At 68.5% G+C, this 56,147-nt stretch carries 52 protein-coding genes (2 of these 52 cut by a window edge); 40 read left to right on the forward strand and 12 right to left on the reverse strand.

The window, feature by feature from the left end:
* A protein-coding gene (locus G3I17_RS20840) for a 4'-phosphopantetheinyl transferase superfamily protein (protein WP_164598800.1) crosses the window boundary here: on the reverse strand, positions 1-222 show its start. 438 nt of this gene lie to the left of the window's left edge; the window shows 222 of its 660 coding nt (coding positions 1-222); the start codon lies at positions 220-222; the stop codon falls past the left edge of the window.
* A gap of 17 nt (positions 223-239) precedes the next feature.
* Between G3I17_RS20840 and G3I17_RS20845 the strand changes: the two genes are divergently transcribed.
* From G3I17_RS20845 to G3I17_RS20910, 14 genes are all read left to right on the forward strand, one after another.
* Positions 240-494, forward strand: coding sequence for an acyl carrier protein (locus tag G3I17_RS20845; RefSeq protein ID WP_164598802.1), 255 nt, complete (start codon positions 240-242; stop codon positions 492-494).
* Positions 495-610: 116 nt separating this feature from the next.
* Complete coding sequence (locus G3I17_RS41695) at positions 611-745, forward strand: hypothetical protein (RefSeq protein ID WP_275402510.1); 135 nt, start codon at positions 611-613, stop codon at positions 743-745.
* Positions 738-1,766 (forward strand): beta-ketoacyl synthase N-terminal-like domain-containing protein, encoded by a 1,029-nt coding sequence (locus G3I17_RS20855; RefSeq protein ID WP_164598806.1) that lies wholly within the window; start codon positions 738-740, stop codon positions 1,764-1,766. The genes G3I17_RS41695 and G3I17_RS20855 overlap by 8 nt, the downstream gene beginning before the upstream one ends.
* Positions 1,763-2,290 (forward strand): beta-ketoacyl synthase chain length factor, encoded by a 528-nt coding sequence (locus tag G3I17_RS20860; RefSeq protein WP_164598808.1) that lies wholly within the window; start codon positions 1,763-1,765, stop codon positions 2,288-2,290. The genes G3I17_RS20855 and G3I17_RS20860 overlap by 4 nt, the downstream gene beginning before the upstream one ends.
* Positions 2,287-3,885: a class I adenylate-forming enzyme family protein gene (locus G3I17_RS20865; protein WP_343238365.1), complete on the forward strand. Its 1,599-nt coding sequence runs from the start codon at positions 2,287-2,289 to the stop codon at positions 3,883-3,885. The genes G3I17_RS20860 and G3I17_RS20865 overlap by 4 nt, the downstream gene beginning before the upstream one ends.
* Complete coding sequence (locus G3I17_RS20870; protein WP_164598810.1) at positions 3,882-5,141, forward strand: beta-ketoacyl-[acyl-carrier-protein] synthase family protein; 1,260 nt, start codon at positions 3,882-3,884, stop codon at positions 5,139-5,141. The genes G3I17_RS20865 and G3I17_RS20870 overlap by 4 nt, the downstream gene beginning before the upstream one ends.
* Positions 5,141-6,214, forward strand: coding sequence for a 4-hydroxyphenylpyruvate dioxygenase (gene hppD, locus G3I17_RS20875; protein ID WP_164599191.1), 1,074 nt, complete (start codon positions 5,141-5,143; stop codon positions 6,212-6,214). The genes G3I17_RS20870 and hppD overlap by 1 nt, the downstream gene beginning before the upstream one ends.
* Positions 6,211-7,119 carry a phytanoyl-CoA dioxygenase family protein gene (locus tag G3I17_RS20880; protein ID WP_164598812.1) on the forward strand — a complete coding sequence of 303 codons (909 nt, stop codon included), beginning with the start codon at positions 6,211-6,213 and terminating at the stop codon, positions 7,117-7,119. Before hppD ends, G3I17_RS20880 begins: the two co-directional genes overlap by 4 nt.
* Positions 7,120-7,135: 16 nt before the next feature.
* Positions 7,136-7,936 (forward strand): DUF3050 domain-containing protein, encoded by an 801-nt coding sequence (locus G3I17_RS20885; RefSeq protein WP_164598814.1) that lies wholly within the window; start codon positions 7,136-7,138, stop codon positions 7,934-7,936.
* Between the two features lie 10 nt (positions 7,937-7,946).
* Positions 7,947-8,897, forward strand: coding sequence for a thiamine pyrophosphate-dependent dehydrogenase E1 component subunit alpha (locus G3I17_RS20890; RefSeq protein ID WP_164598817.1), 951 nt, complete (start codon positions 7,947-7,949; stop codon positions 8,895-8,897).
* Entirely contained in the window at positions 8,897-9,874 is a 978-nt protein-coding gene (locus G3I17_RS20895) for a transketolase C-terminal domain-containing protein (protein WP_164598819.1), read from the forward strand. The genes G3I17_RS20890 and G3I17_RS20895 overlap by 1 nt, the downstream gene beginning before the upstream one ends.
* Positions 9,871-11,217: a circularly permuted type 2 ATP-grasp protein gene (locus G3I17_RS20900; protein ID WP_164598821.1), complete on the forward strand. Its 1,347-nt coding sequence runs from the start codon at positions 9,871-9,873 to the stop codon at positions 11,215-11,217. Before G3I17_RS20895 ends, G3I17_RS20900 begins: the two co-directional genes overlap by 4 nt.
* A complete protein-coding gene (locus G3I17_RS20905; RefSeq protein WP_164598823.1) occupies positions 11,217-12,590 on the forward strand; it encodes a circularly permuted type 2 ATP-grasp protein in 1,374 nt (457 codons plus the stop codon). Before G3I17_RS20900 ends, G3I17_RS20905 begins: the two co-directional genes overlap by 1 nt.
* Positions 12,587-13,951: a circularly permuted type 2 ATP-grasp protein gene (locus G3I17_RS20910; RefSeq protein ID WP_164598825.1), complete on the forward strand. Its 1,365-nt coding sequence runs from the start codon at positions 12,587-12,589 to the stop codon at positions 13,949-13,951. The genes G3I17_RS20905 and G3I17_RS20910 overlap by 4 nt, the downstream gene beginning before the upstream one ends.
* A gap of 2 nt (positions 13,952-13,953) precedes the next feature.
* Here G3I17_RS20910 and G3I17_RS20915 read toward each other — a convergent pair whose 3' ends face one another.
* A complete protein-coding gene (locus G3I17_RS20915; RefSeq protein WP_164598827.1) occupies positions 13,954-14,913 on the reverse strand; it encodes a methyltransferase in 960 nt (319 codons plus the stop codon).
* Positions 14,910-16,154: an MFS transporter gene (locus tag G3I17_RS20920; protein ID WP_164598829.1), complete on the reverse strand. Its 1,245-nt coding sequence runs from the start codon at positions 16,152-16,154 to the stop codon at positions 14,910-14,912. Before G3I17_RS20920 ends, G3I17_RS20915 begins: the two co-directional genes overlap by 4 nt.
* Before the next feature lie 145 nt (positions 16,155-16,299).
* On the opposite strand from G3I17_RS20920, the gene G3I17_RS20925 reads away from it, so the two are divergent.
* Positions 16,300-17,559, forward strand: coding sequence for a cytochrome P450 (locus G3I17_RS20925; RefSeq protein ID WP_164598831.1), 1,260 nt, complete (start codon positions 16,300-16,302; stop codon positions 17,557-17,559).
* Between the two features lie 226 nt (positions 17,560-17,785).
* Here G3I17_RS20925 and G3I17_RS20930 read toward each other — a convergent pair whose 3' ends face one another.
* From G3I17_RS20930 to G3I17_RS20940, 3 genes are read right to left on the reverse strand one after another with little or no spacing between them, the layout of a single operon-like run.
* Positions 17,786-18,442, reverse strand: coding sequence for an SGNH/GDSL hydrolase family protein (locus G3I17_RS20930; protein WP_164598833.1), 657 nt, complete (start codon positions 18,440-18,442; stop codon positions 17,786-17,788).
* Positions 18,439-19,674, reverse strand: coding sequence for an MFS transporter (locus G3I17_RS20935; RefSeq protein ID WP_164598834.1), 1,236 nt, complete (start codon positions 19,672-19,674; stop codon positions 18,439-18,441). Before G3I17_RS20935 ends, G3I17_RS20930 begins: the two co-directional genes overlap by 4 nt.
* Positions 19,671-21,233: an AMP-binding protein gene (locus G3I17_RS20940; protein ID WP_164598836.1), complete on the reverse strand. Its 1,563-nt coding sequence runs from the start codon at positions 21,231-21,233 to the stop codon at positions 19,671-19,673. Before G3I17_RS20940 ends, G3I17_RS20935 begins: the two co-directional genes overlap by 4 nt.
* Positions 21,234-21,427: 194 nt before the next feature.
* On the opposite strand from G3I17_RS20940, the gene G3I17_RS20945 reads away from it, so the two are divergent.
* From G3I17_RS20945 to G3I17_RS20975, 7 genes are all read left to right on the forward strand, one after another.
* Positions 21,428-22,723 carry an SGNH/GDSL hydrolase family protein gene (locus G3I17_RS20945; RefSeq protein ID WP_164598838.1) on the forward strand — a complete coding sequence of 432 codons (1,296 nt, stop codon included), beginning with the start codon at positions 21,428-21,430 and terminating at the stop codon, positions 22,721-22,723.
* 4 nt (positions 22,724-22,727) lie between these two features.
* On the forward strand, positions 22,728-23,945 hold the full coding sequence (locus G3I17_RS20950) for a cytochrome P450 (RefSeq protein ID WP_164598840.1): 1,218 nt from the start codon (positions 22,728-22,730) through the stop codon (positions 23,943-23,945).
* A gap of 42 nt (positions 23,946-23,987) precedes the next feature.
* Positions 23,988-24,917: an alpha/beta hydrolase gene (locus G3I17_RS20955; RefSeq protein WP_164598842.1), complete on the forward strand. Its 930-nt coding sequence runs from the start codon at positions 23,988-23,990 to the stop codon at positions 24,915-24,917.
* Positions 24,910-25,995 carry an alpha-hydroxy acid oxidase gene (locus G3I17_RS20960; RefSeq protein WP_164598844.1) on the forward strand — a complete coding sequence of 362 codons (1,086 nt, stop codon included), beginning with the start codon at positions 24,910-24,912 and terminating at the stop codon, positions 25,993-25,995. The genes G3I17_RS20955 and G3I17_RS20960 overlap by 8 nt, the downstream gene beginning before the upstream one ends.
* Complete coding sequence (locus G3I17_RS20965; RefSeq protein ID WP_164598846.1) at positions 25,995-27,278, forward strand: PLP-dependent aminotransferase family protein; 1,284 nt, start codon at positions 25,995-25,997, stop codon at positions 27,276-27,278. The genes G3I17_RS20960 and G3I17_RS20965 overlap by 1 nt, the downstream gene beginning before the upstream one ends.
* A 69-nt stretch (positions 27,279-27,347) precedes the next feature.
* Positions 27,348-28,544, forward strand: coding sequence for an MFS transporter (locus tag G3I17_RS20970; RefSeq protein WP_164598848.1), 1,197 nt, complete (start codon positions 27,348-27,350; stop codon positions 28,542-28,544).
* 82 nt (positions 28,545-28,626) lie between these two features.
* Positions 28,627-29,589, forward strand: coding sequence for a hypothetical protein (locus G3I17_RS20975; RefSeq protein WP_164598850.1), 963 nt, complete (start codon positions 28,627-28,629; stop codon positions 29,587-29,589).
* A gap of 148 nt (positions 29,590-29,737) precedes the next feature.
* On the opposite strand, the gene coaA is transcribed toward G3I17_RS20975, so the two are convergent.
* A complete protein-coding gene (gene coaA, locus G3I17_RS20980) occupies positions 29,738-30,700 on the reverse strand; it encodes a type I pantothenate kinase (protein WP_203590534.1) in 963 nt (320 codons plus the stop codon).
* Positions 30,701-30,784: 84 nt separating this feature from the next.
* Here coaA and G3I17_RS20985 point away from each other — a divergent pair, with 84 nt between their 5' ends.
* Both G3I17_RS20985 and G3I17_RS20990 read left to right on the forward strand, forming a co-directional pair.
* Positions 30,785-31,135, forward strand: a complete 351-nt coding sequence (locus G3I17_RS20985) for a holo-ACP synthase (RefSeq protein ID WP_164598854.1) — start codon at positions 30,785-30,787, stop codon at positions 31,133-31,135.
* 1 nt (position 31,136) lies between these two features.
* Positions 31,137-32,600 carry an NAD(P)H-hydrate dehydratase gene (locus G3I17_RS20990; protein WP_164598856.1) on the forward strand — a complete coding sequence of 488 codons (1,464 nt, stop codon included), beginning with the start codon at positions 31,137-31,139 and terminating at the stop codon, positions 32,598-32,600.
* Here the strand turns inward: G3I17_RS20990 and G3I17_RS20995 are convergent.
* On the reverse strand, positions 32,536-34,248 hold the full coding sequence (locus G3I17_RS20995; protein ID WP_164598858.1) for a DUF222 domain-containing protein: 1,713 nt from the start codon (positions 34,246-34,248) through the stop codon (positions 32,536-32,538). The two genes, G3I17_RS20990 and G3I17_RS20995, sit on opposite strands and share 65 nt — an antisense overlap.
* Before the next feature lie 201 nt (positions 34,249-34,449).
* Between G3I17_RS20995 and G3I17_RS21000 the strand changes: the two genes are divergently transcribed.
* Complete coding sequence (locus G3I17_RS21000) at positions 34,450-37,209, forward strand: sugar-binding protein (RefSeq protein ID WP_164598860.1); 2,760 nt, start codon at positions 34,450-34,452, stop codon at positions 37,207-37,209.
* Here G3I17_RS21000 and G3I17_RS21005 read toward each other — a convergent pair.
* A complete protein-coding gene (locus G3I17_RS21005) occupies positions 37,196-37,960 on the reverse strand; it encodes an META domain-containing protein (RefSeq protein WP_203590535.1) in 765 nt (254 codons plus the stop codon). The genes G3I17_RS21000 and G3I17_RS21005 overlap by 14 nt on opposite strands.
* Before the next feature lie 41 nt (positions 37,961-38,001).
* The gene (locus G3I17_RS21010; protein ID WP_164598862.1) at positions 38,002-39,033 is read right to left on the reverse strand and encodes an aminotransferase class V-fold PLP-dependent enzyme; all 1,032 of its coding nucleotides are present in this window, start codon (positions 39,031-39,033) and stop codon (positions 38,002-38,004) included.
* A 179-nt stretch (positions 39,034-39,212) separates the two neighbouring features.
* Here G3I17_RS21010 and G3I17_RS21015 point away from each other — a divergent pair, with 179 nt between their 5' ends.
* The 12 genes from G3I17_RS21015 (at position 39,213) to G3I17_RS21070 (ending at position 50,977) form a co-directional block, all read left to right on the forward strand.
* On the forward strand, positions 39,213-41,663 hold the full coding sequence (locus tag G3I17_RS21015; RefSeq protein WP_164598864.1) for a lamin tail domain-containing protein: 2,451 nt from the start codon (positions 39,213-39,215) through the stop codon (positions 41,661-41,663).
* Positions 41,664-41,665: 2 nt separating this feature from the next.
* Positions 41,666-42,637 (forward strand): LysR family transcriptional regulator, encoded by a 972-nt coding sequence (locus tag G3I17_RS21020; protein WP_164598866.1) that lies wholly within the window; start codon positions 41,666-41,668, stop codon positions 42,635-42,637.
* A 9-nt stretch (positions 42,638-42,646) separates the two neighbouring features.
* Entirely contained in the window at positions 42,647-43,294 is a 648-nt protein-coding gene (locus G3I17_RS21025) for an HAD family phosphatase (RefSeq protein WP_343238366.1), read from the forward strand.
* A gap of 15 nt (positions 43,295-43,309) precedes the next feature.
* Positions 43,310-44,458, forward strand: a complete 1,149-nt coding sequence (gene alr / locus G3I17_RS21030; protein WP_164598868.1) for an alanine racemase — start codon at positions 43,310-43,312, stop codon at positions 44,456-44,458.
* Positions 44,459-44,463: 5 nt separating this feature from the next.
* Positions 44,464-45,579, forward strand: coding sequence for an alpha/beta hydrolase (locus G3I17_RS21035; RefSeq protein ID WP_164598871.1), 1,116 nt, complete (start codon positions 44,464-44,466; stop codon positions 45,577-45,579).
* Positions 45,576-46,502, forward strand: a complete 927-nt coding sequence (tsaE, locus tag G3I17_RS42155) for a tRNA (adenosine(37)-N6)-threonylcarbamoyltransferase complex ATPase subunit type 1 TsaE (RefSeq protein WP_164598882.1) — start codon at positions 45,576-45,578, stop codon at positions 46,500-46,502. The genes G3I17_RS21035 and tsaE overlap by 4 nt, the downstream gene beginning before the upstream one ends.
* 3 nt (positions 46,503-46,505) lie before the next feature.
* Complete coding sequence (tsaB, locus tag G3I17_RS21045) at positions 46,506-47,174, forward strand: tRNA (adenosine(37)-N6)-threonylcarbamoyltransferase complex dimerization subunit type 1 TsaB (protein WP_164598884.1); 669 nt, start codon at positions 46,506-46,508, stop codon at positions 47,172-47,174.
* Complete coding sequence (locus tag G3I17_RS21050; protein ID WP_164598886.1) at positions 47,171-47,629, forward strand: GNAT family N-acetyltransferase; 459 nt, start codon at positions 47,171-47,173, stop codon at positions 47,627-47,629. Before tsaB ends, G3I17_RS21050 begins: the two co-directional genes overlap by 4 nt.
* Positions 47,622-48,677, forward strand: a complete 1,056-nt coding sequence (gene tsaD, locus G3I17_RS21055) for a tRNA (adenosine(37)-N6)-threonylcarbamoyltransferase complex transferase subunit TsaD (RefSeq protein WP_164598888.1) — start codon at positions 47,622-47,624, stop codon at positions 48,675-48,677. The genes G3I17_RS21050 and tsaD overlap by 8 nt, the downstream gene beginning before the upstream one ends.
* Positions 48,674-49,174, forward strand: coding sequence for a GNAT family N-acetyltransferase (locus tag G3I17_RS21060; RefSeq protein ID WP_164598891.1), 501 nt, complete (start codon positions 48,674-48,676; stop codon positions 49,172-49,174). The genes tsaD and G3I17_RS21060 overlap by 4 nt, the downstream gene beginning before the upstream one ends.
* A gap of 8 nt (positions 49,175-49,182) precedes the next feature.
* Positions 49,183-49,914, forward strand: coding sequence for an alpha/beta fold hydrolase (locus G3I17_RS21065; protein ID WP_164598893.1), 732 nt, complete (start codon positions 49,183-49,185; stop codon positions 49,912-49,914).
* 370 nt (positions 49,915-50,284) lie between these two features.
* Positions 50,285-50,977 (forward strand): hypothetical protein, encoded by a 693-nt coding sequence (locus G3I17_RS21070; protein WP_164598895.1) that lies wholly within the window; start codon positions 50,285-50,287, stop codon positions 50,975-50,977.
* 313 nt (positions 50,978-51,290) lie between these two features.
* Here the strand turns inward: G3I17_RS21070 and G3I17_RS21075 are convergent, their stop codons facing one another.
* Positions 51,291-52,469, reverse strand: a complete 1,179-nt coding sequence (locus G3I17_RS21075) for a class I SAM-dependent methyltransferase (RefSeq protein WP_164598897.1) — start codon at positions 52,467-52,469, stop codon at positions 51,291-51,293.
* Positions 52,470-52,491: 22 nt separating this feature from the next.
* Positions 52,492-53,100, reverse strand: a complete 609-nt coding sequence (locus tag G3I17_RS21080) for a peptidoglycan-binding domain-containing protein (protein WP_164598899.1) — start codon at positions 53,098-53,100, stop codon at positions 52,492-52,494.
* A 316-nt stretch (positions 53,101-53,416) separates the two neighbouring features.
* On the opposite strand from G3I17_RS21080, the gene groES reads away from it, so the two are divergent.
* The 3 genes from groES to shbA all read left to right on the forward strand — a co-directional run.
* Positions 53,417-53,713 carry a co-chaperone GroES gene (gene groES / locus G3I17_RS21085; protein ID WP_164598901.1) on the forward strand — a complete coding sequence of 99 codons (297 nt, stop codon included), beginning with the start codon at positions 53,417-53,419 and terminating at the stop codon, positions 53,711-53,713.
* Between the two features lie 116 nt (positions 53,714-53,829).
* Positions 53,830-55,449, forward strand: coding sequence for a chaperonin GroEL (gene groL, locus G3I17_RS21090; protein ID WP_164598903.1), 1,620 nt, complete (start codon positions 53,830-53,832; stop codon positions 55,447-55,449).
* A gap of 265 nt (positions 55,450-55,714) precedes the next feature.
* A protein-coding gene (gene shbA / locus G3I17_RS21095; RefSeq protein ID WP_164598905.1) for an RNA polymerase sigma factor ShbA crosses the window boundary here: on the forward strand, positions 55,715-56,147 show its 5' portion. 188 nt of this gene lie beyond the right edge of the window; the window shows 433 of its 621 coding nt (coding positions 1-433); it begins with the start codon at positions 55,715-55,717; the stop codon falls past the right edge of the window.

Raw genomic sequence — 56,147 nt, forward strand, 5'->3', positions numbered from 1 at the left:
GCTCGCGGCGACCGCGACGAGGTGCCGGCTGTGGCTGAGGCTCACCCAGAGCGGGTCGACGTGGGGACCGCCGGCGGCGTCGTGGCGCAGTACCGGGGGTTGGTCGAGCAGGGTGCCGGCGAGTTCGAGGAGCAGGGCGTGGGCAGCCGATCGCTGGTCGCGTTCGACGGGGTTCAGCCAGACGTGCACGGGGGCCAGATCGGTGCCCGGACGCTGATTCACAGGAAGAAGGTATCCCGATGAGGGAAGAGGTTCGCGAGTTCGTCCTCGCGCAACTGCAGGACATGAACTACGACGTCGAGGGCATCGACGACGAGACCACGCTCGGCCCGGCCGGGGTCGACCTGGAGTCGCTGGCGCTGGCCGACCTGTCGGTGCGGGTCGAGGACAAGTTCGGCGTCCGGTTCTCCGACGACGAGTCCGAGGAGCTGGCTTTGATGACCGTCGGCGAGTTCACCTCCGCGGTGGCCGGCCGGGTAGCGCAGCAGGTCTGATGCCAAGCTCCGGGCCCCCCTCATCGCTCCCCCCTCCCGGAAGAGCAGAAGTCGTCGACTGGCTCGCAGCGCTGGGTGATCGTGGTCCCGGTGAGGTCCGGGAACGGATCGACTCGATGGAGCTCGCCTGGCTCGTACATCAGGTCGAGCAGCGCTACGAGCTGGAGCTCGACGACGATCAGCTGGACCGGATCAAGACCATCGACGACGCCGTATTCGTGCTCGCGGAAGCGTTGAAGAGCCATGTCTGATCCCGTTTCCATCACCGGGTTCTCCGTCCTGAGCGCGCTCGGCCGTGGTGCCGAGGCGCAACTGGCCGCGGCGCTTCCCGGCGCCGCGGCGTTCGGCGAGGTCCGGCGGTTCGACACCTCGAACCGCCGGGTGACCCGCGCGGCGACGGCCCTCGACGCCCGCTCGCTGGAGGAGGAGCTGCACGACGCGGTCATCGACGCCTGCGCCGACGCCGGTCTCACTCCGGCCCAGCGTGCGACGACGCCGTTGTTCCTCGCGGTCCACGGCCGTTCCGGTGTCCGTGCCCTGGCCACCAGAGCGGCGAAGATCTACACCAGCGCGTGCGTCTCAGCCAGTACTGCGGTCGCTGACGCGGCGGCGCTGATCCGCTACGGCTACGCGGAGCGCATCGTCGTGGCAGCCGGCTATCTGGTCGAGCCCGACCAGTTCGCCTTGTTCGACGCGGGCCGGGCGTTGTCCGACGACAGCACGGTCCGCCCGTTCAGCCTGGATCGCCGAGGGCTCCTGCTCGGGGACGCCGTCGTGGCGGTCGTTCTGCAAAAGGGCGAGGGGCAGGCCGAGATCGCCGGCTGGGGACGAGCCGGCGACGCGTACCACCCCTGTCAGCCGGCCCCGGACGGCGCAGGGCTGGCGGCGGCGATCGAGGCCGCGTTGCGCAAGGCCGAGCTGCCCGCCGGTGTCGTCGGCTACATCAACGCGAACGCCACCGGCACGACCATGAGCGACGCGTCGGAGGCGGCCGCGATTCGATCCGTGTTCCCGGCCGACGTGCCGGTCAGCTCGACGAAGGCGGTGCACGGCCACGCCCTGGAGGCGTCCGGCCTGCTGGAGCTGGTGATGACGGTACTGGCGTTGCGCGCCGGGAAGCTCCCCGTCAACGCCGGCTTCACCACCGCCGATCCGAGCTGCCCGCTGGACCTGATCCTCGACGCTCCCCGGCCGGCGACAGCGCAGTACGGGCTGACGCTGAACGCTGCCTTCGGGGGCGCCAACACGGCCTTGCTGGTGCGTGCTGGATGAACAACCTGGTCGAGATTCCCGAACTCCGTGTGATCACGGACAGTCACTGGCCGCAGCCGGGTGACGACGCGCTGGTAGGTCCACCGGCGCTGCCCGGTTTCATCGGGTCGACGTTCAGCCCGCTGGTCGCCGTCGTGGCCGATCGTTGCCTGCAGTCCCTGTACGGCGAGGTCGCCGCGAAACAAGGCGAAAAGGTCGGCATCGTGCTGGTCAGCCGGACCGGTGACCGGGTCGCGGCCGAACATGTCCGGCAAGCAGTTGCCGACGGCAAGCGAGTCGGACCGCTGCACTTCTTCCAGTCGGTCCCGAACAGCGTGGCTGGGTACGTCGCCGCGCGCTGGGGGCTGCACGGACCCGTCGTCTGCCTCAATCCGCCGGGCGACCCGAGGCAGGCGGGGTTCGACCAGGCCGCACTGCTGATCGCCGACGGGGACGCGGACCAGGTGCTGATCGTGCTCGTCGAACAGGCAAGTCAGGGCGACACCGCCGTCGCCCTGTTGGTGAGTGGGGGAGATCCGTTGTGAAGAGTCTGAGAGCGCAGTTGGCAGCCGATCCGGCCATCGGTGCAGGCAACGTGCTGGCGACGGTGATCGCGCATGGCGCCGACCTGAGCGGACCCGGGTTGAGCTTCGATACCGCCGTCGACCACTTCCCGGCCGAACACCCGCTCACGCTCGGCGAGCTGGACGAGCGGGTGCAGGCGCGGACGGCGTGGTTGCACGACCGGGGGATCGGGCGGCGGGACGTGGTGGCGATCTGGGCCACCGATGCCGCCGACATCGTGCTGAGCTTCCTGGCGCTGACCCGGATCGGGGCGATCCCCGCGTTGCTGAACGGGAAGATGGCGCCGGCGATCGCGGAGGAGTACATCCGCCGGCTGCGGGTGACCGGCGTCCTGGCCGACGAGGCGCACAAGGAGTTGTTGCGCGAGGCATCGATCCTGGGTGAGCCGGTGGAGCTCGGTACGGGTGATCCGGCGAAGGCGCCGGCGCAGTACCGGCATCACCAGGACGACCCGATCGTGATCACCCACACCTCCGGTACGACCGGGGTGCCCAAGGCCGTCCTGCACACCCACAAGACGCTGTACGCCGCGCTGAAGCACCTGCTCACGATGCCGCAGTCGCAGGGCACCGACAGGATCCTGAACGCGTTGCCGATCCCGCACACGGCGACGATCCTGATGGTCAACCAGGTCCTCGGCAACCGCGCCGAGATGCTGCTGCTGTCCAGCCAGGACGCGTCGACGGTACTGCGCCAGATCGAACGCTGGAAGCCGCACGGGGTCTACGGATTCGCCGTGACGTGGGCCGGGCTGGCGCGTGAGGACCTGAGCGCGCACGACCTCGACTCGGTCCGGATGTGGTTCAACACCGGCGACTGCGCGCACGAGCCGCACATCCGCAAACTCGTCGCCGTCGGCACCCGCGAGACCGTCACCCGGGAGGGGCGCAGAACCGTCCCGGGTTCCCACTTCGTCGACGGGCTCGGGTCGAGCGAGATGGGCCACAACGGCTTCCACATCACCCACACGATCGACAGCGACCACTACGGGCGCTGCATCGGCAAGCCGTACCAGTTCGCCGAGGCGACCGTGCTCGACTCGACCGGCGAAGAGCTCCCACCCGGCAAGGCCGGGCTGCTCGGCTTCCGCTCGCCGACGGTGTCGCCGGGGTACTGGAACGACTCGGTCAACACCTACAAGTTCCGCCTGAACGGCTGGTTCCTCACCGGCGATCTCGTCTACCGCGACGAGACCGGCCACTACTTCCACCTGGACCGGGTCCCCGATGCCGTTGCCGGCTTCAACGGTCCTCAGCTCTACACCTCGATGTCCGAGGAGCGTATCCTCGCCGCCCTCCCCGAGGTCCAGGACTGCACGGTGATCATCGTGCAGGAGAACGACCGGTTCCTCACCGACGTGCTGCTGGAGCTGCCCGCGAACGCCGAACCCATTGCGGATCGGGACGAACGGATCCTCGCGGCGCTGGGCAAAGAGGTCGCGGCGACGCTGCGCCGGATCACCGTCGTCGACGATGCCGACGTGCCGGTGACGGTGACCGGCAAGGTCCGGAAGGTCGCCCTCCGGCAGGAACGCTTGTCCGAGGTGTCGTCATGACCGCCGTGACGATCACGGGCATGGGGTTGCTCACGCCCGTGGGGCGGGGTGTGACCGAGGTGTTCGGTGCCTTGCTGCAAGGGAAGTCGGGGATCAGCCGGCCGCCGGCGGATCATCCGGTGGCCAACTCTGTCGAGCTCGCCGGCTTCCTGCCGCCGTTCGACGCCGGGAAGATCGCGAGTGGGCCGGACGGCAAGGTGATGGATCGCACCGTGATCCTCGCCCAGGTGACGGCGGCGGAGGCCTTGGCCGATGCCGGCCTGGTCGTCGGCGAGAACGTCGAGCCCGAGCGGATCGGCGTGATCATCGGCGGCGTGGGTGGGATGGCGACGCTGGAGACCCAGGTGCTGGCCAGGGCCGAACGCGGCCGGGCAGCGGTCAGTCCGTACCTGCTGACCGGGATTCTGCCGAACATGCCGGCCGCGAGGGTGGCGATCCGCTTCGGGATCCGCGGCTACACCTCATCAGTCGGTACGGCGTGTGCCTCCGGCGCGCAGGCGATTGCCGACGGAGTACGGCTGATCCGCAGCGGTGAGGTGGATGTGGTGATCTGCGGGGCCAGCGAGGCGCCGCTGTTCCCGACGTTCGCCGAGACCTTCGCCAACGCCCGGGCGCTGGCCCGCAACTGGGACGACCCGACCGAGGCGAGCCGGCCGTTCGACCTGCGCAGGAACGGGTTCGTGCTCTCCGAGGGCGCCGCGTTGCTGGTACTCGAGAGCGCTGAACACGCTTCAAGACGAGGCGCCGGCGGGTACGCCGATGTCGTCGGGTACGGCGTGAATGCGGATGCACATCACCCGACAGCGCCTCGCCCGGATGGTACCGGTGCAGCGGCCTGCATGCGGCTGGCGTTTGCCAGTGGCAACGTCTTGCCCGAGCAGGTCGGCTACGTCAACGCGCACGGCACCAGCACGAAGCTCGGTGACGTCGCCGAGTCGGTCGCGATCGGCCTTGCGTTCAAGGGATCCAGCCCGGCGGTGAGCTCCACCAAGGCGCTCACCGGACACATGCTCGGTACTTCGGGCGTGGTCGAGGCCGCCGCCAGTGCGATGGCGGTCAACACCGGGTTGCTGCCACCGACGTACAACCTCGAAGACCCCGATCCGGCCTGTCCGCTGGATCACGTCCGCAAGGAGCCGCGCGAGGCGCGCCCGCAGTACGCCCTGTCGAACTCGTTCGGCTTCGGCGGCCAGAACGTCAGCCTGCTGTTCGGCCCTCCGAGCACGCAGATCAAGAGTGAGGGAGAGGTCTGGTGATGGAGATCTACGGGATCGACCACGTGGAGATGTACGTGGGCGACGCCAAGCAGGCGGCGTTCTACCTGGCGCACGCCTTCGGTCTGCAGATACACGGTCAAGGAGGACCGGAGACGGGCCTGGCCGACCAGCGTTCGCTGCTGCTGCGGGAGAGCGCCGTACAGATCGTGTTGACCTCGGGGCTGGCCGCCACCCACCCCGCCGCCGAGTATGTCCAGCGCCACGGTGACGGTGTCGCCGTGGTGGGAATCGAGGTGGACAACGCCGCGGTCGCCTACACCGAACTGCTGGCCCGCGGCGCCGTTTCGGTGACCGAGCCGGTGACTTACACCGACGAGCTGGAGACCACCGTGGTGATCGCGGAGGTGGCCGGTTTCGGCGACGTGATCCACCGGCTGGTCGAGCGGCACGGACCGCGGCGGGAGTTCCTGCCCGGTGCCATCCAGATCACCGAGCCCTCGAAGGGCCCCGACGAGAAGCTGTTCAGCGAGATCGACCACCTGGCGATCTGCGTGCCGTCCGGCCAGCTGAAGCCGACGGTGGAGTTCTACGAGAACGTCTTCGGGTTCCTGCCGATCTTCGACGAGTACATCGAGGTAGCCGGTCAGGGAATGGAGTCGACCGTCGTCCAGAGCCCGTCGAAGCACGTCACCTTCACGCTGATCGAGCCCGACCCGAACCGGCGGCCGGGCCAGATCAACGACTTCCTCACCTGGCACGCGGGCGCCGGAGTTCAGCACATCGCCTTGCGGACCAGCGACATCGTCGAGGCGGTCGGCACCCTCAAGGAGCGCGGCGTCAACTTCCTCGCCTCGCCGTCGGCGTACTACAAGGCGCTGCCGGGCCGGGTCGGCGACGTGGAGACACCGCTCGAGGACCTGGAGAAGCTCGGCATCCTGGTCGACAAGGACCACTGGGGCCAGTTGCTGCAGATCTTCACCGAGTCGATGCACGTCCGCCGGACGCTGTTCCTGGAGATCATCGAGCGGCGCGGCGCGATGACGTTCGGCAGCGGCAACATCAAGGCCCTGTACGAGGCCAAGGAGCGCGAGCTGCAAGGGGTCGAGGTATGAGGGCGCTCGAGTTCATCCTGTCGGCCGACGAGATCGACCTGCTGCCGTCGGACGAGGACGTCGCGTTCTACCAGGAGCACGGCTGGTACCTGTCGAAGAAGCTGCTCACCGACGACGAGACCGACGAGCTGGTCAACGCGAGCGAGCGGTACTACGCCGGTGAACGCGATCGGGAGCTGCCGGTCGCGCCGCCCAAGCTCGCCTACTGGGACCCGTCCAAGGGCGACGTCCAGCGGCACAACGACTACGTGCACTACGAGCACGACGGGCTCGCGAAGATCCTGGGCAAGCCGCTGATCGGCGCGGTCGCGGCCCGGCTCGCGCAGGTCGAGGAGATCCGGATCTTCCAGTCCACCTTGATCTACAAGCCACCGATCAAGGGTGAGCCGTCGAACATCGTGCCCTGGCACTTCGACAAGCACTACTGGTCCTCCTCGTCGTCGGACCGGATGCTGACCGCGTTCATCCCGTTCCACGACTGCCCGCCCGAGATGGGCACGATCACGATGGTCGACGGCAGCCACCGGTGGAAGGAGATCGGCTCGAACGACACCGTCGTGCGGCACTTCGCCGACCGGGACAAGTCGCAGCTCGACCAGATGCTGATCGAGAACGCCGAGTTCAACGGCGTCGAGGTGGTCAAGCTGCCGATCACCATCCCGCGCGGCCAGATGAACTTCCACCACTGCCGGACGTACCACGGCAGCGGTGCGAACGTCAGCGACCGCCCCCGCCGGGCGATCTCGCTGCACCTGCAGGACGGCGGCAACTCCTACCGGGAGTTCCCGCTCTCCGACGGCACCCTCGCGGCGTACAACCACGACGCGCTGGTCCGCCGGACCCCGGACGGCACGCCTGACTACGCCGACCCGGATTTCTGCCCCACTCTCTGGGCCGACCGCTAAACCAAGGAGAAGGAACATGTCACGTTACGACTGGGGTCAGACCCACCCGGGCATCGAGCAGCTGGAGAAGGCCGTCTCCGAGGCCCGCGACAAGGTCGTCCAGCACCCGCTCTACGCCAACCTGGACACGCACGAGTCACTCGTCACCTTCATGGAGCACCACGTCTTCGCCGTCTGGGACTTCATGTCGCTGCTCAAGTCGCTGCAGCGCGAGCTGACCTGCGTCACGGTGCCGTGGATCCCGACCGAGCACCGCAGCAGCCGCCGGCTGATCAACGACATCGTGATGGTCGAGGAGAGCGACGAGCTGGGCGGCGAGGACGGCAAGCCGGCCTTCATCAGCCACTTCGAGCTGTACGTCGACGGCATGCACGAGGCCGGCGCGGACACCAGCTCGATCGACAAGCTGATCAGCCTGCTGCGCGACGGCGCCCCCGTGGTCGAGTCGCTCGCGGCGGCCGGCGTACCGCAGGTGTCGATCGACTTCGCCGGTACCACCTGGGGCATCATCGAGAACGCGCCGGTGCACTGCCAGGCGGCCGCGTTCGCGTTCGGCCGGGAAGACCTGATCCCGGACATGTTCACCCAGGTCGTCGCGGTGAACGAGCGCTCCAACAAGCTCAACACCTTCGTCGACTATCTGGAACGCCACATCGAGGTGGACGGCGAGTTCCACACCCCGATGGCGATGCAGATGGTCGCCGACCTGTGCGGTGACGACCAGGCCAAGTGGGACGCCTGCGCGGACACCATCAACACCGCACTCGCCGCCCGCGCCCGGCTGTGGGACGGCATCCTCGCCGCGATCAAAGGCTGAGGACTGACTGATGACCACCATCGATCTCTACCGGACCGTGCGGCTGATCCGCCGCTTCGAGGAGCGTGCGATCGAGTTCGTCCGGTCCGGCGAGATCGTCGGCGGTATTCACCCGTACGTCGGTCAGGAGGCGATCGCGGCCGGAGTGTGCGCCGCCTTGCGCGCCGACGACCTGATCACCAGCACGCATCGCGGACACGGTCACGTGCTGGCCAAGGGGGTGAACCCGGCCCGGATGTTCGCCGAGCTGATGGGCCGGGAGTCGGGGCTGAACAAGGGCCGCGGCGGTTCGATGCACGCGGCCGACTTCGGGCTGGGCATCCTGGGCGCGAACGCCATCGTCGGGGCGGCCGGATCGATCGCCACCGGCGCGGCCTGGGCTCAGCGCCGGCTGGGCAAGTCGACCGTCGCGGTCACCTTCTTCGGTGACGGCGCGGTCAACGAGGGGATGTTGCTGGAGGCATTCAATCTGGCCGCGCTCTGGAACGTGCCGGTGCTGTTCGTCTGCGAGAACAACGGCTACGCCACCACGATGCCGGTGGCGTCCGCGGTCGCGGGCAGCATCACCGGCCGGGCGAAGGCGTTCGGCATCCCGGCCTTCACGATCGACGGCCAGGATCCCGAGAAGGTGCTGGCAGCAACGACGGCAGCCGTCGAACGGGCCCGCGCCGGTAAGGGGCCGACCTTTCTCGAGTGCCTGACCTACCGGTTCGACGCGCACCACACCTTCGAGCACCGGACCCGGCTCACCTACCGCTCGGCGGAGGAGCTCGCTGCCGGGTGGTCGCGGGATCCGGTGGAGATCCAGGGGGCACGGCTGTCTGTTGACGACCGGGCTGCCGTCGACTTCGAGATCGAGTCACTGCTCGACGCGGCGGCCGGGATCGCGCTGGGGAGCGCTCATCCCGATCCCGACGCCGCCTTGCAATACCTCTACGCGTCGCCGGAGGTGTTCAGCTGATGCCCAAACTCTCCTATTTGAAGGCTCTCAACCGGGCGCTGGGGGACGAGCTAGAGGCCGACGAGCGGGTGTTCCTGCTCGGTGAGGACGTCCGGGTCGCGGCCTCGAACCTGACCGCCGGGTTGTTCAGCCGGTTCGGTCCGGAGCGGGTGCTCGACACCCCGTTGTCCGAACAGGCATTCACCAACTTCGCGACCGGCGCGGCGCTGGCCGGGCTGCGGCCGGTGATCGAGTTCCAGATCCCGTCGCTGCTCTTCCTCGTCTTCGAGCAGATCGCGAACCAGGCGCACAAGATGTCACTGATGTCCGGGGGACAGTGCAAGGTTCCGGTCACGTACGTCGTACCGGGGTCGGGATCGCGGACCGGGTGGGCCGGGCAGCACTCCGACCACCCCTACAGTCTTTTCGCGCACGTCGGGGTGAAGACGGTGGTACCGGCGACTCCGGCGGATGCCTATGGGTTGTTGCTGTCGGCAATCCGGGATGACGATCCGGTGGTGTTGTTCGCGCCGGCGGGTGCGCTCGGGTTCCGGGAAGATGTCGACTTCTCGACCTTGGCGCCGGTACCACTCGGGGTCGGCCGGATCGCGCGGGCCGGATCCGATGTCACGGTCGTTGCTCTGGGCCACCTGGTCGCCGATGCCCTGGCGGTGGCCGACGAGCTGGCCGGTGAGGCGTCGATCGAGGTGTTCGATCCGCGCACGGTCTATCCGCTGGACGTCGCCGGACTCGCCGCGTCGGTGGCACGGACCGGGCGGTTGGTGGTGATCGACGACTCGAATCGGACCAGCGGGTTCGGCGCCGAAGTACTGGCGGTGGCTGCTGAGCGGTTCGACCTGGTCGCGCCGCCGCGGCGGGTGACCCGGCCGGATGGAGCTGTGCTGCCGTTCGCGCTGGCGCTCGATCGGGCCGTCCAGCCGGGACGGGACGACCTGGTCGCGGCGATCCGCGGCGTGTTGAAGGGGGAGAAGAAGTGACCACCAGACCATCCGCGGCAGAGCTCTGGCCGGAGCTGCCGGAGCAGGTCCGCGAGAAGTTCCTTGCCTATGGCCACAAGTATTGGCAGCAGGTCTACGACGACGTCTCGCTGCAGAACCAGAACTGGATCCCGCTCCGCTCGCCGGTCACGACCCACGCCGGGTTCGCCGAGATGAACCGCATCACGCAGCGGGTCGCGCAACTCGTGCTCGACGCCTGCCGCCGGCGGGCGCGGACGGCGGGTGAGCTGCGCGCGGTACTGGAGGTTCCGGACGACCGGATCCAGCTGCTGGACGACAGCGAGCCGTTGACCGGGCGGCTGATCAACGCGATCCGCTCCGACCTGCTGATCGAACGCGGTGTGCCGCGGATGGTGGAGTGCAACGTCGAGAGCGCGCTGGGCGGAGTACTGGATGCCGATGGCGTGATCAAGCGCTGGATGGACGTCTATCGCGAGGAGCCGGTGCTCACCGCGATGGGGGCCGCCGCGCCACCGTCAGCGGTCGACGGGCGGTTCGACGCGATCCGTGCGGATGTCGGACCGGGGAAGACGACCGGGATGATCTATGCCGCCGGCGGTGGCTATCCGCACGCCGACGACGCGGAGTACATGATCAACCGGCTGCGCCCCTTCGCCGACCGCGGGCGCGAGCTGGGCGTCGACCTGCTCGTCTACCCACTCGAGTGGATCGTGCAGGACGCTGACGGCAAGCTGTTGGCCGGGGACCGGACGCTCGACGCCGTCTGGCGGATGTTCGTCCCGACGTACGACGGCGCATCTGCAGGAATGGCCGCGCTCCGGGCGGCGAACGAGGCGGGGACGTTCCGGATGTTCCTGCCGTCGGCCGTCTGGCTGCTGAGCAACAAGACGATCTTCGCCTGGTTGTGGGACGACCTCGACCAGCTTCCGGCCGAGGACGCGGAGATCGTCCGGGCGCACATCCCGCGGACCTGGCTCTACGGACCCGAGCGGCGGCAGCAGACGCTCGACGACCGCGAGCGGCTCGTGCTCAAACCGACCGACGACTACGGCGGCCACGGTGTCTTCATCGGCCCGCTCACCTCACCGGAGGACTGGCTCGCGGCGGTCGACGCCGCTGAAGGGCCGCACATCACCCAGGAGCTGATCGAGGCGGATCCGCTGACGATGCAGTTCGTCCGGCCGGACTCGGGCGAGGTGGTCGAGGCCGACGTCTCGTACTGCGTCTCGACGTACCAGTTCGACCGGGTCCCGGCCGGTGGCTTCACCCGCTTCTCGCCGCCCGGTGCCGGCGGCGTCGTCAACCTGACCCAGGGCGCGCTGACCGCCGGCCTGTTACTCGTGAATCTGGAGGAGCACTGATGGACTTCGACTGGCGCGGGACGTCCTTCGACTACTGGGAAGAGTTGCCACAGGCAACGAAGGACAAGGTGCTCGCGGCCGGTGCGGAGGACTGGAAGAAGGTCTTCAGCGGCGTGCTGACCTTCAACAAGTCCTGGCGCCCGCTACGGCCGGTGATGATCCACCAGACCACGTACGACGCGCTGGCGCAGGTGATGGACCGGCTGCTCGGGTTGCTGCTGGAGACCGGGATGCGCCGGGCGCGGACGGCGGGTGAGCTGCGCAAGCTGCTCGGGACGCCGGATGGCCTGATCGAGTACCTCGACGACGATGAGGTACTCGGCGAGCAGCTGATCCAGTCGGGCCGGCCGGACATCCTGATCAGCGACGGCGTACCGAAGTTCGTCGAGTTCAACGTCGGCAGCGAGGCGGGCTGCGTCTGGGACACCGAACGCGTCTCGACCCGCTTCCTGACGATGTTCGCCGACCATGGACTGGCGACGCTCGACGGCGCTGACGGGCCGGTGAAGGTTGACGCGCCGCCGTCACCCGTCGACGGCCGCTACCAGGCGATCATCGACACCCTCGGGCTCAAGCCGGGCGACCGGCTGACGACCGTACTGCGGACCGAAGGCGAGTATCCGGGCAGCGACAACCTGCCCGCGATCGTCCGTTCGCTCGACCCGTTCGTCGAGCGCGGTGCGGCATTCGGGATCGACGGTGACGTCGCGCCGCTGATCTGGCTCGAGGCCGACGAGAACGGTGCCTTGGTCAACCAGGGCCGGCCGGTGGAGGCTGTGTTCCGGCTGTTCGTCTGCACGGACATGCCGCAGCTCCCGGGCCAGGCGGCGTTGAAGGCCGCGGTCGAATCGGGCCGGTCGAAGCTGTTCACGTCGTCGGCGGGCTGGCTGCTGGCCAACAAGATCATGCTGGCCTTCCTCTGGGACGACATCGAGTTGCTGGCCCCCGAGGACCAGGAGCTCGTCCGGCTGCACGTGCCGTGGAGTCGACTCATCACGGCGGAACTGCTCGACGACGCGGTTGCCCGGCAAGCGTTGCTGGTGCTGAAGCCGGCTGACGAGTACGGCGGTGCCGGCGTACTGGTCGGGCACGAGACCGATCCGGGCGCGTGGCGGGAAGGGCTCGAGGAGGCGATCCGCCGTGGCGGCTACCTGTTGCAGGACTACGTGCGGCCCGACCGGCTGACGATGGACTTCACCAATATCGACACCGGCGAGCACCTGCAGGTCGAGGTGCCGTACTCAGTCGGTCCGTACACGTTCGGGCGGAAGTCGTTCGGCTGCTTCCTCCGGGTCGGGTCGCACGAGCACGGCGAGGTGCTCAACCTCAAGCGCGCGATCCACGTGACCGGCCCGCTCCTGGTGACGACGTGAGCGATTTCGACTGGGCCGGGCGCCCCGGATTTGATGCCTGGGGCAACTTGTCCGAGGAGGTGGAGGCGGCGGTACTGGCGGCTGGTACGGCCGGCTGGCGGGTCGTCTTCGACGAGATCGCGACCTACAACGAGACGTGGCGGCCGGTGCGGCCGGTGCTGATGAGCAAGTCCTGGCTGGACGAGCTCTACGGGTTGAGCGATCGGATGCTGCAGCTGCTGCTGGAATGCTGCCGGCGCCGGGCCAGTACTGCGGGGGAGTTGCGCAAGTTGCTGGGGATCCCGGAAGGGCGGGTCGAGTTCCTGGACGATGCCGAGCCGCTCGGTGATCATCTGGTGATGTCGGGGCGGCCTGACATCTTGCTGACCGACGGTGTGCCGAAGTTCGTCGAGTTCAACGTCGGTAGCGATGTGGGCAGCGTCTGGGACTCCGAGAAGGTGTCGGCGCGGTTCCTGGAGCTCTTCCGTAACTCCGGGGTCTCCTCGTTGCTGCCGGTCGAGGCGCCGGCCTCGGCCGTCGACGGGCGGTACTCCGCGATTCGTGAGTCGCTCGGGCTCGCGCCGGGTGCGCGGCTGACGATGGTGTTCCGGACCGATGGCGAGTATCCGGAGTCGCATGATCCGGAGAAGCTGGTCGAGCTGCTGCAGCCGTTCGTGGATCGTGGGCGCGAGAACGGCTTCGACATGGATGTGCAGCCGGTCGACTGGCTGTCGCTGGACGCGAACGGCGAGCTGGTCGGGCGAGGACGACGGGTCGAGGCGATCCTGCGACTGTTCGTCTGCTCCGAGATGCCGCCGACCGTTGGGTTGCAGGCGATCAAGGATGCGCTGCAGGCCGGTACGGCGACGTTGTTCACCTCGGCGGCTTCGTGGTTGATCAGCAACAAGGTGGTCTTCGCCTGGCTCTGGGAGGACGCCGACGAGCTTCCGGCTGCTGATGCTGAGCTCGTCCGGAACCACTTGCCGCGCACGCGGTTGCTCACGCCGTCGCTGGTCTCGTCTGTGGTTGCCGAGCGGGAGCAGTTGGTGCTCAAGCCGGCTGACGAGTTCGGTGGGTCCGGTGTGGTGGTCGGCCGGGAGGCGACTCCGGCGGAGTGGCTCCAGCTGGTCGAGAGTGGTGCTGCCGAGGGGCTGCATCTGGTGCAGGACTACTCGAAGCCGGACCGGATGGTGATGGACTTCGTGCATCTGTCCAGCGGCGCGCAGGAGCGGGCGGAGGTCCCGTTCTCGATCGGGCCGTACACCTTCGGGCGGCGCGGGTCCGGGTGTTACGTGCGGATCGGGAGCCAGGGTGAGGGGGAGGTCCTCAACCTCAAGCGCAACGTGCACGTCACCGGCTCGCTGCTGCTCGGCGAGACGTGATGCTAGACGACGTACTCCAGCACGCGCGGGCCGGCCGTGGGTTGGTGGATGGCCTTGCGGGTCAAGCCTGCGGCCGCTGCGGCGTCGTCGTACTCGGCGAGGGTGCGCTCCCGGCCGTGCCCGAGCACCAGCATCAACAGATCCATCGCGGCGAAGACGGCCGGCACTGCGTCGGATGCTTCCATGACGAGGATGGAGCCGCCGGCGGTGAGCGCCTTCCTGCACTTGCTGAGCGCGTCGACGGCTTGGTCGTCCTGGAAGGAGTGCAGGAGGTAGCGCAGCACGAACACGTCGGCCTGGGGCAGCTCCAGGTCGAAGAGATTGCCGGCCAGGACACCGCAGCTCACACCTGCTGCGTCGAACTCCCGCCGCGCGGTAGCGATGCTCGCCGGCAGCTCGACCAGAGTCCCGCGGAGCCCGGGGAAGGCCGTCAGCAAAGCGATGAGCTGAGCCCCGGTACCACCGCCGACGTCGACAACATGCCGGAACCGCCTCCAGTCGAGCACCCGCGCGAGAGCCGGCCCTTCGCTGCTGGCCCGCTCGCCCATCAACTCGTCATACGAAGCAGCCGCCCCCGGCGTAAGACTCAACTTGTTGCCCGCAGCAACAGGCCCACCGGCCCGCACGGTCCCGAGCAACTCGAAGAACGCCCGATCCATATGCCCCCCGAAGCCCTCCAGATCCAGCCACCGCCGAGCGGCCCCAGGAGCATCGTCCAGCAACCACCGCCCGGACTCCCCGAGCGCGAACTCTGTAGTGCCTGCCGCCTCGAAGAGGCCGCGGGCAACGAGGTAGCGCATCAGACGGTGGAGGGCTTCGGGGTTTGCGCCCGCCTTGGTCGCGAGGGCTTCTGCGGTGAGCGGGCCGTCGGCGAGCAGGTCGGCTATGCGCAGGGTAGCTGCCACCCGGATGGCCATCGGCATGATCAGGTCGCTCGCTGCTGCCAGCTCGGCGGGGGTCATCCCGGGTCTCCTGTGGGTTGCATGGTTTCTGTTGCCGGGGGTTCTGAGGTTTGCCGGCGGTATCTGATCAGGGGGATCAGGGTGAGCGCGAGCAGCACCACACCGCCGACGAGGATGGTCGGCCTGAGCCCGACGCCGGCCGCGGCGACTCCGGCGAGGGCGCTCCCGATCGGGATGCCGGAGACCGCGACCGCGGCGACCACCCCGAAGACGCGGGTCTGCAGCTCGACCGGGATCCGCTCGTACAGCACCGCACCGACGATCGGGTTCACGCTGGCTATTCCGAACCCGGCGAAGAATGTCACGATCAGCACCACCACCAGGCTGTCGCTCAACCCCAGCACCAGGATTCTCGGCGCGCCGCCGATTGCCGCCCCGATGAAGAAGGAAAGCATCTGCGGAAGCTTTGTCGAGAAGATGGTGAAAACCACGTTCCCGGCCAGCGAGCCACCCGCAAAAACCCCGAGAATGATCCCCAGCCGGGTCGGTGAACCGAATTCCTCCTGCACCCACAAAGGCAGTAGCACGGTACTCGCCGCCTGCTGGAAGAAATTGATCAGGAACAGCGTCGCGATCATCCCGAGCAGCAGCTTGTCGGTGCGCAGGAAAGTGAATCCGCCACGTAGCGCCTTCAGGTACGGCTCCTTGGCCGGCGTGACCTCCTCCGCCTCCGGCGCGGGCCGCACCAGCGCCCACACCAGCAGCGCCGAGACGGCGAACGTGCCGGCGTCCAGCCAGATCGTGTGCCGCGCCCCGAGGGTCGCCACCAGGATGCCCGCGAGCGGCGCGCCGATCAGCCCCGCAGTGCGGTTCATCGCCTCATACGCGCTGGTCACACGGATCATCGGGATCCCGGACTCGGCCGTCACCGGCCGCAGCAGCACGTGTTTGACCCTGTCTCCGACGCCCCGCATCCCGCCGCTGACGGCGATCAGCAGGACCAGTTGCCAGAAGCCGAAGTCGGGCGTCGCGGCGACCACGCTCATCGCCACGGCGGAGCTGAGGTCGCAGACGATCGACGTCCGGCGCATCCCGAACCGGTCCGCGATCGGCGCTGCCAGAACACTCGTCAGCAGGTACGGAATCATCTCCGCCGCGGCGACCAGTCCCATTTTCGCCGGACTGCCCGTGGTGATCAATACCAGCCATGGAATTGCGACCACCGAGAACCGGCTCCCGAACGCCGAGAAGACATCGGCGGTGAGCAATGCGTAAAGCCCGATTCGCCGTTGCTGAATCATATCCACCCCGATTCTTGTCGCGTCCTCCCCCGGCAGTCACAGTACGGCACGGATCCGGTCGGGGTAAGTGTTCCGCAGCAATGATTTACGCCGCGGAAAGAAAGCAGAGAATGCGTTTTCGGCATGCCGGAAATTGGGGGAGAAAATGACTGCGGACGAGATCTTCCGGGCGCTGGCGGCCGACGGGACCGACGACCCGTACCCGCTGTACGCCGAGCTGCACCGGCTCGGCGAGGTGCTGCCGGTGACGGCGCCCGAGCTGCCGTACGCCGCGGCCGTCTTCGGCTACCGGGCCGTCGACCGGATCCTGCGGGACACCTCGTTCGAGGTGCACGACGCGCTCCGGATGGAGCCGATGACGCCGGGCTGGCGCGACCACGCGGTGCTGGTGACGCTGATGAACTCGATGATGTTCAGCAACGGCGACCGGCACGGCCGGATGCGCGGGCTGTTCCGCAAGGTGTTCACCCCGCGCCGGGTGCAGGAGATGGAGCCGGACGTCCTCCGGATCACCGCCGAGCTGCTGGACGGCGTCGCCGAGCTCGGGGCCGACGGCGGCGAGGTCGACTACATGGCCGAGTTCGCCTACCTGCTGCCGGCCCGGGTGGTCGGGCGACTGCTCGGGTTGCCGGACGAGGACATCAGCTGGTTCCGCACGCAGGTCGACCTGATCAACGACTGGCTCGACTTCCGCCGCAAGGGATCCGACGTGCTGGCCGCGGCGGACCAGGCCGCGACCCGGATCACCGACTACTACCTGGAGCTGATCGCGAAGCGCCGGGCCGATCCGCAGCGGGACCTGATCAGCGATCTGACCCGGGCGATCGGCGACGGCGAGCACGAGGTCACGGATCTCGAGCTCGTGGGCAACCTGCTGGTGCTGTTCAACGCCAGCTTCAGTACGACGATCCACCTGTTCGGCAACGCGCTGCCGCTCCTGCTCGCGCGGCCGGAGATCCGGAGTACGCCGGAGCTCATGCCGGCGTACGTGGAGGAGGTCCTGCGCTACGACACTCCCGCGCACGTGTTCATCCGGGTGGCGGGTCGCGACACGGAGCTCCTCGGCGTACCGCTGAAGGAGGGGGAGCTGGTCGCAGTACTGACCGGGGCGGCCAACCGGGATCCGCGGCGGTTCGCGGAGCCGGACAGGTTCGATCCGGCGCGGGCCGACAACCAGCCGATCAGCTTCGGTGCCGGCGTCCACTACTGCCTGGGGGCTGCGCTCGCGCGGGCCGAGGCGCAGCTGGCGCTGCCGCTGGTGCTCGAGCGGTTCCCGCAGTTGGCGCTCGGCAGTGAGCCGGTCCGGACGGACCAGTTGATCCTGCGCGGCTACAAGTCCCTGCCGATCACGGTGACGGATCGGGCCCTGGTCACGGCCGGAGGTACTGCTGATGCCGCCGGGTGACGAGGTGACGCCATTTCGGCGGTGCTCGGAAATTGCGATCAGGGGCTCGCCCTGAGGGCTGAAGCAGCCAGTTCCGAGTGCGCCCGAAGTCGAATTCAAGCTACACAATTAGTGATCGTCCGCGCACTGTATTGAGGAAACCCCTGAATGCGGTTCACCATGCCCAGATACGGCAATTAATCGGCTATTTATTGACCGGTTTCGAGCATGACAAAGGGACCACGCGCTAGCGGGCGAGGTGGGCGCCCAAGCGGCGGATCGTCTCGGCTGCGGCGACCGCGTCGCTGCGGGCGGTGCCGTGGCGGCCGTCCGGGCTGTAGAGGGTCGGGTCGCTCGAGAGCGGGTGGTCCGTGAGGTGGACGTGGATCGTCCCCAGGCGGGTGGCGAGGGCCTGGGTGCGCTCGGCGAGCTCGGTCATCCGGGTGCGGAGGCCGGGGCGGAGCCAGTCGGGGACGGCGGGGGAGTAGGAGACGTTGAACATGCCGAGGGTGATCACGTCGGCACCCGTCGCCTGCAGCGCTGTCACCAGCTCGGTCAGCTCGCCGTCGACCCGGTCGGGGTCGTAGCGGGCGCTGAAGGCGTCGTTGCCGCCGCCTACGACGAGCGCCAGGTCGGGCTCGAAGGCCAGCGCGGGGGCTAGCTGGGTGGCGAGGATCTCGCGGGTCCGGAGGCCGCTGACGCCTAGGTTCAGGTAGTCGGGGACCTGGAGCTCAGCCGCCAGGCGGTCGGCCCACTGCAGCTCGGAGTACCCAGGTACAGGCGAGCACAGGCCCTCGGCCACGCTGTCGCCCAGTACTACGAAGCGCCGCCACGGGTGCCCGGTCAGCAGCTTCGCCGACTCGCCCTCAGCCAGGCAGTACTCGTCAGTGGCCTCGGTGATCATGCAGCCTCCTTGGCGCTGTAGTGGGGGAGCTCGACCGGGTCCCGCCACCAGCGATAGACCGGTACCAGCGTGACGAGCAGCAGGACCACCCCGGAGCCGATCAGAGCCGGCCGCAGCCCGAACGCCGCCGCACTCCAGCCCGCCAGGACGCCGCCGATCGGGACCCCCATGAACGAGATCGCGCCGGCCACCCCGAACACGCGCGTCTGCAGCGCGGCCGGCACCCGCTCGTACAGGGTCGCGCCTATCACCGGGTTGACCGCCGCGTTCGCGATCCCGCAGCAGAAGCTGACCGTGATCACCGGCCAGAGCCGATCCGACAGCCCGAGCGTGAACAGCCGGGGAGCGCCGCCGATCGCCGCACCGATGACGAAGGACGAGTACTGCGGCAGGCGCGGCCCGAGCACGGTGAAGATCACGTTCCCGAGCAGTGCTCCCGCGGCGAACCCGCCGAACAGCAGCCCGAGCGCGGCCGGCGAGACGAGCACCTGCTCGACCCAGAGCGGTACGAACACGCCGGTACCGGCCTGGTTGAAGACGTTCAGGAAGAAGGTCATCACGATCATCCCGAGCAGCAAGTGATCCTTGCGCAGGTAGGCGAACCCGCCCCGCAACGCCTGGAAGTACGGCTCCCTCAGCGCCGCCGGAGCATCCGTGACCGCAGGCGCCGGGAGCCGGACGAAGAAGGCGATCAGCGAGGCGCAGACGACGAACGAGAGCGCGTCCACGGCGATCGCCTGGTTCGGCCCGATCCAGGCGATCAGCAGCCCGCCGAGCGGGGCGCCGACCAGCGTCGCGGTCCGGCTGAAGCCCTCGTACGACGAGGTCACGCGGATCATCTTGACTCCGGCCGCGTCCGCCATCGGCTTGAGCATCACGTGCTTGACGCGGTCACCGCAGCCGCGCAACGCCCCCGCGACGGCGACCAGCAGGCACAGCCAGGCGAACGACAAGCCGGGCGTCAGGACGATCGCGGCCATCGCGGCGGCGCTGCCGAGATCCGTCACGATCGAGGTCCGGCGCAGCCCGAACCGGTCGGCCAGCGGCGCCGCGAGCACCCCCGATACGACGTACGGGAGCATCTCGGCCGCCGCGACCAGACCCATCTTCGCCGGGCTGCCGGTGCTGATCAGGACGAGCCAGGGGATCGCGATCATCGACACCCGGTCGCCGAGCGCGGACAGGATGTCCGCGCCGAACAGGGCGATCAGCCCTGCCTTACGCCTGTTCATGCCGACGGCGCGGCATGCCGCGCCCGCAGAGCCACCTTGTCGACCTTGTGCGCCGAGGTCAGCGGCAGCTCGTCGAGGAAGTCGATCGTGCGCGGCATCCACATCTCGTTGAACTCGTCGCGGACCAGCGTCTGCAGCTCCCGCGCGGTCACCACGGCACCGTCGTACCGGACCACATACGCGTGCGGCACCTCACCGAAAGCCTCATCCGGTACGCCGATCACTGCCGCGGCCCGGACGCCTGGATGCGACTGGAGCAGGTCCTCGATCGGGCGGCAGTAGACGTTCCAGTTGCTCGACCCGGTGACGATCGTGTCCTGGACGCGATCGACGACGTACAGGAACCCGTCCGCGTCGAGGTAGCCCAGGTCGCCCGTGCGCACCCAGTCGTCGACGATGGCCCGCTCGGTCAGGTCCGGGCGACCCCAGTACCCCGCGAAGCGGAGCTTGCTCGTCGCGTAGATCTCACCCGTCTGGCCCGGCGCCGCCCGGTTACCGTCGGCGTCGCGGATCTCCACCCGCACGTCCCCGTACGTCGTACCCGACGAGCGCAGTCGCTCAGGGTGCTCCGGGTCCTCGGTGAGCCCGGGCTGAGCCGTGACCACGATGACCTCGCTCAACCCGTACACGATCCGCAGTACCGGCCCGAAGCGCTCGATCGCCTGCCGCAGCCTCGATGGCGCGGCGGGCCCGGCGCCCACGTTGAGCATGAACAGGCTGCTCACGTCGGTCGTCGGCAGGTCCGGGTGGTCGAGCAGCTGGTAGAGCAGCGGCGGCGACACGTACGTCGAGTTGATCCGCTCGCGCTCGATCGTGGCGAGCGCGCGGCCCGCGTCCCAGTCGTCCTCGAGGAACAGCACGCCGCCCATGAACAGGTTGAAGAAGCTCGTGATCTGCCCGCTCGCGAACGCCATCGGCGAGTGCGACAGGTGCCGCAGCACGGGCAGCCCGGCGGCCAGGTAGTCGGCGGCGAGCGTCAGGATCTGCTCGTAGAACGCCTGCCGGTGATGCACCAGCTTCGGCTCCCCGGTGGTCCCGCTCGTCTGCAGGCAGGTCGCGGGCGACAGCTCGCCGTACTCCGGCCGGTACGCGCTGGTCGGCGGGGTCAGCAGGTCTGGCCCCAATCCGCCTTCGCCGAGACAGTGCACCGGTACTGCGAGGCTGACGGCCAGGCGCTCGCCGAGGACGGCCTTGGTCCGGGCGTCGTAGACGAACACGTCCGCCTCGGACAGCCGCGCGAACGCCTCGATCTCGCGGCGGCCGGCGATCGGTGCGATCCACATCGTCCGGGCGCCGACCAGGTGCAGCGCGAGCTGGAGTGCCGGGAGCTCGAGCGTGTTGCCGGCCAGTACGAGCACGCCGGCCCCGGCGCTGATGCCGCGGTCCTGCAGCGTCGCGGCCAGGTCGAGCACCTGCGCGCGCAGCCCGGCGAACGTGAGCCGCCGGCCGCCGGCGACGATCGCCTCGGCCTCGCCGTAGTCCGCGAAAAGCCGGAGCGCGGCGACCACATAGGAACCGGACCGCTCCAGGTTTTCGTCCAGCACGAAATCGACCGACATGGCGCCCCACCCCTTCGGTATCCGGGGCGACTGTACTTCCAGAAATTCCCGGCGGCCAGTCGTCGGGTGAATTCAAGCGGACAATTCAAAACACCCGTTGACGTGTCAGGGATCCGGAACTAGGTTTTCGACACCGTCACTCGCGCAGGGGTATTTCTTGCCCGCCGCGCGTCAACCCATTGGGGGGTTGTTCCATGCGCATTCCCAGTACCGTCAGATCGGCCGCACTAGCGGCCGTCGTCTCCCTGGCCGGCTCGGCCCTGGTCTTCACCGGCTCGTCGGCCCAGACGGCCGACAAGTCCGGCGGCCGGGACGAGTGGGTGGGCAGTTGGTCCACCGGCATCGTCAAGCCGGAGTCGGCCGGGTTCACGGCCACCGGCCTCAACAACCAGAGCGCTCGCTACGTGGTCCGGCCGTCCGTGGGGGGCGACAAGATCCGGATCCGGTTCACCAACATCTACGGCGACCGGCCGGTGCAGATCGGTGCGGCCACCGTGGCGAAGGGTGACACCAGTACGCCGGTGCAGTCCGACATCGACGTCGCGTCCAAGCGCTCGCTGACCTTCAACGGCGGCTCGCCGACCGCGGTGATGAACAAGGGCGCCGAGCTGCTCAGCGACCCGATCAACCTCGAGGTGCCGGACCTGAGCACGCTGGTGATCAGCGTCTTCTATCCGACCGCGACCGGCCCGACCAGCTGGCACGCGTCGTCCAACCAGCAGAACTTCTTCGGTCCGGGTGACCTGACAGGAGCTGCGGACGGTACGCCGTACATCACTACGCGTGCGTGCTGCTGGACGTTCCTGTCCGGTGTCGACGTGGTGACCGACAAGCCCTCGGGCTCGATCGTCGTGCTCGGCGACTCGATCGCCGACGGCCTGCTCAGCACGGCGAACGCCAACAACCGCTGGCCCGACCAGCTCGCCGAGCGGCTGGTCGCCGAGCGCGGGAAGAAGGCACCCGGCGTCCTGAACGTCGGCGAAGCCGGCAACCGGCTGCTGCAGGACAGCAGCGGTCTCATCCTCGGTGGCCCGAGTGGCACCGAGCAGCTCGGGCTGAACGCGCTGGCCCGGCTGAACGAGGACGTCTACGCGCAGACCGACGTACGCACCGTGATCACGCACCTCGGGGTGAACGACATCTGGATGAACGGCGCCGGCGCCGACGAGATCATCGCCGCGCTGAAGCAGATCAACAGCCAGCTGCTGGAGAAGAACATCGGCAGCATCGGCGCCACCATCACGCCGTACGCCGGCTTCACCACGCCGGGCGGCTGGACGCCGGAGAAGGAAGCGACCCGGGTCGCAGTGAACACGTGGCTGCGCACGCAGGACGAGTTCGACGGCATCATCGACTTCGACAAGGCCGTCCGGGACCCTGCCTCGCCGGACAAGCTGCTGGCGGCGTACGACGGTGGCGACCACATCCACATGAGCGACGCCGGCTACCAGGCGATGGCCAACTCGATCCCGTTGAAGCTGGTCCGGTGAGTTGATGACCACCGCCGCCGATCAAGTGCTCAAGGGACTCTTCAGCGAAGCCGGTCTGGACGATCCGTACCGGTACTACGCCGAACTCCACAAGCTGGGCCCCGTCAGTCTTCTCGAAGGCGGAGCCGGATATGCGGCGGTGGTCACCGGTTACGAGGCAGCCGATCAGCTGCTGCGGGACCCGCGGTTCCTCGTTGCCGACGACGTGTTCAGCGACGAGCTCAGCGGTCCCGAGTGGCGGGAGCACCCGCTGCTGACGGTGCTCAACAACTCGATGATGTACAGCAACGGTCCCCGGCACACGCAGGCCAGACGCCTGTTCCAGCAGGTGTTCACGCCCCGCCGGGTGGCCGAGCTGGAACCGGCGGTCGGCCGGCTGGTCGACGGTCTGATGGACCAGCTGGCCGAGCGGCTGGCTGTCGACGGGGAGGCGGACTTCATGTCGGAGTTCGCCTATCCGTTGCCGAGCAGCGTGGTCGCCGCGCTGCTCGGCATCCCGCAGGCCGACCTGACGTGGTTCCGGCCCCGGGTCGAACGGATCAACGATTTTCTCGATGTGGTCGGCAAGACCGACGAGGTGCTGGCGGCCGCCGACCAGGCGACGCGTGAGCTGTCCGAGTACTACCGAACGCTGATCGCCGAGCGCCGCAAGGCGCCGAGCGACGACCTGATCAGCCAGCTGGTCGAGGCGGTCGACGCGGGCCTGCACGAGGTGTCGGACGACGACCTGATCTGCAATCTGCTGGTGCTCTTCAACGCCAGCTTCGTGACGACGATCCACCTGATCGGCAACGGGATGTGGATGCTCCTCGACCAGCCCGAGCTACGGACGGCCGCCGCGACGCCCGCCTTCGTCGAGGAGGTACTGCGGTACGAGGCGCCGGTGCAGTTCGTTGCGCGCTGGTCCGAGGTCGAGGCCTCCTTGGCGGGCACGGTCATTCCGCCCAAGGAGATCGTGCTGGTGGTGCTCGGCGCGGCCAATCGGGACTCGGAGCGCTACCCCGACCCCGACGCCTTCGACGCCCGCCGGGTCGACGTCAAGCCGCTGAGCTTCGGGGCCGGGCCGCACTACTGTCTCGGTGCGGCGCTGGCCCGGGCGGAGGCGCGGATCGCCTTTCCCCGGTTGCTGGAGCGGTTCCCCTCGTTGCGGTCCGCCCGCCCGCCGGTGCGGAACCCGCAGCAGTTCCTGCGCGGGTACAAGTCGATGCCGGTGGCAACATGACCGCCGGTGAGATCCCCGCCCGTTGATGTGAGAGGTCTTTCCATGCCATTGGATCCGCAGGTCGAGGAGTTGCGCGCGAAGCGCGAAGCGGACAACGTGCCGCAGCTCTACACCCAGACGCTGGCCGAGGCTCGCGCCGCCGATCTCGCCTCCATCCAGGCGGGCGGCGGCGACGTCGACCCCGTCCATCACGTCCGGGATCTGGTGATGGAGGAGTCCGGTCTGGTGCTGCGGATCTATCGCCCGGCGGGAGACGGGCCGCTGCCGACCCTGGTCTACTTCTTCGGCGGCGGCTGGACGCTCGGCAGCATCGAGACGGGTGACGGAGTCTGCCGGCGGCTGGCCAACCTCGTACCGTGCCAGGTGATCGCCGTCGGGTATCGACTGGCGCCCGAGAACCCCTTCCCCGCCGCGGTGCACGACTGCCATCGCGCCACCCAGTGGATCGCCGCTCACGCGGTGGAGCTCGGGGTCGATGTTGCTCGCCTGGCAGTCGGCGGAGACAGTGCCGGAGGCAACCTTGCGGCCGCAACAACCTTGCTGGCGAGGGAATCCGGGCCTTCTCTGGCAGCACAGCTACTGATCTACCCGAACACCTTGTACGGCTCGGACACCGCCTCGATGCGAGCCGGCGACGACCCGTTCCTCTTCAATCGAACGTCAGTGAACTGGTACTGGAAGCACTACCTCCCCAACGACGCTGACGGCACCAACCCGCTGGCGTCTCCACTCCTGGCGGCATCTCACGCCGGCCTGCCGCCTGCCCTCGTCATCACCGCCGAGTTCGACCCCCTGCGCGATGAGGGTGAGTACTACGCCGAGAAGCTGTACGCCGCCGGTGTCCCCACCGAACTGACCAGATACGACGGCATGGTCCATGGTTTCTACACCATGTCCGGCGTCCTGGACGCCGCCCGCAAGGCTCTCACCGACTCAGCCGCCTGGCTCCGCCAAACTTTCGCCGATGCCTGACCCGCAGGTCCCATCGCCCGCGGCCGTAAGCGTGGCCGATTTCGAGGGGCTGGCAGCCCGGGTTCTGCCTGCTGCCACTCGCGAGTTTGTTGCTGGGGGAAGTGGCAGCGAGACGACTCTTCGGCTCAACCGAGCCGCTCTCGACTCGGTGACCCTCGTGCCGCGGGTGCTTGCGGGGGTTGAGGCTGCCGACCCGGCTTGCCGGTTGGTTGGGGCGGCGGCGGGGATGCCTGTGGTGGTTGCGCCGATGGCTTATCAGCGGCTGGTACATCCTGACGGAGAGTTGGCGCTGGCGCGGGCTGCTGCCGCGGCGGGGGTTCCGTATGTGATCAGCACGTTGAGCAGCTATCCGTTGGAGGAGATCGCGAAGGTAGCGCCTTCGTGGTTCCAGTTGTACTGGTTGCGGGACCGGGCGATGATCGAGTCGCTCGTCGACCGGGCCGAGGAGTCCGGCTGCGGCGCGTTGATGGTGACGGTGGATGTTCCCGTCATGGGTCGCCGATTGCGCGACGTGCGGAACGCCTTCGCGCTGCCGCCCGACGTGGGTGCGGCCAACCTCGTCGGCGCTCGCACCGAGGCGCATACCGGCGTGCCGGGGTTGTCGGCCGTCGCCGCCCACACCGCCTCTGCCTTCGAGCCCGCTGTCTCCTGGCGCGATCTCGAGTGGTTGAAGTCGAGGACCGATCTTCCCCTGCTGGTGAAGGGAGTTCTCGACCCGCGCGATGCCGTCAAGGCCGTCCAGATCGGTGCCGATGGCATCGTCGTGTCCAACCATGGCGGTCGGCAACTGGACGGAGCCGTTGCGTCGATCAACGCCTTGCCCCCGATCGTGGATGCCGTGGGCAAGGAATGTTCAGTACTACTCGACAGCGGGATCCGGAGTGGTACCGACGTCCTGCGGGCGCTCGCGCTCGGCGCATCCGCAGTACTGGTCGGCCGGCCGTTGCTCTGGGCCCTTGCTGTCGATGCCTGTGGCAACGCATTCGACCTGCTGCGCAGAGAACTGGCCGACGCGATGCTGCTGGCCGGCTGCGCGAACGTCGCCGCCGTCGCGCGGCTCACCACCGGGAGGGCCTGATGGCCGATCTGGACGTCACCGACCTGCACGGTTCGCTCACCGACCGCGCGCTGAACTCGATGAACTTCCTCAACGAGATCGCCGGCCACTACCCCGACGCGATCTCGCTCGCGGCCGGCCGGCCGTACGAGGAGTTCTACGCGCTCGAGGATCTGCACTCCTACCTCGACACGTTCAGCCAGTATCTGCGCGACGAGCTCGGCTACGACGAGGCGGGCGTCCGGCGGGCGATCTTCCAGTACGGCCGGACCAAGGGCATCATCCACCCGCTGGTCGCCCGCAACCTCGCCGCCGACGAGGGGATCACGGTCGACCCCGACGCGATCGTCGTGACGGTCGGCTGCCAGGAAGCGATGGTCCTGGTACTCCGCGCGCTCCGCGCGAGCCCGGCCGACGTCTTGCTCGCGATCTCCCCGGCCTACGTCGGAATCACCGGCGCCGCCCGACTCGTCGACCTCCCGGTACTGCCTGTTGCCGGGGGCAACTGTGGGGTCGACCTCGACGATCTCGTTGCCGTCGTCAAGCGTGCCCGAGCCGACGGTCTCCGTCCCCGGGGTTGCTACGTGATGCCTGACTTCGCCAACCCCTCTGGCCTCAGCCTCGACCTGGAGACGAGGCAACGGTTGCTGGAGATCGCAATGCAGGAAGACCTGTTGCTGCTCGAAGACAACCCCTATGGGCTCTTCCCCGCCGCTGGCGTCGACCGCGTACCGACCCTGAAGGCCTTGGACACCGACCGCCGAGTGATCTACCTCGGCTCCTTCGCCAAGACAGCGCTACCGGGCGCCCGAGTCGGCTACTTGGTGGCCGACCAGACCGTCGCCGCCCCGGACGGGACGGTCGGCCTGCTCGCTGACGAACTCTCCAAGATCAAGAGCATGCTGACGGTCAACACCTCCGCCGTCGCCCAGGCGGTGATCGGCGGCAAACTCCTCCAGAACGACTGCAGCCTGGTCACCGCCACCCAGCGCGAACGCACCATCTACGCCGCCAACCTCCGCGCCATCACCGACGGCCTGGCCGCCCGCTTCCCCACCGGCGAAGTCACCTGGACCGTTCCCTCCGGCGGCTTCTTCATCGTCGTAACGGTGCCGTTCCCGGTCACCGACGCGCTGCTGCAGAAGTCCGCCCGCGACTACGGCGTCCTCTGGACCCCGATGAGCCACTTCTATGACGGCGACGCCCCGACCAACTCCCTCCGCCTCTCCTGCAGTTCCGTCACAGCCCTCCAGATCGACACCGCCCTCGACCGCCTCGCAGCCCTGATCAACGACCACCTCTAGAAACTGGTCCTCTTGCCGCTGCATGAACTGGATCTGTAGAGCAGACCGGTCAGTTTCTACGGTGGTCGCATGACCGACATCGCCTGCGAGCTCCCGACCACGCCGAACGACCTCGCTGTCGAGCGGCTGGTGACGCCGGCGTTCGGGCGGTTGCTGGTGATGGTGTTCGGGTCGGGGCTGAGCATGTACTTGCTGACCTCGGTGGTGCCGCTCTATCTGGCGGCAAGCGGATCCGGTGGGATCGGCGCGGGACTGTCCACCGGCGCGATGATGCTGTCTGCCGTCGCGGTGGAGCTGCTCGTCCCGCGGATGCTCAGGCGATTCGGGTACTTCGGGACGCTCGGGCTGGGCCTCGTTCTGCTGGGAGCGCCGTCGGTCGCGCTGGTGTTCACCTCGGCACTCCCGCTCGTGCTCGCGGTGTGTGTCGTCCGCGGCGCCGGGCTGGCGATCATGGTCGTCGGCGCGGTGGCGCTGGTCGCCGAGATCACGCCGGCTCACCGTCGCGGCGAGGGGTTGGGGATCTACGGCGTCGTGGTCGGTCTGCCCGCCGCGATCGGGCTTCCGCTGGGCGTCTACCTCACCACCGTGGTCGGGTACGACGCGCTCTTCGTCCTCGCCGCGATCGCCTCGCTGGCGGGTCTCGCGATGCTGCCGGGCTTGCCACGTCGTAGTACCGGCCTGGAAGAGCAACACGTGAAGGTGCTGGGCGGCCTGCGGGGGAGCGGCCTGCTGATGCCGACCTTCGTCTTCGCAGCCGTGACTGTTGCCGCCGGCATCAGTGTGACCTTCCTGCCGCTGGGATCGGCCAACCACCTCGTGGTCACTATGGCGCTGCTGATCCAAGCGACCACGGCGCCGCTCGCCCGGTGGCTGGCCGGACGGGTCGGGGACCGCGTCGGACCGGCGAAGTTGCTCGCGCCCGCCGTCTTGCTGGCTGCGCTCGGAGCCGGCTCGCTCGTCTTCATCGGCAGCCCGGTAGCCGTCATCCTCGGCGCCGCACTTTTCGGCCTAGGCTTCGGCGCCGCGCAGAATCTGACGCTGGCGATCATGTACGACCGCTCGCCCGAGTTGCGCTATGGCCAGGTCAGCGCGCTCTGGAATCTCGCCTACGACGGCGGCTGGGGTATCGGCGCGATCACTTTCGGTTTCGTCGTCGCCGGCACCGGCTACCCGATCGCGTTCGCACTCACCGCCGGAATCGTGCTGGCCGCTGTGATCCCTGCTACCGGGGTGGTTGAAGCGGTGGTTGAACAGTTCGATCGTTGACACTTCGCCGCGCTACAGTCTGCTCGATTCTCGGCCGGTCTAGACAAGATCGGCGTTTCTGCCCTGGAGGGGGACTCCTTAAATGAAACTGCAGCGCCTCGCGCTCGCGCTGGCGGGGGCCGGCCTGTTCGCCGTCACCGCCGTCTCCGGCTCGGCCGTCGCGGCCGGTTCGGCCGACCCCAAGCCGTCCGTGAAGACCAAGGTCGCCCAGGCGAAGCAGGGAGCCTCGGTGAAGTCCGCCGCGGCCGCCGAATGCGCCAGCTGGGTCGGCTGGGTGAGGGCCGACGGCTCCGTCACGGCATCCGACATCTCGCCGGCCAAGCCGCCGGCGTCCGACCCGTGGGAGAACTTCCAGTTCGTCGGTGTCCGGGCCTCCGGCACCTTCTACCTGAACGAGAACGCCGCCCAAACGCAGCTGTACTACTACGGTCTGTTCCTGCAGGGTGGCAACCTGTACCGGCACACGACCACGATCAACATGAACACCAACGTCCACACGCCGGTGGCGACGAAGGTCGGGTCCGGCTGGACCAGCTTCAAGACCATCGCGACGTCGAACTACACCTTGATGAAGCCGCGGCACAGCTACCTGTACGGCCTGAACGCCAACGGCAGCCTGTACCGCTACTCGCAGGTCGGCACCGCGTTCAAGTCGCTCGGCTCGTTCGCCGGTTTCAAGTCGTTCAAGGCGATGACCGTGGTCAGCGAGACGGCGACCTACGACACGCTCCTGATGACGACGAAGGCCGGTGCGCTCTACACCGTCCGGATCCCGGTCACCGCCACGGCCAAGCCGGTTCTCAAGCTCGTCCGTAGCACCGGTTTCGCGGCGTACGAGGGCCTGACGGCCCACGGCTGTGGCGTCAAGGGCGGTTCGCTGATCGTCGGCGTCGACCACGACACCGACTCCGGCGACCAGTACGCGTTCAGCAAGTTCAACGGCGCGGCCACCGCCATGACGGCCTACGGCAAGATCCCGCAGGTCTTCGACGGCACCGCCACCGCACCCTTCACCACCTACTGGCACCAGCTCGTCGGCGAGTAACCCCCCCGAACCACCAGTACCACCGGGGACGCCGCACTCGCGGCGCCCCCGGTTGAGGACCTTGTGCACCACGTGAGCGTTTCGGCGGCCTCGAAGTACTCACGTGGTGCACGAAGTCGTGCGGGTGGCCGGGGCTAGGGCCGGTGGGTCAGAGTTTGCGGAGGCGGACCCAGCGGACTGCGTGGTCGGCGCCCTTGCGGAGGACCAGGGTGGCTCGGGAGCGGGTGGGGAGGATGTTTTCGCGGAGGTTGGGGCCGTTGATGCCGTCCCAGAGGGATTCGGCCTTGGCGACGGCTTCGGCGCGGCTGAGTTCGCCGTAGCGGACGAAGTAGGACTCCGGGTTGCGGAAGGCCGTTTCCCAGAGCTTCAGGAAGCGATGCACGTACCAGGAGCGGATATCGTCGGCCGCCGCGTCGACGTACACGGAGAAGTCGAAGAAGTCGCTGACCGCCAGGCCGCTCTTGCCGTCGGCGTGCCGGGGGGCGGGGGCGAGCACGTTCAGGCCCTCGAGCAGCAGGATGTCGGGCTGCTCGACGGTGGTACGGACGCCGGGCATCCGGTCGTAGTGCAGGTGCGAGTAGACCGGCGCCTCGACGTTGTCCATGCCGGACTTCACCTCGACGACGAAGCGCAGCAGCGACTTACGGTCGTACGACTCCGGGAAGCCCTTGCGCTGCATCAGGTCGCGGCGCTCCAGCTCGGCGTTCGGCCAGAGGAACCCGTCGGTGGTGACCAGCGCGACGCGGGGGTGCTCGGGCCAGCGGGCGAGCAGTTCGCGCAGCAACCGGGCGGTCGTGGACTTGCCGACGGCGACGGAGCCGCCGATGCCGATCACGAACGGGGTGCGGGTCGCGGCCGGTTTGCCCAGGAACGCCTCGGTGTCGGTGTGCAGCGCCCGGGCGTGCCTCACGTAGAGCGACAGGATCCGGGACAGCGGCAGGTAGACCTCGCGGACCTCGTCGATATCGATCTCGTCACCGAGACCGCGCAGCCGCTCGATCTCCTCGGCCGTCAGCGGCGACTCGGTCGTCTCGGCCAACTGGGCCCAGGCGGCGCGGTCCAGCTCGGTGTACGGGGTCACCTCCCGCGACGGCTGCAGCATGGGGCCCATTCTTCCCACACCTGGCGGGGATACGCTGACCGGCATGTGCGGCAACGAGACTGTGGGTGTGGCAGTTGTCACACCAGGGACCCCATGATCGTCGGCGTGGGCATCGATGTGGTCGATGTCGAGCGGTTCATGAAAACGCTCGAACGGACCCCGATGCTGCGTGATCGCGTCTTCACCGAGGCGGAGGCGAAGAAGCCACCGGCGTCGCTGGCGGCCCGGTTCGCGGCCAAGGAGGCGCTCGCCAAGGCGCTCGGCGCGCCGGCCGGGATGCAGTGGCACGATGCGGAGGTATGGACCGACGACACCGGCCGGCCGTGGCTGGAGATCACCGGTACGGTCGCGGAGCAGGCCGCGCGCCTCGGCGTACAGAGCCTGCATCTGTCGCTGAGCCACGACGCCGGAATCGCGTCGGCGGTCGTCGTCCTGGAGGGCTGAGATGCGCCGCGCGCACACCGTCGAACAGGTCCGCGCCGCCGAGGCCGGCCTGATGGCGAAACTCCCCGACGGCACGCTCATGCAACGCGCCGCGACCGGGCTTGCGGTTGCTATCAGCAACTTCCTAGCCGGGCCAGACGGAAGGAGCAGGACGTACGGCGCCCGCGTGGTGCTGCTCATCGGCTCGGGCGACAACGGCGGAGATGCCTTGTACGCCGGGGAGAAGCTGGCCCGTCGCGGCGCGAAAGTCACTGCGGTGCTGCTGTCGGACAAGTACCACCGGGAGGGGCTGGCCGCGCTGCTCGTGACCGGCGGCCGGGTTGCCGAAGGTGGGAGCGAGGGCGAGGCGTCCGACCCGGATCGGTCAGCCTTGGCCCGGGAGATCGCGGCAGCCGATGTGATTGTCGATGGCATCGTCGGCATCGGGGGCCGCCCCGGTTTGCGACCGGATGCGCTGGCCGCGGTGCGCCTTGCCGAGGAGTACGGCGTGCCGATCGTTGCTGTCGACGTGCCGTCGGGGGTTGACGTGGATACCGGCGAGACGCCGGCTGAGCATGTGAAGGCGGCGCTCACGGTCACCTTCGGTACGCACAAGATCTGTCACCTGATCGACCCGGCCGCCGCGGCCTGCGGCCCCGTCCACCTCATCGACATCGGCCTTGACCTCCCGCCGGCGCCGGTCGAGTCCCTCCAAAGCCACGATGTCCGCGCCCTGTACCCGGTCCCGACCGGCGAGTCCGACAAGTACTCGCGCGGCGTTCTCGGTCTGATGGCTGGGTCGAAGCAGTTTCCGGGCGCCGCCGTCATCGCCGCCTCTGGAGCCTTGGCCGGACCCATCGGCATGCTCCGGTACGTCGGCCCGGACGCCGTCGCCGAGGCAGTTGGTGCCGTCCACCCGGAGGTGGTCGCCGGAGAAGGCCGGGTCCAGGCCTGGGCCATCGGTTCTGGTCTCGGCGATGAGCTCGATACTGCCAAGGTTCGCGAACTCCTCGACGGTGAGGAGCCAGTGCTACTGGATGCCGATGGGCTGAAGGCGCTCGATGACTCGGGCGACCACGTGAACGTCCTGATCACCCCGCACGCCGGCGAACTCGCCCGCTTGCTCGGTGTCGAACGCTCCCAGGTCGAAGCCGAACGCTTGAAGCACGCGCGGCAAGCGGCCGAACGCTTCGACGTGACCGTCCTCCTCAAAGGCTCGACCACGGTGATCGTGGCGCCCGATGGCCAGGTTCGCGCCAACACCAACGCCGGCGCCTGGCTCGCCACCGCGGGCGCCGGCGACGTACTGGCCGGTCTGTCCGGTGCGCTCCTGGCCGCGGGGCTCACCCCACTCGACGCCGCCGCGGTCGGGGCATACCTGCATGCCGCGGCCGCCAACCTCGCTTCTGCGGGTGGGCCGGTCACGGCGATGCAGGTCGCTGCCAAGGTGGCCGAGGCGACCAGGCAACTGATGGTGGACCGGTGATCCGGTGCGTGCCCTTGTGGTCGACGCGGAATCTGAGGCCGTGCTTGGTGATCCACTCCAAGGCACCGTCGTCCAGGCGCCGGACCTTCCAGCCGCCAAGGGTCTTGACCCGGTGGCTGTAGCGCCGTAGCGGGGTGAGATTGGTGATGCTGGTTTGGCCTGGTGGTCCGGTGTCCTTGAAATCGTAGGGCTGGATGTGGTCCAAGTCGGTGCTGTTGGTGGTCTCCGCCGGCCCGTAGGGGAACTGCTCGACCGGGTGGATGAGCTTGACGCGCTCGCGGATCCGGTCGGGGATTTCGTAGGCGTTGACGCTGACCCGGTCGTCGTTGAGATCGATGACCGGCTTGACGATGATCCGGTCGTGGCCGAGGAGTTCTTCAAGCCGGGTGGTGAAGACGGGGCCGTAGCGCTCGACCCGGGTGACGCCTTCGCCGGCGAGCAGGGTCTGGTCGGTGAGGTGGACGTACAGGGTTGTCGTCTGCGCCCGGCCGCGGCCGGTGGCCCCGAGCCCGTGGCGGTCAGCGTTCTGCCGGATCGCGCTCAGCTTCTTGGCGAGTTCACGGCGTGCGGCAGCGTCCATCCCCGGATCAGCCTGATCAGCGGTCTCCGCGGGTTCGGGTGTTGATGGTTCGGGTGGGTTGTCGTAGCGGGGATCGCTGGGGTGCGGCGGGTCCCAGTCGGGTTCGTCGGCGACGGACCAGCCAGCCACGTCCTCCGGTTCTGCGCCAGTGCTTGCTGCCGTCGGCCGGTCGTCCTGCGGCTTCTCACCTGCCGCCGCGTCTGCGCCGGCCTCCACATCCGGTTCCGCTCCCGGCTCCGCGTCCTGTTCCGTGTCCAGGTCCGGCTCGGGGGTGGTGGGGTTGGTGTGGGTTTGGGTGAGGTGGTTGGCGATGGTGAGGAGTTCGTGGGTGAGGGCGGGGTCGGAGATGATGCCGACGGCCATGGCCATGCGCTGGTTGAGGGGGTCGGTGTTGCCCAGTTCGGCGAGGGCGTCGGCGATTTGGCGCAGGGTGGCTTTGAGGCGGATCACGTCGCCGGTGGCGGCGCGGATGGTCAAGGTGGTGGAACCGTGTTCGTCGATCCGCCCGGCCCAGACGCCGCGTTCTTTGGCGTTTTGTGCGGCGGTGGCGCGGGCGCCGTCGGGGTCGGCCTGCTGGATGGCGGCCTTGACGATCTTGTCCAACTGGATCGGGGTAACGGTGTCGACGATGGAGGCGACGCGGCGGTCGACGATCGCGGCGGCCTCGACCGACAGGGCCAGGCAGGCGGTGGCGATGGTGCGGGCTTTCCAGGGTTCGCCGTGACCGGACCGGACCATCGCCAGGATCCGTGGGAGCCGGTGGCGCAGCGCGAGGGCTTGACCGATGAAGACGGCCGCGGATCCGGCGGAGCGGCCGATCGCGGCACCGAACTCGGCGGCTGCGAACTCGGCGAAGCCGGGGCAGCCGGGGCCGCCGCTGACCCAGCCGCGTTCGCCGCCGGGCAGGGACACGTGGCCGGGGATAGTGGCGGGGTCGGGATGAAGGTCGGCGAAGTGCAGCGACAGTTCGATCAGGTCAAGGTCGGCCTCGGTGCGGGTGGCCTGCCTGTCGGTGGCTGCGGCGAGGGTCTCGACCGCGTCCAGCTCAGCAACACCTGACTCGAACATGTCTTCGAATTTACCTGCCTGAATCGCGTAAGGCAAATCGTGTGGTGGCCTATTTCCCCTTATCCACAAGGAGAAAGTCTCACCAGGCGCCAAGCTCCAGAAGCGGATATGCGGCGATCGCGGATGGTGGGTGGTGCTTGAAGAGGAAGGAAGCGGGTAGGACGGAAGTGCCAGTGCCTCCACCGCCCGAGGAGATTGCACATGAAGCGCACTCTTGTCCTGCTCGCGACCGTGCTGCTCGTAGCTGCGGGGTTGCCCGCGACAACAGCGCAAGCCCAGCAAGCGATGCCGGCCACCAGTACGGCGTACGTCGCGGACAAGGCGACCAAGATCGACGTGATGGGGGAGTGGGCCCATCCGGATGACGACACGAGCATCATCGGGCCGTGTGGGGTCTGGCATCAGCGGTACGGGACCAAGTGCGGGATCATCATGGTCACCCGCGGTGAGGGTGGCGGGAACTCCGCCGGCAATGAGCTCGGGCCTGAGCTCGGGTTGCGGCGGGAGAACGAGGATCGGGTCGCGCACTACCGGTCCGGCACGGTCGACATCTTCAACCTCGACCGGGTCGACTTCTTCTACAACCAGAGCGCGCCGCTGACGCAGTACTTCTGGGACGAGCAGGAGACGCTGCGCCGCGTCACCCGGGTGATCCGGACGACGCAGCCCGAGATCTACATCGGGTTCACGCCCACTCTTCAAGCAGGGCACGGCAACCACCAGCAGACGGGCCGGCTGATCTGGGAAGGCGTGCTCGCGGCCGCCGACCCGACCAAGTTCCCCGAGCAGTTGAAGGGGAAGAACGCGTTGAGCACCTGGCAGGTCAAGAAGGTGTTCTCGGGCGGCAGTACTGCGGGCACGGGCGGTACCACCGCGGCCGCCGACTGCACGACCGGCTTCGTACCGACCGGGCTCGACACTGTGGCGGGCGTCTGGACCGGCTACGACTCGCCGTACAAGTGGCCGGCCGGCAACCTCCAGGGCAAGCCGGCGGGGACGGCGAAGAGTTGGCAGCAGGTCGCGGACGAGGGGCGCGCGGCCTACCCGACGCAGAGTCGGGTGATGTACAAGGGCACTTCGGCCCCGGCCTGTCCTCGCTTCGGGATGACGCAATCGTTCGTACCGTTCCAGCCGAACACGAGTCCCGCGGCCGGTCAGGACGACGCGATCCTCTTCGGCGCGACGAAACCCGATCCGGGTGGCCTGCCGAAGGGAACGCTCGAGTACCTGACCTTCTCGCCCTCACTTGGCCAGCAGAGCCTCAATGTCGCAGGCGAATCCTTCCAGGCCACGCTCCACCTCAAAGGCTCGCTGAAGCCTGGCCAGGCCGCGCTGACCGTCCCGCCGGGCTGGACCGTGAGCGCGCCACAGCACGTCGGCAAGCTCAACGGCAGCAAGGAGCTGACCTTCACCGTCACGCCCAGCGCCACCGCAGCGGTCAACCAGAACTTCAAGATCTCCGCGCTCTTCACCAGTGACAACGGCAAGTCCGGCTACACGGACAACGTCATCCGGATCGTCTCGCCGACCGAGGGCCGGTTCCAGCGCTGGGGGAATTGGCAGGAGTACGACGAATGGCTCGCCAGCACCGCGCCACAGGCCACCAGGCTCGGCAGGTCGGCGGCGATCCAGTCGATGGCCGTCGGCAAGACGCTCGCGCTGCCGGTCGTAGTACACAACTGGTCGAGTCAGCCACAGAGTGGGACGGTCGGTCTCACCCTGCCGCCAAACTTCACTGCCGACGCCACATCGAAGCCCTACCCGACAGTGCAGCCGGGCGCCGAGACGGCTGTGACGTTCCAGGTGACCAACACCGACACCGCCTTACCTGCAACGCAGAACGTGTCCATTCCGATCACCACCACTTACAGCGCCCCGGCCGGATCCGGCAGCGAGACGCTGACGCTCTCGCTCGTCCCATCGACGGCCATCGGGAAGGCAGCGAGCACGCCGGTCGTCGACGGCGTCGCAATGCCAGGCGAGTACGACGGGCCGACGCTCGACGTCAGCCGGGTCTGGCAAGGCGCCTGCGCGGACCCGAACGACTGCGGCGAAGGCACCACCGCGAAGGTCACCTGGTCCGACGATGCGCTCTACTTCTTCGTCCACGTCCGCGACGACTACCAGTCCTACGCGGTCACGCCCGAGGAATGCGTCGGGCACTGGCAGGCCGACTCGCTGGAGATCCTGCTCGACCCGCGCGGGACCGCGTCGCAGGTGCTCAAGGACACCGCGAACACCTTCAAACTCGGCATCTTCCCCTTCACCAACGACCCGGCCGGCAACAACGGACCCTGTTGGGAGCGCGACGCCGACAACCATCAGGGGTATTCGTCCGGCCCGCTCAGCATCGGCAACGCCCCCGGCGTACAGGTCGCGACGACGGCGAAATGGGTCGGTAGCAACGAGACGACCACCCCGCACGCGTACGCCGGTGGCGGGTACGACGTGGAGGTGAAGATCCCACTAGCCGCCCTCCCGGCCGCGGTCGACCCGGCCAAGCTCGGGCTCAACATCACGCCGTACGACAATGACGACACGTCGGCAGCCGGTACGACGACGCTGCGGCACATCGACATGAGTACGCGACTCGGGTGGTCGGCGCTCGGGTCGGTCCAATCCGATCCGTACCGCTGGGGTCAGGCCTCGCTCACCGGCTACACCCCACCAGCCGACCGCCCCACGACCCCGGCGCCGCCGAACGTGTCCAACCCCGCGCCGGACTACGGCCTGACACCGTGTGCCGTCACGGATGGCGGCTATCCGCCGTGGTCGCCGGACCTGAGCGGCCACGTCGTGAAGCAGACGAGTCAGCAGCTGGCGCGTGGAGTGAAGCACCTCTCCATCCCGCTCGCGCCGGCGCAACGCGCGAAGCTGGCCGCGGACGGTCGGCTGCTGGTGTCCTTCGAGACGGCGCAGAACCAGGTGCAGGCGTTCGACGTACGGCTCAGCCGGCGGTGAAGTCGAGGCCACTGCCGTCTGCGGCGCGAAGCTGCAGGCGGTCGGCCTCGATGCTGTAGGTCAGCTCACCACTCAGCTTGCTGATCACGCTCTGCTCGAGCTTGGCGGGTTCGTCGAGGCACTCTGCGGTGGTGACGGAGAGCTCTCCGAAGGTCACCTTGTTGCCGGTTCGCGCCACCACCCCCTGGAAGTCGTTGCAGCCGGTCGAACCGGTGACACGCTCGCCGTTGAAGGTCAGATGGGCCTTCCCAGCGTCGATCGGGTGCGACGCGGTCTGACCGCTGACGACCGTCTCCAGCGACCATCGCGTGCTGTCCAGTGGCTTATCGGGTTGCGCGGTCTCGCGGTTCTGGAGCACGAGCTGGGTGTCGCCCTTGCTGACCGTGAGCTTGTCGGCGGCGAGCGCCCAGGTGGGTTCGTCCTGCAGCAGTTTGGCGAGCCAGTCGTCCTGCGCGTGCCGGGGCGGGTCACAGCCCATGTCGGTGGTCGCGAGGTCCTTCACGGCCAGCTTGCCGCCACCGGTCGCCACCTTGCCGCCCATCGAGTTGCAGCCGGCGTTCGCGCTCAGCCGCCCGTCGTCCAGGAACTGCAACTGGATCCGCGTGTTGGGCGCCAGTTGCTTGGCCTTCCCACCCTCGGTCACCGTCACGGACAGAAACGACTGCCCGTCCAGCGAGCCACCCGCGGAAGACTCACTCCCACAGGCACTCATCAACATCACACCGGCCGCGGCAACAACCACCATTCGCATCCTCACAACCTACGGACGCCAGCGCGCGTCCCGGCGTTGCACTACCGCAGATGACCAACCAGTACTTCGGCCGCCCGCGCAACGTCCTCAGCCGTCGTCGTGAGATGAAACGCCATCCGGAGGCGGCCCGCGCGGACAGCGGCGACGATGCCCGCCTGCTCCATCAGCGCCGGGACCTTCTCATCGGCCTCGGCGGACACGATCGCGGACTCGTACGGCGCGAGCCCCACCGCCGATCGGAAGTCGGCCGCGAGCCCGAGGTTGTGGGCGTGGATGGCATCGACGCCGACCTCCCGGAGCAGTTCGAGCGCCGGTGCGGCCGCTACCCAGGAGTGCCAGGCCGGTGAGACGTTGAAGCGGCGCGCGTCCTCGGCCAGGCGCAGGGGTGAACCGTAGATGCTCGTCCAGGGCGACGGCCCGGCGTACCAGTTGGCGTTGATCGGGGTGAGCGTGTCGAGGTACTCGGGCTGCACGGTGAAGAACGCGGTCCCGCGGGGCGCGAGCATCCACTTGTAGCCGCCCGCGACGGTGAACGTGTACTGCGAGGCGTCGATCGGCAGCCACCCGGCGGCCTGGGTGGTGTCGAGCAGTACTCGTACTCCGGTCGCGCGGAGCGCCGCGAGGTCGGCGACCCGGCCGTCCGACGACTGCACCGCGGAGACCGCGACCAATGCCGTTTCCGGCCGGACCTCGTCGGCGAGCTGTTCGAGCGGAACTTCGCGAACCTGGTGGCCGAGGGCAAAGAATGGAAATGTCAGGCTGGTGAATTCACCCTCCGCAACCAATATGTCGCAATCAGTGGGCAACGACGCCGCGATCATTCCGGCGAATACCGACACCTGGCTGCCGACCGCGATCAGTCCAGGCTCGACGCCGACGAGTTCGCCGTACGCCGCGCGCGCCCGGCCGAGCGGTTCGTCGTAGTCGGCCGCCGAGACGGTTCCGGAGCGCCAGGCGATCAGCGCGCTCTGCAAGGCGTTCCAGCTCGCCCGCGGCGGCAGGCCGAAGGTGGCGGTGTTCAGGTAGACGCCCGCCGGATCGAATTCGCGCCGGGCCTGCTCGATGCTCGTCATGCGTCAACCCTCGGCGGCAGCGGGCCCAAGCGGTAGGCCGTCCTGCTGTGGGCGGGTCAAACGGGCGCTTTGGATCGATGAACTCCCGGAGAATTGTTGCCAGCGCTGGTTTCCCTGGCCGCTCCGTAGCACCATGCTCCTCGGTGGAATCACATTCGATCTAGGTGGGGGAAATTCCTGTGGCACATTCCAGAGCGCGCCGGCGCATCGTGGCGGCGGCGTTGCCGCTGGCCGTCATCGCGGCGATGGCGGGGCTTCCCGGCACCGCGAACGCACTGTCGACCGACGTTGTCATCTCCGGTGTGTACGGCGGTGGCGGCAACAGCGGGGCGGTCTTCAAGAACGACTACATCGAGCTCGCGAACCTGAGCGACAACCCGGTCAGCGTCGCGGGCTGGAGCGTTCAGTACGCGTCCGCCGCAGGTGTCGTCTTCCAGACGACCGCGCTGAGCGGCAGCATCCCGGCGCACGGCAAGTACCTGGTCCAGCAGGCCCAGGGCGCCGGTGGCACCGTCGCGCTGCCGACCCCGGATGCGACCGGCACGATCCCGATGTCGGGTACTTCCGGCGTCGTCGCGCTGTCGACCAGCACGGTCCCGCTGGCCGGCTGCGGGACCGCCTGCTCGACCGCGCCGAATGTGAAGGACCTGATCGGCTACGGCGCGACCGCGAACGTCGAGACGCTCGCGGCACCCGGGCTCAGCAACACCACGGCCGACGCGCGCTCCGGCGCGATGATCGACACCGACAACAACGCGGCCGACTTCAGCTCCGGCGTACCGAAGGCGACGAACACCGCCGGTACCACCGTGAGCGCCGGCGACGACCCGGGCGACCCCGGCGACCCGACGCCCGGCCCGATCCGCATCCACGACATCCAGGGCGCCGGCCGGATCTCCCCGATCGTCGGGCAGAACGTCACGAACGTCCCGGGCATCGTCACGGCGGTCCGGGTCACGGGCAGCGCGCGCGGGTACTGGATCCAGGACCCGACCGTCGACGCCGACCCGCTGACCAGTGAAGGCGTCTTCGTCTTCACGGGTACCACCACCCCGGCGGTCGCGATCGGCGATTCCGTCGTGGCCTCCGGCCGGATCACCGAGTTCCGGCCGGCCACCGGGTCGCAGTCGCTCACCGAGATCGGCGGCACGGTCAAGACGATCAAGGTCAGCGGCGGCAACGCGCTGCCCACTCCGGTACCGGTCGCCTTCCCCGACGCGTACACGAAGACCGGCAGCCTGGAGGCCCAGCCGCTGGAGCCGAACAGCTACGTGCTGGACTGGCTCGAGGTGCACGAGGGCATGCGGGTCACCGTGGCCCAGGACACCCGCCTGGTCAGCCCGGTCAACACCGAGTTCGCCGAGCTCTGGGTGACGCTCAAGCCGAACCAGAACCCGACCCCGCGCGGCGGCACCGTCTACAAGTCGTATGACGACCAGAACAGCGGCCGGCTGATGATCCTGGCGCTGAACGGCGCCCCGGCCGCGAACGTCGGCTCGACGCTGGCTGCCGGTACCGCCGGCGTGGTCGACTACCAGTCGTTCGGCGGCTACGTGGTGCTGGCGACCCAGCTCGGCACGATCACCGAGGGCGGTCTGAAGAAGCAGAAGGTGCTCCCGCCGAAGAAGGCCGGTGACCTGTCCGTCGCCACCTACAACGTCGAGAACCTGGCCTTCACCAACCCGGCCTCCAAGTTCGCGAAGCTGGCCCAGGCCGTCGTCACCAACCTCGGCTCGCCGGACATCCTCGCGCTGGAGGAGATCCAGGACAACAACGGCGCCACCAACGACGGCACCGTCGTGGCCGACCAGACCATCGCGAAGTTCGTCGCGGCGATCCAGGCCGCTGGCGGACCGGCGTACGACTCGCGCTCGATCAACCCGAACAACGGCACCGACGGTGGCGAGCCGGGCGGCAACATCCGCCAGGTGTTCCTGTTCAACCCGGCCCGGACGACGTTCGTCGATCGTCCCGGTGGCGACGCCAACACGGCCGTCTCCGTGGTCCGCGCCCGGCCGACCAGCAACCAGGTCTCGCTGTCGGTCTCCCCGGGCCGGATCGACCCGGGCAGCGACGCCTGGGGTTCGAGCCGCAAGCCGCTCGTCGGCGAGTTCCTCTTCGACGGCAACAAGCAGCTGTTCGTGGTCGCCAACCACTTCAACTCCAAGGGTGGCGACTACCCGCTGAGCGCGGCCGTCCAGCCGCCGGTGCGGACGAGCGAGGTGCAGCGGCAGAAGCAGGCCACCGAGGTGAACGAGTTCATCCAGGACCTCAGCGTCAAGTCCGCCGGCCGCGCCCGCGCCATCGTGCTGGGCGACCTGAACGACTACCAGTTCAGCCCGTCCATCCAGACGCTGACCGGCAACGGCACGGTGCTGAAGACGCTGATCGACACGCTGCCCGCCGACCAGCGGTACAGCTACGTCTTCGACGGCAACTCGCAGGTGCTCGACCACATCGCCATCAGCCCCGCGATCAAGGGCTACTCGTACGGCATCGTGCACATCAACGCGGAGTTCTCCGACCAGGCCAGCGACCATGATCCGCAGATCGTCCGCATCCTGACCGGCTGTGACACCGATCCGCTGCCGACCCGCTGCCTGCCGGGCAGCCCGGTGGTAGACCAGTAGGGATGACCACCGACCTCGACCCCAGACGGCTGCTGATCTTTCGTGAGGTAGCCCGTCTGGGGTCGTTGTCCGCCGCGGCGACCGCGCTCGGCTGGACCCAGCCCGCCGTCGGGCAGCACATGCAACGACTCGAGCGAGACGTCGGCATCCCGCTGATGCTTCGCTCGGTCCGCGGCATCACCCTCACCGAAGCCGGTACCGCGCTACTGGCACACGCCGACGCCCTGTCCGCCCGCCTGACAGTCGCCGAAGCAGAACTCCAGGCCTTCGCCTCGATGGAACTCGGCACGCTGTCCCTGGCAGCCTTCCCCTCCGGCGCAGCCACCCTGGTACCGCCTGCGCTGGCGAAACTGCAGTCCCGCGCGCCTGCGCTCGAAGTACGGCTGACCGAAGCCGAACCACCCGAAGCCCGCGCGCTGGTAGCGGCCGGGGACGCAGACCTGGCCCTGGTCTTCGAGCACGCTCCCCGATCGGGTGCCCCCCGCCCCCGCCCTGCTACCCAGCAGCGGGGAGCTGTGGAAGAAGGCGATCTGCTCTTGCTGCCGTTGCTTGAGGATCCCTTGCTGGCAGTGCTGCCCGCCGGTCACCGGCTGGCGGGCCGGGCGCGGCCGATCGCCCTCGGTGATCTCGCCGGGGAGCGATGGGTTGCGGGGTGTCCGCGCTGTGAGGAGAACTTGCTTGTCACGACGGAGGCCGCTGGGTTTGTGCCGGATGTGCGGCATCGGACTGATGACTACGTGGTGGCTCAGCGGTTGGTGGCTGAAGGGCTTGCTGTGACGTTGCTCCCTGGGCTTGCGTTGCTTGCGGCGCCGGGGAAGGGCGTGGCTGTGCAGGCTGTGCGGACCTCGCCGAAGCGGCAGGTGTTCGTGTTGTTGCGGGCGGAGATGATGCAGAGCGCGGCGGTCGTCGCGACCGCCGAGGCGCTGCGTACGGTGGCCGATCGGACCGCCAAGCGACTGGTCTCCTTGTCGTAGGGTCGGGGCGTGACCGGACCTGGATTGGTGATCTTCGACAACGACGGTGTGCTGGTGGATTCGGAGCGGCTGGCGAACGGCATCCTGGCCGAGCTGCTGACCGAGGCGGGATTGCCCTACACCTTGGAGGAGGCCGTCCGGGACTACATGGGCGGCAGCATGGTCTCGATGCGGCAGAAGGCCGAGGCCAAGCTCGGGTCACCGTTGCCCGCGGATCTCGAGGACCGGTACCACGAACGGCTTTTCGCCGGGTTCGCCCACCTGCAACCGGTTCCCGGCGTCCGGGAGGTGCTGGATCGGCTCGACGCGGAGGGCATCACCTACTGCCTGGCCTCGTCGGGCACGCACCGGCGGATCCACACCGCGTTGACCACGGTCGGTTTCTGGGACCGGTTCGAGGGCCGGATCTTCAGCTCGGAGGACGTCGAGCACGGCAAACCGGCGCCCGACCTGTTCCTGCACGCGGCGAGCACACTGGGCGTGAAGCCGGCCGACTGCGTGGTCGTCGAGGACAGCCCGCTCGGCGTCGCGGCCGCCAACGCGGCCGGGATGAGGGTCTTCGGCTTCGCCGCCATGACCGACCCCGCCAAACTGGCCACCGCGACCGAGGTTTTCCACAACATGACGGCCCTGCCCGAGATCATCTTCCAGGCCTGAGACACTGGAGGGGCTATGTCAGAGCCTCAAGCCCCCTCCAATGTTCGCGCCGAAGCGGTCGTAGACCTCGGCGCGATCCGCCACAACGTGGCCACGCTGCGTGCGCGCGTGGGTACCGCGCAGCTGATGACCGTCGTCAAGGCCGATGCGTACGGGCACGGGATGATCCCGGTCGCCCGGGCCGCGCGGGAGGCCGGCGCGGACTGGATCGGCGCCGCCGTGCTCGACGAGGCGCTCGCGCTGCGCGAGTCCGGTGACACCGGACCGATCTTCTGCTGGCTGACCACGCCGGGGGAGCCGCTCGAGCGGGCCATTGCCGCGGGCATCGACCTGTCCGCGTCCGCGCCCTGGGAGATCGCCGAGCTCGCCGCCGGCGTCGAGGACCGGCCGGCCCGGGTGCACCTGAAGATCGACACCGGTATGAGCCGCGGCGGCGCAGTACCGGAGGAGTGGCCGGCCCTGATCCGGGCCGCGCTCGCCGAGGTCAAGGCCGGGCGGATCGAGATCGCCGGCATCTGGTCGCACCTGGCGTCGTCGGACGAGCCGAAGAACCCGGTCAACGAGGCTCAGCTGGCGACCTTCACGATGGCCGTCGAGGTGGCCGAGGGCTTCGGGATCGACCCGGGCCTGCGCCATCTGGCGAACTCGGGTGCCACGCTCGCGCTGCCGGAGACTCATTTCGACCTGGTGCGGCCGGGCATCGCGACGTACGGGCTGTCTCCGTTCGGGCACGCGCTGCCCGCCGATGAGCTGGGACTGCGGCCGGCGATGACGCTGCGGGCCCGGTTCGCGATGGTGAAGCGGGTGCCGGCCGGCGCCGGCGTCTCGTACGGGCTGACCTGGACCGCGCCGCGGCCGTCGACGCTCGGACTGGTCCCGGTCGGGTACGGCGACGGGCTGCCGCGGCACGCTTCGAACAATGCGCCCGTGCAGGTCGCGGGGCGGCGACGTAGCATCGTCGGCCGGATCTGCATGGATCAGTGCGTGGTCAATCTCGAGGACGACCAGGTGGCGGCCGGCGACGAAGTCGTACTTTTCGGGCCGGGTACCGACGGGGAGCCGACCGCGGACGACTGGGCGGACGCGGCAGGAACCATCAACTACGAGATCGTCACCCGGCTGGGCTCCCGCATCCCCCGCCGGTACGTCGACAGCGGGAGGTGACCGGGATGGCGAATGTAGGACGCACCGCCGGTCTGATCGGCGCCGCGGTCGGTGTGCTCGCCGCGGGTGCCGCCGCCGGCGTGGCCGTCGAGCGGCAGGTGATCGGGCGCCGGTCGGGCCAGCGTGCGCAGCTCGAGGCCGAGCCGTTCGGGTCGCTGCGTGGCAAGCCTTATGTCTTCACCGCCGATGACGGCGTCGAGCTGTACGTCGAGGTCGACGAGCTCAAGCGTTCGCGCCGGGTGGAGCCGCCGAAGCGCCGGCTGGGCCGCAAGGTGGTGAGGCCGCCGGAGGACCTGACGCTGATCTTCCTGCACGGCTACGGGCTGAACATGGACTGCTGGCACTTCGAGCGCCGCGACCTGGCCGGGATCGGCAAGATGGTCTTCTACGACCAGCGTTCGCACGGGCGGTCCGGGCGGTCGCCGAAGGAGAACGTCAGCATCGACCAGCTCGGGCGCGACCTGTCCGGGATCCTGGAGGAGTTCGCGCCGACCGGGCCGGTCATCTTGATCGGGCACTCGATGGGCGGGATGTCGATCATGGCGCTGGCCGGTGAGCGTCCCGAGCTGTTCGGCGACCGGGTGATCGGGGTCGGGCTGTGCTCGACCAGCGCGGGCGGGCTGGACAACGTCCCGATCCTCTTCCCGGGGCCGGTCGGCAGGCTGGCCCGGGCGCTGGCGACACCGACGGTCGCGGCGCTGGCCCGGATCCCGGACGTGGTCGAGCGGAGCCGGAAGGCGGGGACGGACATCAGCTACCTGCTGACCCGGAAGTACTCGTTCGGTTCGGAGGTACCGCCGGCCTACACCGAGTTCGTCAACGAGATGATCGCCGCGACGCCGATCTCGGTGATCGCGGAGTTCTACCCGATCTTCGCGCTGCACGACAAGTACGACTCGCTGGAGCCGTTGCAGAAGGTCGAGTGCGTGGTGATCGGCGGCGACAACGACCATCTGACGCCGTTCGAGCACTCGGAGGAGATCGTCCGGCACGTGCCGGGAGCGGAGCTGGTCGAGGTACCGAACTGCGGTCATCTCGGCCTGGTCGAGCACCATCGTGAGTTCACCGCGGCCCTGCTCGGGATGATCGAGCGGGCCGAACTAGCCCTGGGACAGACATGACCGATCTGCACGTGGTGGACGCGACCGCGGAGCACGTGGACGAGATCGTCGCGGTGATCCACCACGCCTTCGCCGCCCGCCGCACCCTCGACCCGCCCTCCACCGCCTTGTCCGAGAACGCGACGACGGTGGGCGAGGCGGTCGCGACGTACGGCGGTTTGCTGGTGCGCATCGACGGCGAACCGGCCGGGGCGATGCTGTACGAGGTCTCTGGTGACGTCCTCGGGCTGCGGCGGGTGTCGGTGGATCCACGCTTCCAGGGGCGTGGAGTGGCGTCGGCGCTGGTCGGGTGCGCGGAGGATGCGGCGCGGGCGCGTGGGTTGCGGCGGGTGCGGCTGATCGCCCGGGTCGAGTTGCCTGACACGGTGGAGTTCTGGCGGCGGCGTGGGTATTCGGTGGTCGCGCGCGAAGAGCAGAACTTGATCTACGCGAAGGCGATGCCGATCACGCTGACCGTTCCGACCGCCGACGACATGCGTGCGGCGGCCGAAGAGCTGGCCGGCCAGTTGCGCGCGGGCGACGTACTGGTCCTGTCCGGCGACCTGGGTGCAGGCAAAACCACCTTTACCCAAGGCCTGGGCGCCGGCCTCAAGGTCCGCGGCGACATCACCTCCCCAACCTTCGTGATCTCCCGCGTACATCCTTCTTTGTCTGGCGGCCCTGCCCTCGTCCACGTAGACGCCTACCGCCTGGGCGGATTCGCCGAACTCGACGACCTCGACCTGGACGCCAGCCTCGACGAAGCAGTAACAGTCGTCGAATGGGGCCAAGGCCTCGCCGAGGCCCTCGCCCCCGACCGCCTAGACATAGTCGTCACCCGAGGCGACAACGACACCGACGAAACCCGCTCCCTCCGCATCACCCCCGCCGGCCCCCGCTGGGCCGAAACCGGAGTCCATCTCTCTGTCCTGGAGAAGGGCTGATCAATGCTGCTTGCTTTTGATACTTCGAGTGCTGCTGTGACTGTTGCCTTGGCCGACCCGGTGACGGGTGCGACTGTCGCTTCCTCTTCCACTGTTGACGCTTTGCGGCATGGGGAGTTGTTGGCTCCTGCGATTGTCGAGGCGTTGGCTGTTGCTGGGTGTTCGCCTCGGGAGTTGACGAAGATTGCTGTGGGGGTTGGGCCGGGGCCGTTCACCGGGTTGCGGGTTGGGCTGGTGACTGCGCGGACCATGGGTGAGGTGCTGGGGATCGAGGTTGCCGGGGTTTGCAGCCTGGATGTTTTGGCGCGGCAGTCGTCGTTGCAGTTGCCGGTGGCTGTGGCTACCGATGCTCGGCGCAAGGAGATCTACTGGGCCTTGTACGACGGGCCTGCGGCTGACGGGAGTCGGCGGCGGCTCGAAGGGCCTGCGGTGGACAAGCCGGCTGCGGTCGCGCATGTGCTCGCCGGGTTACCGGTGATCGGGCGAGGGGCTGTCTTGTACGGCGAGGTGCTCGGACTCGAGACGAGCGACGTGATCGAGTACCCGGCGGCCGAAGTACTGGCTCTCGGAGTGGCGACCGGGACGTTGCCGGTCGTCGCGCCGGATCCGCTCTACTTGCGCCGCCCCGACGTCACGATGTCCGCCGGACCCAAGAGCGTGCTGCCGAAGTGAGACCTGCTGTCCGCCCGGCCGTCGCGACTGACCTGGACGCTCTCGTGGCGCTGGATCAGGTCTGCTTCGGCGACTCCGCGTGGAGTGCTGAGTCGTGGGGTGAGGAGTTCGCCCGGCTTGCCGACGATCGCGTGGTGCTCGTGGCGGACGAAGGGGTTGCGGTCGGGTACGTCGTACTGCTGGTTCCGCCCGATAGCGAGGACCCGGTTGATTTGCTGCGGATCGCGGTCAGCCCGGCGGAGCGGCGTACCGGGATCGGTGGGCAGTTGATGACGGCGGCGTTGCGGCACTGCGCGGGCCGTACCGTCTTGCTGGAAGTTGCTGCGGGCAACGAGTCGGCCGGAGCGTTGTACAGCGGCTTCGGCTTCGAGGAGATCAGCCGGCGGCGCGGGTACTACGCCGGTGGCGAGGATGCGGTGATCATGCGCCGGCAGGAGGAGAAGGTTGATGAGTGAGAACGAGCCCCTGATCCTCGGGATCGAGACGTCGTGCGACGAGACCGGGGTCGGCATCGTCCGCGGGCAGACGCTGCTCGCCGACGCGATCGCCTCCAGCGTGGCGGAGCATGCGCGGTTCGGCGGCGTCGTACCGGAGGTCGCCAGTCGCGCGCACCTCGAGGCGATGGTGCCGACGATCCGCCGCGCCTGCGAGACCGCGGGGATCAAGCCGACCGACGTCGACGCGATCGCCGTGACCAGCGGCCCCGGCCTGGCCGGCGCGCTGCTCGTCGGCGTCGCGGCCGCGAAGGGTCTCGCACTCTCGCTCGAGAAACCGTTGTACGGCGTGAACCACCTCGCCGCGCACGTCGCCGTCGACACCCTCGAACACGGTGACATCCCCAAGGGCGCGATCGCGATGCTCGTCTCCGGCGGCCACTCGTCGCTGCTCGCCGTCGAGGACATCACCGTCGGCGTCGAGCCGATGGGTGCGACCATCGACGACGCGGCCGGCGAGGCCTTCGACAAGGTCGCGCGGGTGCTCGGACTGCCGTTCCCCGGAGGTCCATATATCGACAAGGCGGCACAGGACGGTGGGGACGCCCTGTATGTGAAGTTTCCGCGCGGGTTGACCGGCCGGCGGGATCTGGAGCAGCATCGCTTCGACTTCTCCTTCTCGGGGCTCAAGACCGCCGTTGCCCGGTGGGTCGAGGCGAAGCGGCGCGACGGTGAGGATGTCCCGATCAACCACGTCGCCGCGGCCTTCCAGGAGGCCGTCTGCGATGTGCTGACGCGCAAGGCGATCGACGCCTGCAAGGACCGCGGGTACGAGCACCTGCTGATCGGCGGCGGCGTCGCGGCGAACTCGCGCCTGCGGGCGATGGCCGAGGAGCGGTGCACGGCGGCCGGGATCGCGGTACGGGTGCCGCGGCCGGGGTTGTGCACGGACAACGGCGCGATGGTGGCGGCGCTCGGTTCGGAGCTCGTCCGGGCCGGCAAGGCGCCGTCGCCGTTGGGGTTGCCGGCCGATTCGTCGATGCCGATCACGACGGTGCTGAACTCATGAGGTGGCAGCACGACGGCGGGTTCGTGGCAGATGACGAGGCGGCGCGAGTCGATGTCGAGGTGGTGCACGGGTTCATCAATACGTCGTACTGGGCGTCCGGGCTGCCGCGTGAGGTGATGGTGAAGGCGATCGCCGGGTCGTTGAACATGGGCGTGTACGACGCTGCCGGCGCGCAGGTGGCATATGCGCGGGCGGTGACGGATCGGGCGACGTTCGCGTGGATCGCGGATGTGTTCGTGCTGGAGTCGCATCGGGGGCACGGGCTCGGCAGGTTCGTCGTGTCGACACTGCTGGACCACCCGGAGCTGCAGGGCCTGCGGCGGATGATGCTGGCGACGGCGGACGCGCACGGGCTCTACCGGTCCTACGGCTTCAACGACCTCCCGGACCCGAGCCGCCTGCTGGTCATCCAGCGCGACATCGCAACGCTCTACGCCCCGAACAGCGCCACACCTGCTGCCACGGCTACATCCGCTGTGCCCGGTAGTCGCTCGTGAGTTCGGGGGTGTCCTCGGTAGTTCCCCGGATCGACTTACTGGTGGCGCCGCGCGACGCGAGTGAGCTGGTGTTGCTTGCCCATGGCGGCCAAGAGGAATCGCTCGCCCCCGCAGGCGCCTGGCGGGCCGCGATCCTTCGCATGTGGCCGTTCGTGCCGGCCGCCCGCGCTGGTGCTCCAGCGGCGGCAGTCGGCCTGATGCGCTATCGGTACCGCGGCTGGAATGCCGCTGCAGATCCCGTGACAGACCTGCACACAGTTCTCGACCGCCTGCCCCCACGGATCACCCGCGTACTCCTGATCGGCCACTCAATGGGCGGCCGCGCCATCGTTGCCGCTGGCAACCACCCGCTGGTTGATGGCGCACTGGCTCTAGCGCCTTGGCTGCCGGACGGCGAACCGCTGACACAGTTGCGCGGCCCGGTGGTGTTCGCGCATGGCACGGCCGACCAGGTCACCAACCCGGCCCAGACGGCCGCATACGCCAAACGCTTGCGCGCTTCCGGCGTACCGGTCGCTCTGCTGTCGGTCGCCGGCGACGACCACACGATGCTCCGCCGCAGCCCCGACTGGAACGCCCTGGTACGCGACTTCACGGCCGGTACGACGTACGACCTGAGCCTCGACTCCGACGAGACCGAGCAACTGCCCCGGTCGACGCGCCCCGGCACTACCCTGCGCGGCGTACTCGACATCGCCAGGGCCCGACTCAGGTACCGCATCCTGCGCCACGGCTTTTAACGCTTCGCCCGCCGGCGACTCCTATCTGTCGAGGGCTGTCAGCGGGGCGGTCCGGAGGTGGACGGGAGGAGCCGATGAGTCTCCTGATCGCGGGTGTCGTCGCGGGGTTGATCAATCTGCTCGCGTTGTGGGTACGCGAGCGGCATCGGCAGCGGAGGATCCTTCAGATCGTGCCGCGGTTGCCGAGGTGATCCTCAGGAACGGCATGGGGAGGGTGCAGAGGCTGCTGATGAGCAGGATGCGGGTGGGCCGGTTCGATCCGCCGGGCGGTGGTCCCGCCTGACCTGCCGCGTCCTGCGCTGTGGACCGTGACCCCGCTAATCTGCGGGCAGGGTGGCCGCGGGGTGCGGTCTTGGGTAGGGGAGGCGTCATGCGGTTCAAGGTGTTGCTGGCCGGGGTGGGGCTTGTTGCGGGTGGACTGGTGGTTGGGGTGGAGCCTGCGCAAGCCGGTTCGGACTCGGCGGTTGGTCGGTCCGCGGTGACGTGTTCGCTCAAGATGCCGGCCAAGTTGGTCATGCGCGACCCGGAGACGTTCGTCCAGGTCGGGTGGAACAGCGGCTGCCCCACGGGCGTGTGGTTCCAGGCGACCTTCCAGACCGAGAGCCCCCACGCCGGGCCGCTCATCCAGGGGTGCCGGGAGACAGGTTGCCCGATTCACGTGCGTTTCACAGAGGTCGGGGTCACGACGAAGTGGCAGCCGCAGGGTCCGGTCCGCGATCAGCACGGCCGGAAGGTCGCTGAGCTGCTACCCGCGCAGTCGGTGACCAAGTACGCGTCGACCGCGGCGCTGTCGGGCACGCGGAAGGGTACGAGGACGACGCTGGTGGCGACGGCCGCCTACTACAGCGCGAAGAGCAACCGGTTCGTCCGCTCGCACAACCGTCTGCTGCTGCAGTACCAGGATCTGGGCACCTCGACCTGGAAGAACCTGACCTACGTCACGCCCGGTACCAGCGGCCAGGCGACCTACACCCTCATCACCAACCGGAGCCGGCGTTACCGCGTCTTCGTCCCGTCGACGAACTCGGTCTGGTACGCCTACAGCGCCCCCATCACCCGCTGACAGCTCCCCTGCTGACAGCTCGCCCGCTGACAGGGAAGCGCAGCGGGGTAGACAGAAAGCTGTGGACCAAGGTGCGCCGCTAGGTCCCCAGTAGCGGCCAGCGGTAGGCCGGTTCTGGGGATCAGCCTGCCCGGCCGAGGTGAACATCCTCCTTCGTCCGCATGACGCTGAGTTGACGACTGACGACTACGGGTTTAGTGGCGGGCTCCTGTCCGGGGTAGCGGCAACGGACGCAGCACCTCGTCCGTCGGCGAGCCGGTCAGGAGCCCGCTCGTGTGATCGATCATATGTTCGAATCTAGCGCGAGCGCAAGTCAGGAATTGCCGGGCGTGGTGACTCGCCGGCAGGAGTAAGCGACCGCGTCCCGGCCGATCCGGGTGACGATCAGCGTGGCGCTCGCCGAGCCCTTGGGGGCCAGCTTCTTGCGTAGTACGGCGGGGTCGAAGTCCACTCCGCGCTTCTTGATCTCCAGCGTCCCGATGCCCTGCGCCCGCACCCAGGACCGCAGCGCTTTCTCCTTGTAGGGAAGCTCTTCGACCACCTCGTACGTCGAAGCCAGCGGCGTCGCCACCAGCGCATCCGAGCTCACATACGCGATCCGTAGATCCAGGAGCCACCCGTTGACTGCCTCGGCGACCGCTGTGACCAGCCCGGCCCTGACGACCGCTCCGTCCGGCTCGTAGATGTACTGCCCGACAGGAGCGCTCTCGGCCTCGGGTGCTGACGTCACCGTCGCGCCACCGGGCAGGAGGGTCGCGCGGCGCGTAGTACCGGCGTAGAGCTTGCCGGACCAGAGTGCTGCCTCTTTGACCTCACCTGCGTCGCTGACCCACTCCGCCTCGACGTCATCCGGCACGGCCTCGTGCGGGATGCCCGGCGCCACCTTCACGCACGCAGTGCCCGTCAGCAGTTCGGTGATGAAGGACCAGGGCGGCGAGTAGGCGTTGTGGTCGAACACCCGCTTCCCGTCCGCTCGCCGCGCCGGATCAGCAAAGACCACCTCGTACTGCGAAACGTCCTGCGCCTCAGCGTCACCCACCAGGACCTTCCCGGGCAGTCCTAGCGCCGCAAGGTTGGCCTGGGCTACAGCGGCAGTCGCTGGATCCCGCTCGACTCCGGTGACTCGCAGGCCGGCCCGTGCTGCGCTGATCAGGTCGCCGCCGATCCCGCAGCCGAGGTCGACCACGGTGGCGCCGGGGAGAGCCCCGGCGATCCGTGCGGCCCGGTGCACCCCGACAGTGGTCCGAGTCGCCTGCTCCAGCCCGTCAGGCGTGAAGTACATCCGCACCGCGTCGTCTGCGCCGAACTTGGCCACCGCCCGGTGCCGCAGCGAAGCCTGCGTGACCGCAGCGGTGACCACGGCAGCGTCGTACCGGCGTCTGAGCTTCTCGACCAGACGTAGCTCGCCGCCTGGGGTGAAACCGGCGCAGGCCTCGGCCAAGACGATGGCCCCGGCCGGCGCCAGCAACAGCGAGATCGAGTCAGGTGTCACCCGGCACAGTCTGCCCCGCCGGTCAGAGGGGACTGGAGCAGGCCTTGCTCCAGCTGTTGGTCTTGCTGTAGTACAGCCGCCAGTTCATCGCCGAACGCGTCTTGGGGCCGTAGATGCCGTCAGCGGCCAGCTTGTGGCGCCTCTGGACCGCCTTGATCACTCCGAGGGTGTTGCTGCCGTAGACGCCGTCCACAGTGAGCTTGTAGCCGTAGCAGTAGTTCAGGTTGCGCTGGAGGGTCCGGATGGCGGTGTCCGGGTCGCCTCTGCGAGACGTGGTCCGGTACGGGTCGTCGCCGTACATGAGGTTGCAGGTGGTGCTCGTGCTGTTCCACACCGACGGCAGTGGGATGCCCCAGCCGGTCTTGCCGATGGGGACCAGCCGGGCGTACAGGCACTGCGGTGTCGCGGCCGCAGCCTGTGCAGCCGTCCGCAGGCTCTCAGCGCTCGCGTCCTTGACCTGTACTGCGGGCGCGGCGCCGCCTGGGGCCGCGTTGCCGGGGCGGGCGGAGGAAGAGTGGTGCGCGCCGTTGGCCGCGAGGCCGGCGACGGCGAACGGGCTGATCACGAGGACCGCGATCACCACCGCCTTGCGGGGAGTCAGCTTCGGCAACGACGGGAGCTGGAGCGCCATGGTTCTCTCCTCGAGCAGTCGATCCCCGGGGCGGCCGGGAAGCCTACAAAGACGACGGTCCCACGACCAAGTGGGGTTCGCACAGGCCTCGGTGGCGGAAAGCGTCCAGGCGGACACGTCCCGTGTCAGCGTTCGCCGGTGGCGAGAATCTGGCACTCGAGTTGACCGAGTGCTAATCGCGGCCTAGATTCGGTGTTGGCACTCTCCACTCGAGGGTGCCAGCGGCCCGGCCTCTGATCCCCGCGACGGCAGAGGTGAACGGCCGCTTGCAGCACCCTGAGAGCACACCAAAGAACTCGACCGTGGAGGTCAGCAAGTGTCGGTCACGATCAAGCCGCTCGAGGACCGTATCCTCGTTGCGCCGCTCGAAGCCGAGCAGACCACGAAGTCCGGCCTGGTGATCCCGGACACCGCCAAGGAGAAGCCGCAGGAGGGCGAGGTCCTCGCTGTGGGCCCCGGCCGTATCGACGACAACGGCAACCGCGTCCCGCTGGACGTAGCCGTCGGCGACAAGGTCATCTACTCCAAGTACGGCGGCACCGAGGTCAAGTACGACGACCAGGACTACCTGATCCTGGGCGCCCGCGACATCCTCGCAATCGTCACCAAGTGACGATCGCTCGCAGTCTCTGATTGATACCGCTCCGGTGCCGGCTTCCGGTGCCGGGGCGGAATCGGTTCAGGGACCGCGAGCCTCATTGTTGAAACTCAGAGAGGGACTTGTTTTTTATGCCGAAGATCCTCGAGTTCGACGAGAACGCGCGGCGCGCGCTGGAGCGTGGCGTCGACAAGCTCGCGAACACGGTCAAGGTGACGCTGGGGCCCAAGGGTCGCTACGTCGTGCTGGACAAGAAGTGGGGCGCCCCGACCATCACCAACGACGGTGTCACCGTCGCCCGTGAGGTCGAGCTGGACGACCCGTTCGAGAACCTCGGCGCGCAGCTGGCCAAGGAGGTTGCCACCAAGACCAACGACGTCGCCGGTGACGGTACGACCACCGCGACCGTCCTGGCGCAGGCGCTGGTGCACGAGGGCCTGCGGGCCGTCGCCGCCGGGGTCAACCCGATGGGCCTGAAGAAGGGCATCGAGGCCGCCGTCGAGGCTGTCTCGAAGAAGCTGATGGAGACCGCTCGCCCGGTCGACGACAAGGGCGACATGGCCCACGTCGCCACCATCTCCGCGCGTGACGCCGAGATCGGTTCGCTGATCGCGGAGGCGTTCGACAAGGTCGGCAAGGACGGCGTCATCACCGTCGAGGAGTCGAACACCTTCGGCACCGAGCTCGACTTCACCGAGGGCATGCAGTTCGACAAGGGCTACATCTCGCCGTACTTCATCACCGACGCCGAGGGTGGCGAAGCGGTGCTGGACGACCCGTACATCCTGATCAACCAGGGCAAGATCTCCGCTGTCGCGGACCTGCTGCCGCTGCTGGAGAAGGTCGTACAGTCGGGCAAGACGCTGCTCATCATCGCCGAGGACGTCGACGGCGAGGCGTTGTCGACCCTGGTCGTGAACAAGATCCGCGGCAACTTCACCTCCGTCGCCGTCAAGGCGCCGGGCTTCGGTGACCGCCGCAAGGCGATGCTCGAGGACCTGGCTGCCCTCACCGGCGCCCAGGTGATCGCTCCCGAGGTCGGCCTCAAGCTGGACCAGGTCGGTCTCGAGGTGCTCGGCACCGCCCGCCGGATCGTCGTCACCAAGGACAACACCACCGTTGTCGAGGGTGCCGGCAAGTCCGACGAGATCGAGTCCCGGGTCAACCAGATCAAGGCCGAGATCGAGCGCACCGACTCCGACTGGGACCGCGAGAAGCTGCAGGAGCGGTTGGCCAAGCTGGCCGGCGGCGTCTGCGTCATCAAGGTCGGCGCGGCCACTGAGGTCGAGCTGAAGGAGAAGAAGCACCGGATCGAGGACGCGGTCTCCGCGACCCGTGCGGCGATCGAAGAGGGCATCGTCGCCGGTGGCGGCTCCGCTCTCGTCCACGCCGCCGCGGTGCTGGACAACGGCCTGGACCTGGAGGGCGACGAGCTCGCCGGCGTCCGGATCGTCCGCAAGGCGGTCGTCGAGCCGCTGCGCTGGATCGCCGAGAACGGTGGCTACGAGGGTTACGTCGTGACCGCCAAGGTTGCGGAGCTCGAGGTCGGCAGCGGCTTCAACGCCGCCACCGGTGAGTACGGCGACCTGCTGGCCCAGGGCGTCCTGGACCCGGTCAAGGTGACGCGTTCCGCGCTCGCCAACGCCGGCTCCATCGCCGCGCTGCTCCTCACCACGGAGACGCTGATCGTCGACAAGCCCGAAGAAGAAGAGCCCGCAGCAGGTGGCCACGGCCACGGCCACGGTCACTGATTCTTCGTACTGCGCACCACCCGAACCGCCCGGCTGGTCCTCGGACCAGCCGGGCAGTTCTCTTTCTGCGCTGGCGCCGGGCTGGCGATCCGCCGATCCAACTGCCCCGAGACCAGATAGGCGGCGGGTGTCGTGCCGGCCTCGTGGTGGCGATCACTGTTCGTAGTGAAAAAAGCTCGGTTATCACCTATTGCCACTAGGCAAAGGGGGGTGGGGGCCGTATTCTCTTGCAGGCTGAGAGGTCCGTGAACGAGGGGGGCGAGGGGTGGCTGAGGTCCGAGTGCCGCACACCCACGATCGCGTTGAACTCCGTGATCTCGCCGCTTCGGCGGCTGCAGGTGACCGGAACGCACTGAACGATTTGCTCACCCGGGTCCGCGCCGTCGCCCACCGCTATGTGCGGTCGAGGTTGTGGACGTACCCTGGCGGCGCCGACATGGTCGATGACGTCGCCCAGGAAGTATGTGTCGCGGTGTTCGGCGCGTTGGGCCGGTACCGGGACGAGGGGAGGCCGTTCGAGGCCTTCGTCTACGGCATCGCGGCTCGCAAGGTCGCCGATGCCCAGCGTGCGTTCGCGGTGGCAGACTTGTCGACGCCGGATCTTCCGGACGGGGCGGACGAGTCGCCGACGCCGGAGGAGCACGCGGTCAGACATTCAGAGGTCCAGCACATCGTGGGGTTGCTGGACAGATTGCCGG

Origin of the sequence: Streptomyces sp. SID13031 (genome assembly GCF_010548305.1) — a bacterium.
GTDB lineage: Bacteria > Actinomycetota > Actinomycetes > Propionibacteriales > Kribbellaceae > Kribbella.

What these genes read in the sequence shown, in the direction of transcription:
- G3I17_RS20845 (WP_164598802.1), top strand. Translation starts at nt 240, where the DNA reads ATGAGGGAAGAGGTTCGCGAGTTCGTCCTCGCGCAACTGCAGGACATG.
- G3I17_RS41695 (WP_275402510.1), top strand. Translation starts at nt 611, where the DNA reads ATGGAGCTCGCCTGGCTCGTACATCAGGTCGAGCAGCGCTACGAGCTG.
- G3I17_RS20855 (WP_164598806.1), top strand. Translation starts at nt 738, where the DNA reads ATGTCTGATCCCGTTTCCATCACCGGGTTCTCCGTCCTGAGCGCGCTC.
- G3I17_RS20860 (WP_164598808.1), top strand. Translation starts at nt 1,763, where the DNA reads ATGAACAACCTGGTCGAGATTCCCGAACTCCGTGTGATCACGGACAGT.
- G3I17_RS20870 (WP_164598810.1), top strand. Translation starts at nt 3,882, where the DNA reads ATGACCGCCGTGACGATCACGGGCATGGGGTTGCTCACGCCCGTGGGG.
- hppD (WP_164599191.1), top strand. Translation starts at nt 5,141, where the DNA reads ATGGAGATCTACGGGATCGACCACGTGGAGATGTACGTGGGCGACGCC.
- G3I17_RS20880 (WP_164598812.1), top strand. Translation starts at nt 6,211, where the DNA reads ATGAGGGCGCTCGAGTTCATCCTGTCGGCCGACGAGATCGACCTGCTG.
- G3I17_RS20885 (WP_164598814.1), top strand. Translation starts at nt 7,136, where the DNA reads ATGTCACGTTACGACTGGGGTCAGACCCACCCGGGCATCGAGCAGCTG.
- G3I17_RS20890 (WP_164598817.1), top strand. Translation starts at nt 7,947, where the DNA reads ATGACCACCATCGATCTCTACCGGACCGTGCGGCTGATCCGCCGCTTC.
- G3I17_RS20895 (WP_164598819.1), top strand. Translation starts at nt 8,897, where the DNA reads ATGCCCAAACTCTCCTATTTGAAGGCTCTCAACCGGGCGCTGGGGGAC.
- G3I17_RS20905 (WP_164598823.1), top strand. Translation starts at nt 11,217, where the DNA reads ATGGACTTCGACTGGCGCGGGACGTCCTTCGACTACTGGGAAGAGTTG.
- G3I17_RS20915 (WP_164598827.1), bottom strand. Translation starts at nt 14,913, where the DNA reads ATGACCCCCGCCGAGCTGGCAGCAGCGAGCGACCTGATCATGCCGATG.
- G3I17_RS20920 (WP_164598829.1), bottom strand. Translation starts at nt 16,154, where the DNA reads ATGATTCAGCAACGGCGAATCGGGCTTTACGCATTGCTCACCGCCGAT.
- G3I17_RS20925 (WP_164598831.1), top strand. Translation starts at nt 16,300, where the DNA reads ATGACTGCGGACGAGATCTTCCGGGCGCTGGCGGCCGACGGGACCGAC.
- G3I17_RS20930 (WP_164598833.1), bottom strand. Translation starts at nt 18,442, where the DNA reads ATGATCACCGAGGCCACTGACGAGTACTGCCTGGCTGAGGGCGAGTCG.
- G3I17_RS20935 (WP_164598834.1), bottom strand. Translation starts at nt 19,674, where the DNA reads ATGAACAGGCGTAAGGCAGGGCTGATCGCCCTGTTCGGCGCGGACATC.
- G3I17_RS20940 (WP_164598836.1), bottom strand. Translation starts at nt 21,233, where the DNA reads ATGTCGGTCGATTTCGTGCTGGACGAAAACCTGGAGCGGTCCGGTTCC.
- G3I17_RS20945 (WP_164598838.1), top strand. Translation starts at nt 21,428, where the DNA reads ATGCGCATTCCCAGTACCGTCAGATCGGCCGCACTAGCGGCCGTCGTC.
- G3I17_RS20950 (WP_164598840.1), top strand. Translation starts at nt 22,728, where the DNA reads ATGACCACCGCCGCCGATCAAGTGCTCAAGGGACTCTTCAGCGAAGCC.
- G3I17_RS20955 (WP_164598842.1), top strand. Translation starts at nt 23,988, where the DNA reads ATGCCATTGGATCCGCAGGTCGAGGAGTTGCGCGCGAAGCGCGAAGCG.
- G3I17_RS20960 (WP_164598844.1), top strand. Translation starts at nt 24,910, where the DNA reads ATGCCTGACCCGCAGGTCCCATCGCCCGCGGCCGTAAGCGTGGCCGAT.
- G3I17_RS20965 (WP_164598846.1), top strand. Translation starts at nt 25,995, where the DNA reads ATGGCCGATCTGGACGTCACCGACCTGCACGGTTCGCTCACCGACCGC.
- G3I17_RS20970 (WP_164598848.1), top strand. Translation starts at nt 27,348, where the DNA reads ATGACCGACATCGCCTGCGAGCTCCCGACCACGCCGAACGACCTCGCT.
- G3I17_RS20975 (WP_164598850.1), top strand. Translation starts at nt 28,627, where the DNA reads ATGAAACTGCAGCGCCTCGCGCTCGCGCTGGCGGGGGCCGGCCTGTTC.
- coaA (WP_203590534.1), bottom strand. Translation starts at nt 30,700, where the DNA reads ATGGGCCCCATGCTGCAGCCGTCGCGGGAGGTGACCCCGTACACCGAG.
- G3I17_RS20985 (WP_164598854.1), top strand. Translation starts at nt 30,785, where the DNA reads ATGATCGTCGGCGTGGGCATCGATGTGGTCGATGTCGAGCGGTTCATG.
- G3I17_RS20990 (WP_164598856.1), top strand. Translation starts at nt 31,137, where the DNA reads ATGCGCCGCGCGCACACCGTCGAACAGGTCCGCGCCGCCGAGGCCGGC.
- G3I17_RS20995 (WP_164598858.1), bottom strand. Translation starts at nt 34,248, where the DNA reads ATGTTCGAGTCAGGTGTTGCTGAGCTGGACGCGGTCGAGACCCTCGCC.
- G3I17_RS21000 (WP_164598860.1), top strand. Translation starts at nt 34,450, where the DNA reads ATGAAGCGCACTCTTGTCCTGCTCGCGACCGTGCTGCTCGTAGCTGCG.
- G3I17_RS21005 (WP_203590535.1), bottom strand. Translation starts at nt 37,960, where the DNA reads ATGCGAATGGTGGTTGTTGCCGCGGCCGGTGTGATGTTGATGAGTGCC.
- G3I17_RS21010 (WP_164598862.1), bottom strand. Translation starts at nt 39,033, where the DNA reads ATGACGAGCATCGAGCAGGCCCGGCGCGAATTCGATCCGGCGGGCGTC.
- G3I17_RS21020 (WP_164598866.1), top strand. Translation starts at nt 41,666, where the DNA reads ATGACCACCGACCTCGACCCCAGACGGCTGCTGATCTTTCGTGAGGTA.
- alr (WP_164598868.1), top strand. Translation starts at nt 43,310, where the DNA reads ATGTCAGAGCCTCAAGCCCCCTCCAATGTTCGCGCCGAAGCGGTCGTA.
- G3I17_RS21035 (WP_164598871.1), top strand. Translation starts at nt 44,464, where the DNA reads ATGGCGAATGTAGGACGCACCGCCGGTCTGATCGGCGCCGCGGTCGGT.
- tsaE (WP_164598882.1), top strand. Translation starts at nt 45,576, where the DNA reads ATGACCGATCTGCACGTGGTGGACGCGACCGCGGAGCACGTGGACGAG.
- tsaB (WP_164598884.1), top strand. Translation starts at nt 46,506, where the DNA reads ATGCTGCTTGCTTTTGATACTTCGAGTGCTGCTGTGACTGTTGCCTTG.
- tsaD (WP_164598888.1), top strand. Translation starts at nt 47,622, where the DNA reads ATGAGTGAGAACGAGCCCCTGATCCTCGGGATCGAGACGTCGTGCGAC.
- G3I17_RS21060 (WP_164598891.1), top strand. Translation starts at nt 48,674, where the DNA reads ATGAGGTGGCAGCACGACGGCGGGTTCGTGGCAGATGACGAGGCGGCG.
- G3I17_RS21070 (WP_164598895.1), top strand. Translation starts at nt 50,285, where the DNA reads ATGCGGTTCAAGGTGTTGCTGGCCGGGGTGGGGCTTGTTGCGGGTGGA.
- G3I17_RS21080 (WP_164598899.1), bottom strand. Translation starts at nt 53,100, where the DNA reads ATGGCGCTCCAGCTCCCGTCGTTGCCGAAGCTGACTCCCCGCAAGGCG.
- groL (WP_164598903.1), top strand. Translation starts at nt 53,830, where the DNA reads ATGCCGAAGATCCTCGAGTTCGACGAGAACGCGCGGCGCGCGCTGGAG.